49 protein-coding genes, 8 tRNA genes and 1 rRNA gene are annotated in these 57,671 nt (G+C 41.6%); 10 read left to right on the top strand and 48 right to left on the bottom strand.

Annotation, left to right across the window (positions count from 1 at the left end; genetic code table 11):
- Positions 1-219: 219 nt before the first annotated feature.
- The gene (locus I4V84_RS14390) at positions 220-1,905 is read left to right on the top strand and encodes a formate--tetrahydrofolate ligase (protein ID WP_173719170.1); all 1,686 of its coding nucleotides are present in this window, start codon (positions 220-222) and stop codon (positions 1,903-1,905) included.
- A gap of 187 nt (positions 1,906-2,092) precedes the next feature.
- On the opposite strand, the gene I4V84_RS14385 is transcribed toward I4V84_RS14390, so the two are convergent.
- Complete coding sequence (locus I4V84_RS14385) at positions 2,093-2,965, bottom strand: phosphoribosylaminoimidazolesuccinocarboxamide synthase (protein ID WP_173717512.1); 873 nt, start codon at positions 2,963-2,965, stop codon at positions 2,093-2,095.
- 326 nt (positions 2,966-3,291) lie between these two features.
- On the opposite strand from I4V84_RS14385, the gene I4V84_RS14380 reads away from it, so the two are divergent.
- Positions 3,292-4,092 carry a Cof-type HAD-IIB family hydrolase gene (locus I4V84_RS14380; RefSeq protein ID WP_195992669.1) on the top strand — a complete coding sequence of 267 codons (801 nt, stop codon included), beginning with the start codon at positions 3,292-3,294 and terminating at the stop codon, positions 4,090-4,092.
- A 174-nt stretch (positions 4,093-4,266) separates the two neighbouring features.
- Here I4V84_RS14380 and xylB read toward each other — a convergent pair whose 3' ends face one another.
- The 5 genes from xylB to I4V84_RS20790 form a co-directional block, all read right to left on the bottom strand.
- Positions 4,267-5,733, bottom strand: coding sequence for a xylulokinase (xylB, locus tag I4V84_RS14375; RefSeq protein ID WP_118581799.1), 1,467 nt, complete (start codon positions 5,731-5,733; stop codon positions 4,267-4,269).
- A 239-nt stretch (positions 5,734-5,972) separates the two neighbouring features.
- Positions 5,973-7,454: a fucose isomerase gene (locus tag I4V84_RS14370; RefSeq protein WP_118581802.1), complete on the bottom strand. Its 1,482-nt coding sequence runs from the start codon at positions 7,452-7,454 to the stop codon at positions 5,973-5,975.
- 166 nt (positions 7,455-7,620) lie between these two features.
- Positions 7,621-8,238, bottom strand: coding sequence for a DUF4867 family protein (locus tag I4V84_RS14365; protein ID WP_226815961.1), 618 nt, complete (start codon positions 8,236-8,238; stop codon positions 7,621-7,623).
- A gap of 206 nt (positions 8,239-8,444) precedes the next feature.
- Positions 8,445-9,308, bottom strand: a complete 864-nt coding sequence (locus tag I4V84_RS14360; RefSeq protein WP_173717509.1) for an AraC family transcriptional regulator — start codon at positions 9,306-9,308, stop codon at positions 8,445-8,447.
- On the bottom strand, positions 9,287-9,484 hold the full coding sequence (locus tag I4V84_RS20790) for a DUF6783 domain-containing protein (protein ID WP_334286120.1): 198 nt from the start codon (positions 9,482-9,484) through the stop codon (positions 9,287-9,289). The genes I4V84_RS14360 and I4V84_RS20790 overlap by 22 nt, the downstream gene beginning before the upstream one ends.
- Here I4V84_RS20790 and I4V84_RS20785 point away from each other — a divergent pair.
- Both I4V84_RS20785 and I4V84_RS14355 read left to right on the top strand, forming a co-directional pair.
- Complete coding sequence (locus I4V84_RS20785; RefSeq protein WP_334286119.1) at positions 9,404-9,577, top strand: DUF6783 domain-containing protein; 174 nt, start codon at positions 9,404-9,406, stop codon at positions 9,575-9,577. The two genes, I4V84_RS20790 and I4V84_RS20785, sit on opposite strands and share 81 nt — an antisense overlap.
- Before the next feature lie 160 nt (positions 9,578-9,737).
- On the top strand, positions 9,738-10,016 hold the full coding sequence (locus I4V84_RS14355) for a type II toxin-antitoxin system HicB family antitoxin (RefSeq protein ID WP_118581811.1): 279 nt from the start codon (positions 9,738-9,740) through the stop codon (positions 10,014-10,016).
- A gap of 146 nt (positions 10,017-10,162) precedes the next feature.
- On the opposite strand, the gene I4V84_RS14350 is transcribed toward I4V84_RS14355, so the two are convergent.
- The 10 genes from I4V84_RS14350 to I4V84_RS14305 form a co-directional block, all read right to left on the bottom strand.
- Positions 10,163-11,407 carry an AGE family epimerase/isomerase gene (locus I4V84_RS14350; protein ID WP_195992668.1) on the bottom strand — a complete coding sequence of 415 codons (1,245 nt, stop codon included), beginning with the start codon at positions 11,405-11,407 and terminating at the stop codon, positions 10,163-10,165.
- Positions 11,408-11,764: 357 nt separating this feature from the next.
- Positions 11,765-12,187 (bottom strand): flavodoxin, encoded by a 423-nt coding sequence (locus I4V84_RS14345; RefSeq protein ID WP_118581817.1) that lies wholly within the window; start codon positions 12,185-12,187, stop codon positions 11,765-11,767.
- A gap of 156 nt (positions 12,188-12,343) precedes the next feature.
- A complete protein-coding gene (locus I4V84_RS14340) occupies positions 12,344-12,895 on the bottom strand; it encodes a DUF3793 family protein (protein WP_118581820.1) in 552 nt (183 codons plus the stop codon).
- Between the two features lie 19 nt (positions 12,896-12,914).
- Positions 12,915-13,202 (bottom strand): DUF2325 domain-containing protein, encoded by a 288-nt coding sequence (locus I4V84_RS14335; RefSeq protein WP_118581906.1) that lies wholly within the window; start codon positions 13,200-13,202, stop codon positions 12,915-12,917.
- A gap of 467 nt (positions 13,203-13,669) precedes the next feature.
- Entirely contained in the window at positions 13,670-15,757 is a 2,088-nt protein-coding gene (locus I4V84_RS14330; protein ID WP_243284120.1) for a heavy metal translocating P-type ATPase, read from the bottom strand.
- A 203-nt stretch (positions 15,758-15,960) separates the two neighbouring features.
- Complete coding sequence (locus I4V84_RS14325; protein WP_173719160.1) at positions 15,961-16,287, bottom strand: DUF6110 family protein; 327 nt, start codon at positions 16,285-16,287, stop codon at positions 15,961-15,963.
- A gap of 301 nt (positions 16,288-16,588) precedes the next feature.
- Positions 16,589-17,062 carry a transcriptional repressor gene (locus I4V84_RS14320; RefSeq protein WP_334286117.1) on the bottom strand — a complete coding sequence of 158 codons (474 nt, stop codon included), beginning with the start codon at positions 17,060-17,062 and terminating at the stop codon, positions 16,589-16,591.
- 204 nt (positions 17,063-17,266) lie between these two features.
- Positions 17,267-19,420 (bottom strand): ferrous iron transport protein B, encoded by a 2,154-nt coding sequence (gene feoB / locus I4V84_RS14315; RefSeq protein ID WP_118581829.1) that lies wholly within the window; start codon positions 19,418-19,420, stop codon positions 17,267-17,269.
- Between the two features lie 314 nt (positions 19,421-19,734).
- Positions 19,735-19,956 (bottom strand): FeoA family protein, encoded by a 222-nt coding sequence (locus I4V84_RS14310; RefSeq protein ID WP_118581832.1) that lies wholly within the window; start codon positions 19,954-19,956, stop codon positions 19,735-19,737.
- Positions 19,957-19,981: 25 nt separating this feature from the next.
- The gene (locus I4V84_RS14305; RefSeq protein ID WP_118581835.1) at positions 19,982-20,194 is read right to left on the bottom strand and encodes a FeoA family protein; all 213 of its coding nucleotides are present in this window, start codon (positions 20,192-20,194) and stop codon (positions 19,982-19,984) included.
- 463 nt (positions 20,195-20,657) lie between these two features.
- On the opposite strand from I4V84_RS14305, the gene I4V84_RS14300 reads away from it, so the two are divergent.
- On the top strand, positions 20,658-21,542 hold the full coding sequence (locus tag I4V84_RS14300) for an LD-carboxypeptidase (RefSeq protein ID WP_195992667.1): 885 nt from the start codon (positions 20,658-20,660) through the stop codon (positions 21,540-21,542).
- Here the strand turns inward: I4V84_RS14300 and I4V84_RS14295 are convergent.
- The 3 genes from I4V84_RS14295 to I4V84_RS14285 form a co-directional block, all read right to left on the bottom strand.
- Entirely contained in the window at positions 21,539-22,711 is a 1,173-nt protein-coding gene (locus tag I4V84_RS14295) for a malic enzyme-like NAD(P)-binding protein (protein ID WP_148461790.1), read from the bottom strand. The genes I4V84_RS14300 and I4V84_RS14295 overlap by 4 nt on opposite strands.
- Positions 22,712-23,026: 315 nt before the next feature.
- The gene (locus I4V84_RS14290) at positions 23,027-25,360 is read right to left on the bottom strand and encodes an ABC transporter permease (protein WP_195992666.1); all 2,334 of its coding nucleotides are present in this window, start codon (positions 25,358-25,360) and stop codon (positions 23,027-23,029) included.
- Positions 25,361-25,371: 11 nt separating this feature from the next.
- Positions 25,372-26,070: an ABC transporter ATP-binding protein gene (locus tag I4V84_RS14285; RefSeq protein WP_118581841.1), complete on the bottom strand. Its 699-nt coding sequence runs from the start codon at positions 26,068-26,070 to the stop codon at positions 25,372-25,374.
- A 346-nt stretch (positions 26,071-26,416) separates the two neighbouring features.
- Here I4V84_RS14285 and I4V84_RS14280 point away from each other — a divergent pair, with 346 nt between their 5' ends.
- Positions 26,417-28,321, top strand: a complete 1,905-nt coding sequence (locus I4V84_RS14280) for a GGDEF domain-containing protein (protein ID WP_195992665.1) — start codon at positions 26,417-26,419, stop codon at positions 28,319-28,321.
- Positions 28,322-28,498: 177 nt separating this feature from the next.
- On the opposite strand, the gene I4V84_RS14275 is transcribed toward I4V84_RS14280, so the two are convergent.
- From I4V84_RS14275 to I4V84_RS14250, 6 genes are all read right to left on the bottom strand, one after another.
- On the bottom strand, positions 28,499-28,756 hold the full coding sequence (locus I4V84_RS14275) for a hypothetical protein (RefSeq protein ID WP_195992664.1): 258 nt from the start codon (positions 28,754-28,756) through the stop codon (positions 28,499-28,501).
- 194 nt (positions 28,757-28,950) lie between these two features.
- Positions 28,951-29,024: transfer RNA gene (locus tag I4V84_RS14270), tRNA-Arg, on the bottom strand.
- 184 nt (positions 29,025-29,208) lie between these two features.
- Positions 29,209-29,655, bottom strand: a complete 447-nt coding sequence (locus I4V84_RS14265) for a hypothetical protein (protein WP_195992663.1) — start codon at positions 29,653-29,655, stop codon at positions 29,209-29,211.
- Between the two features lie 251 nt (positions 29,656-29,906).
- Positions 29,907-31,298, bottom strand: a complete 1,392-nt coding sequence (locus tag I4V84_RS14260) for an aminopeptidase (protein WP_195992662.1) — start codon at positions 31,296-31,298, stop codon at positions 29,907-29,909.
- 188 nt (positions 31,299-31,486) lie between these two features.
- Positions 31,487-33,217, bottom strand: coding sequence for an ABC-ATPase domain-containing protein (locus tag I4V84_RS14255; protein WP_195992660.1), 1,731 nt, complete (start codon positions 33,215-33,217; stop codon positions 31,487-31,489).
- Positions 33,218-33,668: 451 nt separating this feature from the next.
- A complete protein-coding gene (locus I4V84_RS14250; RefSeq protein WP_195992658.1) occupies positions 33,669-34,400 on the bottom strand; it encodes a histidine phosphatase family protein in 732 nt (243 codons plus the stop codon).
- A 324-nt stretch (positions 34,401-34,724) separates the two neighbouring features.
- On the opposite strand from I4V84_RS14250, the gene I4V84_RS14245 reads away from it, so the two are divergent.
- A complete protein-coding gene (locus I4V84_RS14245) occupies positions 34,725-35,291 on the top strand; it encodes a hypothetical protein (RefSeq protein WP_173716992.1) in 567 nt (188 codons plus the stop codon).
- 13 nt (positions 35,292-35,304) lie between these two features.
- On the opposite strand, the gene I4V84_RS14240 is transcribed toward I4V84_RS14245, so the two are convergent.
- The 10 genes from I4V84_RS14240 to I4V84_RS14195 all read right to left on the bottom strand — a co-directional run bounded on the left by I4V84_RS14240 (position 35,305) and on the right by I4V84_RS14195 (position 48,251).
- A complete protein-coding gene (locus I4V84_RS14240; protein WP_118581868.1) occupies positions 35,305-35,985 on the bottom strand; it encodes a polysaccharide deacetylase family protein in 681 nt (226 codons plus the stop codon).
- Positions 35,958-38,141, bottom strand: a complete 2,184-nt coding sequence (gnpA, locus tag I4V84_RS14235; RefSeq protein WP_195992656.1) for a 1,3-beta-galactosyl-N-acetylhexosamine phosphorylase — start codon at positions 38,139-38,141, stop codon at positions 35,958-35,960. The genes I4V84_RS14240 and gnpA overlap by 28 nt, the downstream gene beginning before the upstream one ends.
- Entirely contained in the window at positions 38,134-40,035 is a 1,902-nt protein-coding gene (locus I4V84_RS14230) for a hypothetical protein (protein ID WP_195992654.1), read from the bottom strand. Before I4V84_RS14230 ends, gnpA begins: the two co-directional genes overlap by 8 nt.
- Positions 40,036-40,052: 17 nt before the next feature.
- A complete protein-coding gene (locus I4V84_RS14225) occupies positions 40,053-40,886 on the bottom strand; it encodes a carbohydrate ABC transporter permease (RefSeq protein ID WP_118581874.1) in 834 nt (277 codons plus the stop codon).
- On the bottom strand, positions 40,886-41,728 hold the full coding sequence (locus I4V84_RS14220) for a sugar ABC transporter permease (protein ID WP_243284118.1): 843 nt from the start codon (positions 41,726-41,728) through the stop codon (positions 40,886-40,888). The genes I4V84_RS14225 and I4V84_RS14220 overlap by 1 nt, the downstream gene beginning before the upstream one ends.
- A 278-nt stretch (positions 41,729-42,006) precedes the next feature.
- Complete coding sequence (locus I4V84_RS14215) at positions 42,007-43,278, bottom strand: extracellular solute-binding protein (RefSeq protein ID WP_173719145.1); 1,272 nt, start codon at positions 43,276-43,278, stop codon at positions 42,007-42,009.
- Between the two features lie 112 nt (positions 43,279-43,390).
- Positions 43,391-45,013: a histidine kinase gene (locus I4V84_RS14210; protein WP_207748680.1), complete on the bottom strand. Its 1,623-nt coding sequence runs from the start codon at positions 45,011-45,013 to the stop codon at positions 43,391-43,393.
- Between the two features lie 31 nt (positions 45,014-45,044).
- Entirely contained in the window at positions 45,045-46,607 is a 1,563-nt protein-coding gene (locus I4V84_RS14205; protein ID WP_195992652.1) for a response regulator, read from the bottom strand.
- A 250-nt stretch (positions 46,608-46,857) separates the two neighbouring features.
- A complete protein-coding gene (locus I4V84_RS14200) occupies positions 46,858-47,169 on the bottom strand; it encodes a hypothetical protein (protein WP_118581890.1) in 312 nt (103 codons plus the stop codon).
- Between the two features lie 455 nt (positions 47,170-47,624).
- On the bottom strand, positions 47,625-48,251 hold the full coding sequence (locus tag I4V84_RS14195; protein WP_118581892.1) for a lactate utilization protein: 627 nt from the start codon (positions 48,249-48,251) through the stop codon (positions 47,625-47,627).
- Between the two features lie 207 nt (positions 48,252-48,458).
- On the opposite strand from I4V84_RS14195, the gene I4V84_RS14190 reads away from it, so the two are divergent.
- Positions 48,459-50,219: a diguanylate cyclase gene (locus I4V84_RS14190; RefSeq protein WP_195699082.1), complete on the top strand. Its 1,761-nt coding sequence runs from the start codon at positions 48,459-48,461 to the stop codon at positions 50,217-50,219.
- 362 nt (positions 50,220-50,581) lie between these two features.
- On the opposite strand, the gene I4V84_RS14185 is transcribed toward I4V84_RS14190, so the two are convergent.
- The gene (locus tag I4V84_RS14185) at positions 50,582-51,745 is read right to left on the bottom strand and encodes a PucR family transcriptional regulator (protein ID WP_173719139.1); all 1,164 of its coding nucleotides are present in this window, start codon (positions 51,743-51,745) and stop codon (positions 50,582-50,584) included.
- A 187-nt stretch (positions 51,746-51,932) separates the two neighbouring features.
- On the opposite strand from I4V84_RS14185, the gene I4V84_RS14180 reads away from it, so the two are divergent.
- Positions 51,933-52,091 (top strand): hypothetical protein, encoded by a 159-nt coding sequence (locus I4V84_RS14180; RefSeq protein WP_173717527.1) that lies wholly within the window; start codon positions 51,933-51,935, stop codon positions 52,089-52,091.
- Positions 52,092-52,150: 59 nt separating this feature from the next.
- On the opposite strand, the gene I4V84_RS14175 is transcribed toward I4V84_RS14180, so the two are convergent.
- Positions 52,151-53,473 (bottom strand): MATE family efflux transporter, encoded by a 1,323-nt coding sequence (locus I4V84_RS14175; RefSeq protein ID WP_195699081.1) that lies wholly within the window; start codon positions 53,471-53,473, stop codon positions 52,151-52,153.
- 187 nt (positions 53,474-53,660) lie between these two features.
- On the opposite strand from I4V84_RS14175, the gene I4V84_RS14170 reads away from it, so the two are divergent.
- Entirely contained in the window at positions 53,661-55,016 is a 1,356-nt protein-coding gene (locus tag I4V84_RS14170; RefSeq protein ID WP_195992649.1) for an MATE family efflux transporter, read from the top strand.
- A gap of 240 nt (positions 55,017-55,256) precedes the next feature.
- Here I4V84_RS14170 and I4V84_RS14165 read toward each other — a convergent pair whose 3' ends face one another.
- From I4V84_RS14165 to I4V84_RS14115, 11 genes are all read right to left on the bottom strand, one after another.
- Positions 55,257-55,598: a hypothetical protein gene (locus I4V84_RS14165; RefSeq protein ID WP_195992647.1), complete on the bottom strand. Its 342-nt coding sequence runs from the start codon at positions 55,596-55,598 to the stop codon at positions 55,257-55,259.
- 238 nt (positions 55,599-55,836) lie between these two features.
- The gene (locus I4V84_RS14160) at positions 55,837-56,124 is read right to left on the bottom strand and encodes a type II toxin-antitoxin system Phd/YefM family antitoxin (protein ID WP_334286114.1); all 288 of its coding nucleotides are present in this window, start codon (positions 56,122-56,124) and stop codon (positions 55,837-55,839) included.
- Positions 56,117-56,443, bottom strand: a complete 327-nt coding sequence (locus I4V84_RS14155) for a nucleotidyltransferase domain-containing protein (protein WP_306797107.1) — start codon at positions 56,441-56,443, stop codon at positions 56,117-56,119. The genes I4V84_RS14160 and I4V84_RS14155 overlap by 8 nt, the downstream gene beginning before the upstream one ends.
- Positions 56,444-56,776: 333 nt before the next feature.
- Positions 56,777-56,862: transfer RNA gene (locus I4V84_RS14150), tRNA-Leu, on the bottom strand.
- A gap of 3 nt (positions 56,863-56,865) precedes the next feature.
- Positions 56,866-56,938: transfer RNA gene (locus I4V84_RS14145), tRNA-Val, on the bottom strand.
- A gap of 34 nt (positions 56,939-56,972) precedes the next feature.
- A tRNA-Asp gene (locus tag I4V84_RS14140) sits at positions 56,973-57,046 on the bottom strand.
- A gap of 19 nt (positions 57,047-57,065) precedes the next feature.
- Positions 57,066-57,139: transfer RNA gene (locus I4V84_RS14135), tRNA-Ile, on the bottom strand.
- Positions 57,140-57,143: 4 nt separating this feature from the next.
- Positions 57,144-57,216 (bottom strand) — tRNA-Thr (locus I4V84_RS14130).
- Positions 57,217-57,295: 79 nt separating this feature from the next.
- A tRNA-Glu gene (locus tag I4V84_RS14125) sits at positions 57,296-57,367 on the bottom strand.
- A gap of 18 nt (positions 57,368-57,385) precedes the next feature.
- Positions 57,386-57,458, bottom strand: a tRNA-Asn gene (locus tag I4V84_RS14120).
- Positions 57,459-57,545: 87 nt separating this feature from the next.
- Positions 57,546-57,671: ribosomal RNA gene (locus I4V84_RS14115) — 23S ribosomal RNA — on the bottom strand; the annotation flags it as partial.

The following is a 57,671-nucleotide window of genomic DNA, read 5'->3' as shown; positions in this document are numbered from 1 at the left end:
GAGCAGATCATGAGGATTACTGTTTACAGCTGCTGCACCATATTTTGCAGACAGCATAGACCGTAATTTCCAGCCGACCGTCTGGGCAGTATTTGAATCATCAGATACTGCCCTTTTTTTACCGGGAGGTACCTCTGACATGAGGGAAATACCGTTGTCTTTTTAAGAAGCGGTCATATAAAAACCATTTAATCTTACACAACGAAAGGAGCTTTTATTATGGGGTTTAAAAGTGACATCGAAATCGCACAGGAATGTGAAATGAAACCAATCACTGAGATTGCAGCTAAAGCAGGTATTGCGGACAAATATCTTGAGCAGTATGGTAAATACAAAGCAAAAATCGACTACAATCTTCTGAAAGAAACAGATAAGAATGATGGCAAACTGATTCTGGTTACCGCTATCAACCCGACTCCTGCCGGAGAAGGAAAAACCACTACTACAGTTGGTCTGGCAGACGCTATGCAGAAGCTTGGCAAGAACGTTATGGTAGCTCTTCGTGAGCCATCCCTTGGACCGGTATTCGGTGTAAAAGGCGGTGCAGCAGGCGGCGGATATGCCCAGGTAGTTCCAATGGAAGATATCAACCTTCACTTCACAGGTGACTTCCACGCAATCGGCGCAGCAAACAACCTTCTTGCAGCAATGATCGATAACCATATTTTCCAGGGCAATGCTCTTAACATCGACCCACGTAAGATCACATGGAGAAGATGTGTAGATATGAACGACCGTCAGCTTCGTAATGTAGTAGACGGACTTGGCGGAAGAACAAACGGTATGCCTCGTGAAGACGGCTATGACATCACGGTAGCTTCCGAGATCATGGCTGTTCTCTGTCTTGCAAGTGATATCAAAGACCTGAAAGAAAGACTTTCCAGAATCATCATCGGTTATACATATGGCAAACCGTCAGAGCAGAAACCGGTAACAGCTGGTGATCTTCATGCAGAGGGTGCTATGACAGCACTTCTGAAAGATGCTCTGAAACCAAACCTTGTTCAGACACTGGAGCATGTACCTGCAATCGTTCACGGCGGACCATTCGCAAACATCGCTCACGGATGTAACTCCGTAACCGCTACCAAGATGTCTCTGAAGCTTGCTGATTACACCATCACAGAGGCTGGATTCGGTGCTGACCTTGGTGCCGAGAAATTCCTTGATATCAAATGCCGTATGGCTGGTCTGAAACCAAATGCAGTTGTTATCGTTGCTACTGTCCGTGCACTGAAATACAATGGCGGCGTTCCGAAGGCTGATCTTAACAATGAGAACCTTGAGGCTCTTGAGAAAGGTCTTCCAAACCTTCTGAAACACGTAAGCAACATCAAAAATGTTTACAAGCTTCCATGTGTTGTTGCAATCAATGCATTCCCGACAGATACCAAGGCAGAGCTTGACCTGGTAGAAGCAAAATGTAAAGAGCTTGGCGTTAATGTTGCACTTTCTGAAGTATGGGCAAAAGGCGGCGAAGGCGGTATTAAATTAGCTGAGGAAGTAATCCGTCTTGTTGAAGAGCCAAACGACTTCACATATTCCTATGAGCTTGAAGGCTCTATCGAAGATAAGCTGAATCAGATCGTTCAGAAGATCTATGGCGGTAAGAGAGTTGTTCTTACAGCTAATGCTCAGAAGCAGGCAAAACAGCTGGAAGAGCTTGGATTCGGAAACTGCCCGATCTGTGTGGCAAAAACACAGTACAGCTTAACAGATGACCAGACCAAGCTTGGTGCTCCGACAGGCTTTGAAGTAACTGTTCGTAACCTGAAGATTTCTGCAGGTGCAGGCTTCATCGTAGCCCTCACAGGAGAGATCATGACCATGCCAGGTCTTCCAAAGGTTCCGGCTGCTGAGAAAATCGATGTAGACGAAACAGGTAAGATCACAGGACTGTTCTGATTTTTACATGTCAGCCAGGTTTCCGTGTAAACATGGATTTGGCACGTTGCTCACAAAAATCAACGCCCGGGAGACCCAAACTCCCGGGCGCTTTTTACATACAAGCAAAGTGTATCCTTTGAAAATAAAATAAAGGATTTTATCAGCCTGCCAGGGACAGACGCCCTGGCAGTATTATGTATATTACTTATTTCAGCTTCTCCCCTGTAAGCATCTCATATGCCTGGAGATATTTGTCGATTGTCTTGTCCACGATTTCCTGTGGAAGAGTCCAGTCGTTGTCCGGGTTTGCTTTCAGCCAGTCACGGGCAAACTGCTTGTCAAAGGATGGCTGGCCATGACCTGGCTCATATCCATCTGCCGGCCAGAATCTGGAGCTGTCCGGTGTAAGCATCTCATCACCAATAACAATATTACCATTTTCATCAAGTCCAAACTCAAATTTGGTATCTGCAATAATAATACCTTTGCTTAAAGCATACTCAGCACATTTTTTATATAATGCGATGGTGTAATCACGAATCTTCTCTGCATACTCCTGACCATGTCCCGGATAGTATTTCTCAAGATGGGTAACGCTCTGCTCAAAAGAAATATTCTCATCGTGGTCGCCGATCTCAGCCTTGGTAGAAGGTGTGTAAATAGGCTCAGGCAGCTTGTCAGACTCTTTCAGACCTTCCGGAAGAGTAATTCCGCAAACTGTACCATTCTTCTGGTAGCTTGCCCAGCCGCTTCCAGTGATATATCCACGAACGATGCACTCAACCGGGATCATATCCAGCTTGCGGCACATCATGCTGTTTCCGTCAAACTTATCCTGCTGGAAAAACTCCGGCATATCTTTTACATCAACAGAAATCATGTGGTTCGGCAGGATATCCTGGGTCATATCAAACCAGAACTTGGACATCTGTGTAAGAACAGTGCCTTTCTTCGTCACTTCGTTGTTCAGGATCACATCAAAACAGCTGATACGGTCTGTCGCAACCATGATCAGGCTGTCTCCGTTGTCGTAAATCTCGCGTACTTTGCCTTCTTTAACTGGCTTCATTTCCTGCATAGCTTTACACCTCATCACTTTTCTATTTTTCATTTTTGTAAAAGTCCCAAAGGCATGACTGTTTCACAATCTCAGCCTGCCTGTCTCCGCTTTTACAGCACCCAATTATTTTACCATTTTGCAAACAAAAAAACAATTCTCTTAAATGCCGAAATCAAGGCATCTTTTCCCGAAATCCATGTGAATCTTCACATGTAACCATTCAAAGTGATTGATTCCTGCACTATCTTCGTTTTATAATAAGAAAATATAACCAGCAGGATACTCTGCCTGCGAGGGACATTTCAGCTCACAAAACTAATTTACCATATATTCCAGGAGGCACTATGATCTATAAATTTGCAGCCGCCGACATGGACGGTACTTTATTAAATGACAAAAACGAAATTACACCATACACCATCGAAATAATCCGGCAGGCAGCCGCGCAGGGACTGATTTTCTCCATTTGCACCGGGCGCCCCATTCAGGGAGTGGAGCGCTATCAGAAACAGCTGGGCATTCAGGGACCTGTGATCACTTATAATGGGGCTATGATCCTGGATTCTGCTGACGGACGCGTTCTGTATAGACAGGAGCTGAAAGCTGACGATGCGCGTCTGATTCTGGAAGCAGGACTGAACTATGATACTACCATGTGCATCTGGTCGGACAATAAATTATATGGGAACAAGCTGAATGACCGGATTCAGGAATACAGCCAGGCTACCAAGGTAACGCCCCTTCTCATGCCATCTATCGACGAGCTTTTGGCGCAGGGGATTACGAAAATTCTCTGGTATGACGATGTTTCCCAAATTCAGCAAATAGAAAAAGAGCTACGGAAAACAGCTCATTTTCATAACGTAACTTTTTGCACCTCCAAGCCCTTCTATCTGGAGTTCTTCAGCAGTAAGGTGTCAAAGGCTGCAGCTATTGATTGCATTGGTAAGCTCTACGATTTCACCCCCGCTGAAACTATCGCTATCGGCGACGGTTTCAATGACCTCTCCATGATCCGCTATGCTGCCCTTGGCGTTGCCATGGCAAATGCACCAGATGGCGTGAAAGAGTCTGCGGATTATATCACTGCACGCACTAACAATGAGGATGGTGTTGCAGAAGTTCTGGAGAAATTTGTTTTATAGAATCATGACTATACAAAAATGGTGATTGTGTTAATTATTTCATATTCAACACAATCACCATTCTATTAATCCGTTTTAAACCAAATTATGTCCGCCTTGCTATATCTCTTACAGATTCTTAAACATTACAACTGTAGACTTCGCTCTTACAGCCGAATATGCTTGCTACATCTCTTACAGATTCTTAAACAGCGGCTTCATAGCCGGATACAGTTCTTTGAACTTCTGGTATCTCTCCTCATATTTCGCAGCCAGTTCTGGAGTAGGCTCTACAGTATCCACTACTTTTGCAAGCTTCTTGCCAGCAGTCTCAACGTCCGGATAAACACCGCATCCTACTGCTGCCAGCATAGCACCGCCAAGGGATGGTCCCTCTTCCACTTCCAGAACGTCAACCTTAATATTCATAACATTTGCAATAATCTGCTTCCACAGCGGGCTCTTTGCACCACCGCCGCAGATCTTGGTGCGCTCAATTTTAATTCCAAGACTCTTTGCAACCTCCAGAGAATCACGAAGTGCGAAAGCAACTCCCTCCAATACAGCCTGAGTCATATCTGCTCTTGAGGTGTCCATGGACATGCCGAAGAATACGCCTCTTGCATCTGGATCGTTGTGTGGGGAACGCTCGCCCATCAGGTATGGCAGGAAGAATACGTGATTCTCACCAAGCTTCTGGATAGGCGCCTGCTCTGCTGCGAAGTCCTTCGTTCCAAGAATCTCCTCGGCCCACCATTTATTACAGGAAGCAGCGCTGAGCATACATCCCATCAGATGATAGCTTCCATCTGCATGGCAGAAAGAATGAAGGGCATTGTGCTCATCTACACCAAAATTCTTGCTGGAAATAAATACAGTTCCAGAAGTACCAAGGGAAATATTGCACTGTCCATCACCAACTGTTCCAGTACCAACAGCTGCTGCCGCATTGTCTCCAGCACCAGCGATAACCTTTACATTCTCAGAGAAGCCAAGCTCTTTAGCAACCTCTGGCTTCAGTGTTCCAACAACCTCCCAGCTCTCATAAACCTTCGGAAGCTGCTCCTCTTTCACACCGCAGATTTCCATCATTTCTTTAGACCAGCAGCGATTCTTTACATCCAGAAGAAGCATACCTGAAGCGTCAGATACATCTGTGCAGAAGGAGCCGCTTAAACGATAAGCCAGGTAATCCTTTGGAAGCATGATCTTCACAACTTTTGCAAATTTCTCTGGCTCATTTTTCTTCATCCACAGGATCTTCGGAGCAGTAAAGCCTGCAAATGCGATATTTGCAGTATACTGGGAAAGCTTGTCCTTTCCGATCACATTATTCAGATAATCTGTCTCTTCAGAAGTACGTCCGTCATTCCACAAAATTGCAGGACGAATTACCTGATCCTGATCATCTAAAGTTACCAGTCCATGCATCTGTCCGCCGAAGCTGATTCCGGCAACCTGGGAGCGGTCAATGCCCTCTGTCAGTTCTTTCATACCAGCCATACTCTGGGTATACCAGTCTTCCGGATTTTGCTCAGACCAGCCCGGATGCGGGAAAAATAATGGATATTCTTTTGATACGATATTACAGATTTTTCCGGATTCTTCCATAAGAAGAAGTTTTACTGCGGAAGTACCAAGATCAACACCGATAAAATACATTTTTATCCTCCTTAAGTTCATGCCTTAGGCGTTCCTTCTAGGCTTTCCGGCCAGAACCCTCTTAGAATGCTCTGCCCGCCTATTCTAAAAACAGCCGTACCGCATAAAGTGGTACGGCCGTTTCTATATACGCCTATAATTCTATTCAAATCGTCCCTTCCTGCTTTTTAAGCAAGAAGCAATCATTCTACATTGCTCTCAACTTTGTACACAGCAATTACTTACTGTTTATTTAAGCATTAGCCCCATGGATTCTCTGTAGGATATCTTACACCAGCTGGCTGGTTGTAACCGATCTTCTTAACATCAAGTCCAAGGAATTTCACTACTTCGTAGAATGCCTTTCCATAATGTCCGAACATAACTGCACCGTGATGCGGGTAGTTGCCCTCGATCAGTACGTGACGGTAGAATCTTCCCATCTCTTTGATTGCGAAGATACCAATACCACCAAAGGATCTTGTAGGTACGTCAAGAACTTCACCTTCTGCAACATAAGAAACAAGCTCTCCCTCAGAGTTGCACTGCAGACGATAGAATGTAATATCAGAAGCAGCGATATCTCCCTCCAGAGTTCCTCTTGTGAAATCTGGCTCAGATCCTTCCGGCTCAAGAAGTCTGTGCTGGATCAGCTGATATTTAACAGCTCTGGAATCGCACATCTTGCAGGCCGGAGTATTTCCGCAATGGAAGCCCATGAATGTATCGGTAAGCTTATAATCATATTTGCCCTTGATATCCTCATCATAGATGTACTGAGGAACGGAGTTGTTGATGTCAAGCAGTGTAACAGCGTCATTGGAAATGCAAAGTCCGATGTACTCGCTAAGAGCTCCGTAGATATCAACCTCGCAGGATACCGGGATTCCTCTTGCAGCAAGACGGCTGTTTACATAGCATGGCTCAAATCCAAACTGTGACGGGAATGCAGGCCAGCATTTATCAGCAAATGCAACGTATTTTCTGGCGCCCTTGTGAGCCTCAGCCCAATCAAGAAGAGTAAGCTCGAACTGTGCCATTCTCTCACTAAGGTCAGCATAGTATCTGCCCTCGCCCATTTCCTTTGCCATATCTGCGCAAACCTCTGGGATACGAGGATCGTTCTCATGCTCTTTGTAAGCAACCAGAAGGTCAAGCTCAGAGTTCTCTTCAATCTCAACGCCCAGCTCATAGAGTCCTTTGATCGGTGCGTTACATGCGAAGAAGTCCTGTGGACGTGGTCCAAAGGTAATGATCTTCAGGTTACGAACACCGATAACGGCACGTGCAACTGGTACGAAGTCAGCGATCATGGTAGCAATGTCAGTTGCAGTTCCAACCGGATATTCCGGAATATAAGCTTCAAGATGACGCATCTTTAAGTTGTAGGAGCAGTTCAGCATACCGCAGTAAGCATCGCCACGACCATTGATCATATCGCCATCGCCCTCAGCAGCAGCTACATACATGCAAGGTCCGTCAAATCTCTCAGCGATCAGGGTCTCTGGAGTCTCTGGTCCGAAGTTTCCAAGGAAAACAACAAGTGCATTACACTCAGCTTTGTTTACATCCTCGAGAGCCTTCTCCATGTCTTTCTCATTCTCAACAGTTACTGGACATTCATAAAGCTCACCCTTGTAAGCGTCCATGATAGCTGCGCGTCTCTTCTCAGAAAGCTGAATCGGGAAACAGTCACGGCTTACTGCGATTAATCCAAGTTTTACTACTGGTATATTGTTCATAATATGTAATCCTCCATATTTTAATTTTTTAAGAAACTTTCAATTGTGGTAGCTATGTAAGCTCCTCAGGTCTCAATATTCATTTTTCAAACAGACTTTAGTAGTTACCCACCAACAACGTGTCGGTTTATCTTCTGAAAAAAATGAGCAACTATGAATTATTTTATCAGTCAATTGTGATATTCTCACCCTTCAGACCATTAAATGCGCCAGCGATCTTCGCATCCTCATGTGCGATCAGCCATTTGTTCTTGGCTGTCATCAAGCTGTCCTCTCCCGTCTTCTCAGTCTGGAAAGTAAGGTCTGTGTTAGTTCCTTTCGGAAGTACAACAACACACTGGAAACCGCCCTCATTCACATGACATGGTGCGTAGTGAAGTGTGGTAGCGTATACCTCGATTCCGGTTCCTGCCGGTACAAGGAATGCCTCGATCTTAGATGTATCATAGGTATGATCCGGCTCAATGTCCTGCTGATGTCCGATAAGAAGGACAAGATCTGTAACCGCTACATTGATCTCGGAATTACGATGATACTCCACTGCATTCAGCTTCTTGTTATGGCCGTTGCAGTATCCGATCTGGACCGGCAGCCCGCCGTATCCCTTGTTCTGCAGGTCCTTCATAATATCCAGTGCCTCCAGCTCCTCAACAGATGGAACATAGATTACGTCCTCTGGAACTGGAGTGTGTTTCATCTCCTTGATAAGACCTGTAAAGTCGTATCCCTCCAGCACCTGTCCATATTTACGGAATGCCGGATCTGTTACTTTCTGAATCTTCACGATTAACCTCCTTTTGCGCATATCAGAATGCGGACATGGCTGCTATCTGCCACTCTCACAGCAGTCCAACATGCTCATACTCAAGATTCCCGAACCAGCTACTGATCTCAGTCTGCCCTGGTTCTTTCTGCATGAAAAAAGCATACCATATTCTGGTATGCTTTACGACGGTTTTCTTGTCTTATCTATAGCACTTTTTTGACATTTTATTCTTTTGGAGTTGTATTAAATTTTTGTCTTACTTCGCTTGGAAGTCTGTTATATTTCTTCTGAAACTCTCTGGAAAAGGCTCTGCTGCTGGCAAAGCCGTTGTCCAGGGCAATCTGGCTCACTGTTTTCTCTGTATTCATCAGTTCCCGACATGCATAAGACATGCGAATTTCCTGTAAATAAGTCTTAAAATTGATTTTTGCATACTTTTTGAACATTCGCGACAAATAAGCGTCTGAATAGCCAAATAAATTTGCCATCTCAGAAAGTTTCAGTTCTTCTGTATAATGCTCACGCATATAAGTGGTAATTTTTGACAAAGCATCCAGTCGTCGGCTGTCCTGAATTTCCTCCTGTGCAGCCTCGGTCTCACGATAATCCCTTACCATCAGGTACAAAATATTGTAGTACAGTGCCATAGTCCGGTACTCCCATCCTTCTTCACGGGCACGGTACACCTTATAAAGCTCCTCAATAAAAAATGCCAGCTTCCGGTTATCCGGAGCCTTGGACTTCTGATCCTTTGCTACACGGGCTGCACTTGTAAATCGGATAAACCGCTGGGCAGTAAAATATTTTTCGAACTGCTTTAGTGGAATCTGCAAAACCACAGTCTCATTTTTCCTGGGGGCGTGAATGGAGTGGATCTCATTGGAATTGATGATGATCAGCCCGCCAGCCTCCAGGGGGTACTCTTCTTCATTAAGAAAAAAAGTCAGTCTGCCTTTTAGCACTGCAAAAATCTCAATTGAGGTATGCCAGTGTTTTTCTCTTTCGTAATTGCCGTGTCCGCCTTCAAATAAAAAGATTTTGAAAGGAAGACCTTCGTTTGGTATGATCAATTCATGCTGAAATTCCAAGATTTCACCTCCGGCAGGTATATTTCTATAAAGCCGCGCCATTTTCTTTCAGTTCCGAACCAGCTAGAACGTGTTTGAAAAAGGCTTTCTGCAAGATGTTCGTCACAATTTGTGGGAGATTTCGCTCGGATGAGGGCGCCGTAGCGGGCTACGGCAACCGAATTCGGGTGAAATATACCGCAAAGTGGGGCGTGCAGATTGCGGGAATGATTTTTCAAACACGCTCTAAAGTCTCTTGCTGTAAGAATATCATTTTCCCCTATATTTGACAATCCTGTTTCTTAGATTCTTTTTGGCTCCGCTGCCACGTCTTTTCTCGTTTCGTATTTTCTTAAATACAAGTTTTTTCTTATCTTGTATTTACCAGCTCAAACGCTTATAATTGAAATTAATTTTCAATATGTTATTTTTATTTTCGGGAGGTTTATCATGAAATTTATATATCCTGCTGTTTTTAAGAAAACCGAAGATGGTCGTTATAAGGGAACTTTCCCAGACCTGGAAGGCTGCTTCGGAGAAGGAGACACTTTAGACGAAGCTATCGAAAGCGCTAACGCTGCTGCATTCGACTGGATTTCTGTAGAGCTCTCCGAAGAAGTTCCAGAGCTGCCTCCGATCACAGATCCAGATGATATGGAATTAGAAGATGAGGATGTGGTCAGAAATATCCAGGTGAACATCCGGTTGTATGATGGGTGGGATGAATGAAGTTTACCGTGAGTGTTTGAAATGTCCGCTTACGTTCCAGACTTCACTGACTTACCTAATAGGTCCAAAATGGGGAGGCAAAGCCTCCCCATTAATTTTACCACTGTACCTGGTCAGAACCTTCTCAGTTACAAAATATTTTTGTTTTATCTTGCCTGCTTCTTCACTGCCACTGCAATGGACAGACCGGGAGCATAATATGGAATCAATGTAGCCTGCAGTGCATGATAAATATCAGACTTTCCAGGCCATACGGTCTCCAGAAGATTGTTCTCTCTGTCCAGCTGGTGGAACCAGGAACCGTTTACGTGATCCAGAACTTTCTCATCCAGATATTTCATAAACACTGCATAATCTGCTGCGTATTTCTCATTATCTGTTACATGGAACAGAACGGAAGAGGTGTTGATTGCTTCTGCAAGAGTCCAGTGCATTCTGTCATGGACTACAGGTTTGCCGTTCCAGTCTGTTGTGTAACAGATTCCCGGTGCACCGTCTGCATTCCATGCGTCAGCAACTGCGCGGTTATACAGATTCTCTGCAGCTTCAATATAAGGTGCTGCGCCAGCCTTGTCCTCTTTATATGTAGAAAGCGCCCACTGTGTGATCAGTCTTGCCCACTCAATTCCGTGTCCCGGAGTTGCGCCGTATGGCTTAAACTGGTCGTCCGGGCGGTCTTTGTTGCATTCCAGATCCGGTACCCAGTCACTGGAAAAATGCTCCGGTATACGCCAGTTATTGTCCTTTGCCCATACCAGAACATGGTCGATGATCCTGCCTGCACGTACACGATATTTCTCATCCCCGGTCACATCAGCTGCGGCAAGAAACGCCTCAACGGTATGCATATTTGCATTCAAGCCTCGATAGGAATCCAGCTCTGTAAATTCTGTGTTCCAGGTATCACAGGAAAGTCCTTCTTCCTCGTTCCAGAATCTCAGATCATAAAGTGCCAAGGCATCTTTCAAAAGCTCTGCTGCCCCTTCTCTGCAGGCCAACACGCCGGAAGAAGCTGCCAGAATTACAAATGCATGGGCATAGCACTGCTTGGTTGGAACAATTTCATTGTCCTTTGTAAGACCTGCATACCAACCACCATTTTGATCATCGTGAAGCTCGCCTCTAAGCCCCTTCAACGCTGCATCAGCCAATGCCTCGCTGCCTTCATGTCCAAGCATGGAACCAATGCTGTACACATGTGTCATACGGCTTGTGATCCAGGTTTCACGGTTACGGTCTTTCCAGGGAGTGCCGTCATCTCCAAGATAATAGGAGCTTCCTCCTGGTGACGGAAACTGATGTCCGAAGCTTAATAAGCCATCTCTAACATCCTGCAGAAATTTCTGGTTTTCAGCTGTTCCAAGCTGATATTTATTCTCTGTAACTGCCATTTCTGTTTTCTCCTTTTATACTGTAATATCCTGTGAAAGTCCCGCTCTACAGCTGACTCTCATATATAGTGATGTCACAAATAAGCAACAAATCCGTTTTGTAATGATCTCCCACTTTGCAATCTTCATTTTACCTTATCTGGAAGGCCTTGAACAGAGGGGGGAACTTTGGCTTTTATGGGGATTTTTACTGTTTCACTTTTCTGACACAATTATACTCCCAGACGGGATTTCGGTCAATTTATTTAAGTTTCATCAAAACAGCCGCCATTAGTACGTTATTTGCACTAATAGCGGCTGTAAATGTTATTATTGTTATAATAATCTATATTCTGTTTTTTTCAAAAACAGTTCCAATCAGCAGATAGCTTTTCCAAGCTCAATGCAGGCTGCCTGAGCCTCATCATCTGGCTCTTCGTTGCAGATTACACTGTCAACAGCAAGTGCAACGCCATCGTTCTGGCATTTTTCTTCCCAGCTGCGCATCCAGTCGCCGTCTCCCCATCCGTAGGAACCGAAGAGCGCTACTTTTTTGCCTGCAAGCTTTGGCTCACATGCTTCGAATACCGGCTGGAATACGGAATCCTCAAGCTCCTCATCTCCCATTGCAGGGCATCCGAAAGCTACACCGTCAAAACTGCTGATATCTGTTCCATCAAAATCATCTGCACTGATCACTTCTACCTCAGCTCCTGCAGCTTTTGCACCTTCCGCTACTTTATTTGCCATTTCCTCTGTATTACCAGTTCCGCTCCAATATACAACTGCTACTTTACTCATAACTTCACTTAACCTCTTTCTTTTATAATTTTATTGCCAGCCTGTGAGATCATTTATGTTTTATCCTCCACATCTGGCACTTTAATAACGAAAGTCAGCTTTTCCGTGACTCTTATCGCTTTTTGGCTGTCACCCATAGTGGACTTTCATTGTATGTCAGGCAGCCACTGTCAGCTGCAGAACACTCCTGCCTTTTGCCCATAGATTCCGATAAACCTCGCGGCATTTATGGTACTTCTGAAACATTTTCAATGCTTCACATTCATTACAATATACTTTCCAGCAGCCGGAACATTTATAATTCTGTCCGCCATTCTGGATAAAACCAATTACGTCCCCAAGTGGATAATCAAGAAAAATCCCAATCTCATGTGGAAAATCTTCTGATGCCTCAAAGCGCTTCTTCAGTAACGCCAGGCACTGTTCCGGTTCTGTATTTTCATATCCATATTTTTCCAGAAACCGGGCAACTCCAGGACGATTCAGATTCTGTGCCAGCTGTTTTTCCCGGTATACATAAACCAGAGAACGGTTACCACGACTGCGAAGTGCCAGCAGCTTCACGCCCTTTGGATTCATCAGCTGATTCCACCTGGAAATCTGAAGGTCTATATTTTCTCCCTCTTCACAACAGGCATTGAAAAGATTGGCTGCTTTTAATGAAGCAAGGGTGGGAGCACAGTGCTCAATGAGACATTTCTCAATCATGATAAACTCCTTATCTTTTTTATGCCATCACCGCATGCTCATCCAGCGCACACTTTAAAGCGCTTGCGCTGCTGGTATGGATGCGCGCTACCGGAATGTTGTTTTTCTTTGCTTCCTGGGATGCACTGATGACCATTTTATGGGACACTGTATTGGTAAAAAGCACCATCAGATCCGGGCATCCGATTTTTTTACGGATGGCGCCGTTCTCTTTTGGAAAAACCTTCGCCTTATATCCATAGTCTTTGCAGATATCGGTATACTGACATACCATTCTCTCATTTCCGCCGATGATTACAATACTCATGTAAATTGTCCTTTCCGGGTTTCCTGAAGCTTCTGAAAATGAAGAAACCTCCCTGCTTCCATGCAATGTTTTCTCCTCATTTTCGTTAGTTTGTTCTAACCCTTTGTTAAAAAAATTAGAAGCTTTCCGTTTACTGTTTACAACCTTTCCAGTAACGCCTGCACTTCTGAAATATGTTTTAGTTGCTGCAGTCCTTTACATTTTATTTTATGTAAAATGTGCTGATTATATATTTTTATAGTTCTACGCTTCAGTTAGCTTATGCTAACTTTTATGGTGTTAGTTTACACTAATCCTTTATTTCTGTCAAGTACTAAGCAAAAAAAAGAGAGCTAATGAAAAACAGTCTCATTAACTCTCTGATTATATTCAGAAGTTCCACTATTACCGCAGAGCGTGTTTGAAAAATCATTCCCGCAATCAGAACCCGATTTTTTTACAATGTCCGCAATGCGCGACACATCCGTTCAGATTTCCTCAGTGCCCACCAGATTCTTCATACTGTTCATACCGATCAGCAATGTTGAAGTATTGTGAAGCAATGCTGAGGTAGTCGGCTGTAGGATTCCGGCAACGCCCATCAGGATCAGACCAGTGTTAAATCCTACGATCGTTCTGTAATTATTGTGGATACGCTTCATCAGCGCGTCACTGATATGCTTCAGAACTACGATACCTTCCAGATTATCCGCACCGATAGTGATGTCTGCAATCTCTCTTGCAATCTCAGCGCCTTCGCTTACTGCAATACCTGCGTCAGCTGCAGAAAGTGCCGGGGAATCGTTAATTCCATCACCCAGCATGACAACCTTGCGTCCTTTTGCTTTCTCTTTTTCCACGAAGCTTGCTTTATCTTCCGGAAGAACCTCAGAATAATATTCGTCAACGCCGACCTTGGCAGCAACAGCCCTGGCTGTACGTTCACTGTCTCCGGTCATCATAACCACCTTGCTGAATCCGGCTTTTTTCAGCGCTTTTACAACTGCAGGAGCTTCCTCACGGAGAGGATCCTCAATGCAGATAACAGCTGCAAGACTGCCTTCAATTGCAAGATACAGATGGGAATACTCATTTGGAAGATTTTTAAACTTCTCTTCCATGCCTTCCGGAATGGTACATTTCTCATCCTCGAATACAAAATGGGAGCTTCCGATGATTGCTTTTTTCCCTTCAATGGTTGTAGAAATACCATGAGCCACAATGTATTCTACTTTGGAATGCATTTCCTCATGATCCAGTTTTCTCTTCTTCGCTGCGTCTACAACAGCTTTCGCCATGGAATGGGGAAAATGTTCTTCCAGGCAGGCTGCAATTCTTAGCAGTTCATTTTCGTTCTGTCCATTAAACGGGACAACCTCAGCTACTGTAGGTTCTGCCTTGGTAAGCGTACCAGTCTTGTCAAATACGATCGTATCGGCATCCGCAACTGCCTCCAGGAATTTACCGCCTTTCACAGTGATTTTGTATTCTCCTGCCTCCCGGATAGCGGAAAGTACGGAAACCGGCATTGCCAGCTTCAGGGCACAGGAGAAGTCAACCATCAATACGGAGACAGCCTTGGTTACATTTCTGGTAAGCAGATAGGTAAGTGCTGTACCGCCAAGTGTGTATGGGACCAGTCTGTCCGCCAGGTGCTCGGCCTTGCTCTCAAGACCGGATTTCAGCTTCTCAGTATCCTCAATCATGGCTGCGATCTTCTCATAACGGCTGGAACCACCAACTGCTTTTACAGTAATGACAGCCTCACCCTCTTCCACAACCGTACCTGCGTATACGGAATTTCCTTCCACTTTTCTTACAGGAACAGATTCACCAGTCAGGGAAGCCTGGTTTACCATAGCCTCGCCCTCTGCGATCAAACCGTCAAATGGAATCACATTTCCCATATGTACTACAACCATATCTCCGGCCTGGATCTTGTCTGCGTCCACCAGCACCTCTTTACCTTCACTGCGAAGCCATACCTTACCAGTGTTCAGAGACATGGTACGTGCCAGATCATCCACTGATTTCTTGTGGGTCCACTCCTCAAGCAATTCTCCGATTCCAAGCAGGAACATAACAGAACCAGCTGTGGAGAAATCGCCGCGGAAAATAGAAACACCGATTGCAGTTGCATCCAGAACCGGAACCTCGATCTTACGCTTCCAGAGTGTCTTAACCCCCAGCCAGATGTATTTCACAGACATTGCAGTGGTATAGATTGCAGACAATGGATATGGCAAAAGCAGCTTGCGTCCGTAATGGAAAATAACTTTATTTACCAGCTTCTCCTTATAAGTCTCATTTAATTCTCTTCCGGAATTCTCCAGCACCTGGGCCGGTACGCTGACACGGCTGTAACCAAATGCCTGAATTGCCTTTAACAGTTCATTCCGTTCTCCGGTGTAATAGATAAGAGCATCACTGGTACGGTTAAAGACCTGGGCCTTCTTTACTCCATCCAGATTTTCCAAGTAATACTGAAGGGTATCTGCCTGGGTAAAATTCATATATTTTTGAAAAAGATGGACTCTGATACGTCCTTTTTTCTCATGTTTAATTGTAAATTTCAACTTGTTCACCTACTTTTTCTTCAAAGCAAGAGTTACTGTTCATTACGTTTACCGTAATCGCTTCGCGCCACACTCTTCGAAATTTTAGTAAGGTTTGTTCACCAAAATATTTCGCAGAGTTTTTCAAAGGAACAGCAACGATTAAGAGGACTGTCGCAAAAACGGCAGTCCCCAATATGTTTGCAAGGTATTACACTGCCAGATTACTCAGCAGCTTCCTCTGTCTCAGCCTCTTCAGCTTCATCAGTCTCTTTAAACTCTGTCTCGCCTTCAGCTGCCTCATCCTCAAACGGCTCCTCAGCTGCTTTTCTGTCCTCGTTGATCTGCTGTGCATCTGCATAGATATCACCTGCATTTTCCTGAACAGTTGTAACCGTCTTCATTACACAGTCCTTTGCTCTTAAAACAGCTGCTGTGCACTCTGTGTAAACTTTTTTCGCATCTTTGCTGGAAAGAAGCTTGATACCTGCTGTTCCGAATAAAACACCTGCTGCAAAAAGTCCTGTCTTGTCCCATTTAAAACTTGCCATGATTAAATTCCTCCTTATAGTGAAACGCTATTGTTGTTAATTATTTTTCAATATTTTGGTATTATATATCAGGTTTTCTGAAATTCCCAGTGCTATTTTGCTTATCGAGAAATATTCTCATTATCTCCCTGTTTTAGGGCGTGTTTGAAAAAACTTTCTGCAAGATGTACGTCACAATTTGAGTGAAATATACCGCAAAGAGGGGCGTGCAGATTACGGGAATGCTTTTTTCAAACAGGCTCTAACTCTCTCCCTTGGATAACTGCTATTTTTATATGCCTTCATACTATCATGCCAATTTTCAAGCCCTGCACTTTGACATAGTCATCTCAATACTTTCAATATCCTGATCTCCGATATACCCCATATTTTTCAACCCTTCTCTTACAACCTGTTTCCAGACTTCAGAAGGCAGCTTACAGACAGTAGCATCGCTAAGTCTTACCGTGCATCCATTTTCCTGGCAGCATGCTGCACAGCCGGAAATCCGGTACATGTTCTTGCGGCTGATGGCACCGATTTTTTCCAACATATTTACCATGCGGTAAATTGTGGCCGGTCCAATATTTCGGTCTTTCTCCTGTACCTTGTAATAGATTTCCTTACAGCAGGAACACTCCTCCTCCAGAATAATATCCAGGATCAGCTGGCGCTGTCTGGTGATTCTGCAGCCCTGTTCGCGTAATCGTTCAAGAATCATATCTTTCTGCATTTGTGTGCGCTGATATGTTTCCTGATTTTCATATGCTTTTTCTTCAACTGCGTTTTTCATCATTTTCATCGCCATCCTTTTTGATTTCTGTATGATTTTATATCAGGGCTGGAATTTCTATATAAGGAGAAACCATAACGGTTCACGCCTTCACTGCTGCAGAGCATCTTTTTCCAAAGTGAAAAGATATGGTGATTTCCCCTTATATAAAAATTCCAGCCTGTATCTTTTAAGGGATACAGGCTGAATTATTTTTAACAACTTTGCTTAAGCAATACTCTTTGTATTAACTTTTAAGCTGTTGCTCTCTTTATATGGTCTGAACAGCAGGTACAGGAATGCTGCAACCAGAACGAATGCAACAACTGTTCCGATTCCAAATCCGCCGCCTGTAAGCAGTGTACCAATCTGATAAATGCAAAGGGAAACTACATAAGCAAGACCGCACTGATAGCCGATTGCAAACCAGAACCATTTTGCATTGTTCATCTCTCTCTTAATAGCACCCATAGCTGCGAAACAAGGAGCACAAAGAAGGTTGAATACCAAGAATCCGTATGCTGCAATAGGAGTCATTACCTGTGCAAGATTTCCCCAGATCTCAGCTCCATCCTCTGCAACCTCAGCAAATCCGAAGAGCATACCAAATGTAGCAACAACGTTCTCTTTTGCAATAAGACCTGTTACGGCAGCAACTGCCATCTTCCAGCCTTCTCCTGCTTTTGTCCATCCAAGAGGAGCAAAAATCCAGGCGATTGCAGAACCGATCTTGGCAAGAATACTGTTGTTCAGCTCTTCTACCATTCCAAAGGAACCGCCTTCCCAGCCGAATCCCATAAGGAACCAGAGAACGATGGTGGAAAGAAGAATGATGGTACCGGCTTTCTTGATGAAGGACCAGCCTCTCTCCCACATGCTTCTCAGAATATTGCCAACGGTTGGCCAGTGATATGCCGGAAGCTCCATAACGAATGGTGCCGGCTCGCCAGCGAACATTTTTGTTTTCTTAAGGATAATACCGGAGCAGATGATTGCTGCGATGCCAACAAAGTAAGAGCTTGTAGCAACCCATCCGCTGTTGTTAAAGAATGCACCTGCGATCATTGCAATGATCGGGAGCTTCGCACCACAAGGAACAAATGTTGTAGTCATGATTGTCATTTTACGGTCACGGTCGTTCTCGATTGTACGGGAAGCCATAACTCCAGGAACACCACATCCGGAACCGATCAGCATTGGAATAAAGGATTTTCCGGAAAGACCGAATTTACGGAAGATTCTGTCCATGATGAATGCAACACGAGCCATGTAACCGCAGGACTCAAGGAATGCAAGGAACAGGAACAGAACCAGCATCTGCGGTACGAAACCAAGTACAGCGCCAACACCGGCAACAATACCGTCAAGAATCAGTCCCTGCAGCCATGCAGCGCAATTTACAGCTTCCAGAGCAGACTCAACTGCCGGAGGAATAATCTCACCGAAGAGTACATCATTTGTCCAATCTGTTACAATAGTTCCAACAGTGGTTACAGACACATAATAAACAACCCACATTACAACTGCGAAGATCGGAAGCGCCAGCCATCTGTTGGTTACGATTCTGTCGATCTTATCGGAGGTTGTAAGTTTCTTTCCTGTAGAGGATTTTGTATAGCACTGTCCAATAATGGAAGAGATGTATACATAACGCTCGTTTGTGATAATACTCTCTGTATCATCATCGAATTTATCTTCCAGAGCCTTTACTTCGTAAGACACATCCGGAACACTCTTCATCTGCTCTACGATCTTGTCATCTTTCTCGATAAGCTTGATTGCAAAGAAACGTTTCTGAGCCTCTGCAACAGTTCCTGTCAGCTTATTCTCAACAGATTTGATCGCATCCTCAACATCCTGTGCAAATTCGTGAACCGGAATTGTTTTCTTTTTGCTCTGTGCTGCGCTGATTGCTTTCTCAGCAGCTTTCATGATTCCGGTTCCTTTCAGAGCGGAAATCTCAACTACTTCGCAGCCAAGCTTTTTGCTTAATTTGTCAATGTGGATCTTGTTTCCGGATTTCTGAACCAGATCCATCATGTTGATAGCCATAACTACCGGGATTCCAAGCTCCATGATCTGTGTGGACAGATACAGGTTACGCTCAAGGTTTGTACCATCTACGATGTTGATGATCGCATCTGGCATTTCATTGATCAGGTAATTTCTGGCAACCACTTCCTCAAGTGTGTATGGGGAAAGGGAATAAATACCAGGAAGGTCCATGATGGTTACATCCTTATGACCTTTCAGTTTACCTTCTTTTTTCTCTACTGTTACACCAGGCCAGTTACCAACGAACTGATTAGAGCCGGTCAGTGCATTGAATAATGTGGTCTTGCCGCAGTTAGGGTTACCTGCAAGTGCAATCTTAATCGACATTTTCATGCCTCCTCTTTCTTTCCAGATTTTCTTTTTTCCGGGCTTATTATATACAGCTTCTGCTGATTTTAGTTGCCCTATGCTGCCGATTGTTTCAATCAGCTTTCGTTTGTTAGCTTTTCAACCCTTTATTAGGTTTCGCTAACCCACAAGGTAAAAAAATTTGCCCATTCCATTCCAGAACATGCAATTTCATGCTGTGCTGATTTTACCGCTGTTCATATGACAACATTTGTAAGATGTTTCGCAAAAGTACGTGAACAGTAACTTTTCCCTTATGTACACACAGCAAAGTACTATATCCTGTACAGTACTTATTCTACCTCTATCATTTCTGCATCGACTTTTCTCAGAGACAGTTCATAATCTCTCACGGTTACCTCAATAGGATCTCCAAGCGGTGCAACTTTACGTACATAGATCTGTACCCCTTTGGTGATTCCCATATCCATGATACGTCTCTTTACTGGTCCTTCACCGTGCAGTCTCTTCACTGTGACAGTCTGACCTACGCCAACTTGCCGTAATGTTTTCATAATACTTGCTCCTTTTTTCTGGATTTCAGACCATGATCCGATTCGCCATATCCTTGCCAATGGCAACTCTGGAATCTTTCACATTCACGATCATATTACCGCTGATCTCACTTACAACGGTTACTGTAGCTCCCTGTACAAACCCAAGATTTTCAAGGAATTTACGGGTTTCTTCTTTACCGCCGACTTTTTTAATCACCTGCGGCTCTCCTTCGTTTACCATTGATAACGGCATCATATCATCCTTCCTTTTTTGTGCTTTAGAAACACCTATTTATTATTATGTTTCGCTTACGTTGATTAGTATATTCTAATTTATATAAGCTGTCAATAATTTATTTGCACTTTTTTCTCATTTTTTTCACTGCAATTTCGTAAATTTTGACCAGTGCTTTTTGAAAATGTTTCGGGATTCCAGAGTGTGTTAAAAAAAAATCTCTACAAAATATACCGCAAAGTGGGGCGTACAGATTGCGAAACGTTACCAGTGAACATCAACTGCGGGAATGCTTTTTCAAACACGCTCCAGGATGAATGGTGGATTTATGAGGAATTATTGTTTATAATGTAAAAGAAGATAAAAAGTGTTGAATGAGCGTATTTTTATTCTTCATATATTGTTTTAGATAGTAAAATCTGTGAAAAAGTTACATGTATAAAAAAATCACATGCACTTTATTGAAAAGAAAGGATTACTTTTTATGAAACAGGGAAGCAAAATCGGGATTGTCTGTTGTTCCAACGGACTTAGGCCAGAACAGGCCGAAACAATAAAAATGTTGGTGCAGATTCTGGAAAAATCCGGACTAGAAGTAGATCTTAGCCCTTATCTTTATGGAGATGAAAACGGACAGGCTGGAACTGCCAGGGAGCGTGCCTGGGCTCTTATGAAATTTTATGAGGATGATTCTGTCACGGATATTTTTGACGTATCTGGTGGGGATATGGCCAACGAGATTTTACCCTATCTGGATTTTCAGACCATTGCTTATGGAAAAAAGCATTTTTGGGGATATAGTGATCTGACAACAATTATAAATGCCATTTATGCCCGAACAGGGAAATCATCTGTCCTGTACCAGATACGAAATCTCACCTACGATCACAGCCAGTCCCAGATAACGGACTTTCTTAGTACTACCTTGGCGGGGGCCACTTCTCTTTATGATTTTCCTTATGAATTTGTGAGGGGGACTCATATGGAGGGAATTGTAGTAGGAGGAAATATACGGTGCCTTTTGAAGCTGGCTGGCACGCCTTACTGGCCGGATATGCGGGAGAAAATCCTGCTTCTGGAGTCCTTTGGAGGAAAACTGCCGCAGATGGTGACTTATTTAAGCCAGTTGAACCAGATGGGGGTATTTAAGAAGGTGAATGGGATTTTATTGGGGACGTTTACGAAAATGGAGGAGGATAACTGTCAACCAGATATGGCGCAGCTAGTCCTTGAATTCGCAGAAAAAAAGACACCCGTTGCGAAATCACCTTTGATCGGGCATGGAACGGATTCAAAGGCGATTCGAATCGGGCATCGTTTAAAGTTATTCTCCGCAGAAGAAAACAAACGGATATATAAAGAATTTTAGATCCTAGCCACTCCGCTCTTAATGGCAGCTTCAGCAGTAGCCTTCGCAACCGCATCTTTCACTCTTGAATCAAATGCTGCTGGCAGAATATAATCAGCGCAGAGTTCTTCGTCGCTTACCAGGCCTGCAATGGCATAAGCTGCGGCAATCTTCATTTCGTCGTTGATGTCAGATGCACGGACATCAAGGGCACCGCGGAAGATTCCCGGGAAGCAGAGAACATTGTTCACCTGATTCGGGTAGTCGGAACGACCTGTGGATACTACCGCTGCGCCTGCTGCCTTGGCCTCATCCGGAAAAATCTCAGGAGTCGGGTTTGCGCAGGCAAAGATGATCGGATCTTTCGCCATAGTGCGAACCATATCCGGAGTAAGGGTTCCAGGTGCGGAAACACCGATAAATACGTCAGCGCCTTTGATCACTTCACTCAAGGAGCCCTTCTCATGATTGGCGTTTGTGATCTTCGCCATCTCTTCCTTAATTGGGTTCAGGCCCTCACGGCCTTCGTAAATTGCACCTTTACGATCTGTCATAATAACATTCTTAAGTCCCATGGAAATAAGAAGTTTGATAATCGCGATTCCGGCAGCTCCTGCTCCGGAAGTAACGATCTTAATGTCTTCGATTTTTTTGCCAACAACCTTCAGCGCATTGATCACACCTGCAAGCGTAATAACTGCAGTACCATGCTGGTCGTCATGGAAAATCGGAATATCACAGCACTCTTTCAGCTTCTTCTCAATCTCAAAGCATCTCGGTGCGGAAATATCCTCCAGGTTTACACCGCCGAAGCTTCCAGCCAGAAGGCGAACGGTCTGCACGATCTCATCTACGTCCTTGCTTCGAACACAAAGTGGAATAGCATCTACATCACCAAACTCTTTGAACAGAACGCATTTGCCCTCCATAACCGGCATACCAGCCTCTGGACCGATATCTCCAAGACCAAGAACTGCGGTACCATCTGTTACAACAGCAACGGTATTCCAACGTCTGGTGAGTTCATAACTTTTATTAATATCTTTCTGAATCTCAAGGCAAGGCTGTGCAACACCAGGGGTGTAAGCAAGGCTTAAAGCATCCTTGGAATCAACCTTTGCTCTTGAAACAACTTCAATTTTACCTTTTAACTCATAGTGCATCTTTAAGGATTCTTTTGCGTAATCCATGTTCGTATCTCCTCTTCTGAAAAAATGTGTGGGCACCTGCTCTCATTATTATACGCAGCAAGTCCCGCTCGGATACAAAATATCCACTTTGGGCTACAAGGGAAAGTATATACGAAACTTCGTCAAATCACAACATGAAAATATGAATAAATCTCTCAATAAACAAAACACCGTTCCAACCTGGCTGCTACTATTAACCCGAACCCTCAAAACGTATTGCCGAAAATAAAATGCTCAGCATAAATCAGGGCAAACTCCCGAAGAAATAGAAGTCTGCCCCAATATCCTCCAATATTCTATTTTCTTATAATTCTCTTACTCCACATTCTTCAGCGCCACATCCATTGGAATCTTCTTGATCCTTCTAAATTGCAACAAGGCTACCAGCACATACGCTCCCATTCCCATCGCAAACATCTCCGGATAAACCGCTGGTTTCAGATATAAGGTCAGCCAGCCTGAGAAGGATGACATCAGATATCCGTAAATTCCATATATCGTCCAGGTAGACAGCAGCAGGCTAAGTAAAATGGACAAGATCACCACCCACGTAGTGGATGTAAGATACAGGCTGTTGATCTCCCGGTTCTCATACCCCAGAATCTTTACCATAGAAATGGCATTGGCATTTTTCTCAATGATCAGCTTGGTAAGCAGATAGATCAGGAGGGCAAACAGCACAACTGCAAATATATTGATCAGCTGGAACATTTCTCCCATAGACACATCCAGCTGACGGCTGACCTTTGTCAGATCGTCCTCCGTAATCGTTGTTGCGATCAGATTCTCATCCAGATCTGTGATCTTTTCCCTGGAAAAATAACCGTTAAAATAATCCTCCTTTTCCCCAAAGGTTTTCCTGTAGGAGGAAATCGGCATAAATACCGTCAAAGATGCCGGATAATCGTAGATTCCCTGCACTATAAACTCATAAGTCTCACTTCCGTAAGCTTCCTTCAGAACAATGGTATCTCCGGTCTTTATCTTATACTTTTCTGCATAACCGTCAGAAATCAGAACTCCATCAGTTGGAAGTTCCGCGCTTACATACGCACTGTCGTCCGCGATTCCATAGACCGTTATGGTCTCTCCTTCCTGATCTGGCAATACATTTTTCATGGAATTCAGGCAGAATTTTTCTGCTGACTTCTCATTTGTTTTCAAAGATGGAGTAAGAAATTTCTGCAGCATTCCCATAACCGTATATTTCTCATCTTCATCTGGCTCCTCCGGTACATTCAGCACATACTGGTACGGCGCGATCATGTTCTTCAAAATTTCTTCCTGATAATGATCCAGAAGCGGCTTCATCATCATTCCAAAAAGCAGCAGTACATTTGCAAAAAAGATTCCAATAAACAAAGTCAGATAACTGGACTTATTCTGCAGGATAATACGAAGCCGGAAGCGGTTGAAAAACTTAAAGTCCGGAAGACGCACAGCTTTTTTCCGTTTGGAAGCAGACAGATCATGACGCAGGAATTTCAAAGGAGAAAGACGCAGTTTCCCTGAAATCAGAATCAAATTGATTCCCAGCATGATCACTACCGGAACCACTGTGGTCAATATAAATGCATCTGCATTCCAGCGTGTTTCATAGGTCGGCAGGCTGTAACTGCCATAATACATACCTGCACAAAGATTTTTAAAGGAGGTGTAGCCCAGCACGTTTCCAAGAACAGAAGCAACCACAGTTACGATCACCGGCATGGAAATATAGTGGACCAGAAGTTCTCTTCTGGAATATCCGGAAGCACGCAGAGTCCCGATCACAGAAGCTTCTTTTGTAATGGTATTATTTGTTGTAACTGCAAACACAAAAGCAATGATGACGATCAGAATATACAGCAGCACCTCCATCATAGCCTTATCACCGCCCATATCTTCACCGGTAAAAGTGATGGCCTGATTGGAATAGGCCGGGATAAAACCTGTCACATTTCCATATTTGACCAGAACCTCCAGAAAATCCTCTGACATGTTTTTCGCTTCAATATCATCCTTTGGTGCAGTCTCATACTGCCAGGAATAGCGGTACTCCAGATGGGTTGTTCCAAAAGCATCCGCACCTTTCTCGGTCATAATACCCACGCCAAATTTTACAGCATCAAACATCATATCGCTGTTATCGGAAAATAAACAACTGTAGTCAGGTAATGCCACCAGTCCGGTAACTGTCAGTTCTTCTCCTGCGATTTTCAGCTTGTCACCAACCTTCAGCTTGTTATTATCTGCATACATCCGGTCAATGGCAATCTCGTTCTTTGCAGCTGGCATTCCCCCTGACATCAGGCACACAAGATTCATATCGGTACGCTCCTGATAGATACGCATGGTTTCCTCTTCGTTTCCGTCCAGATCCGCATCTGTGGCCTCATCCCGATAAAAATTTTCGCAGATTCGTACTTTTCCATTTTTTTCAATTTTCTTTAAATCGCTTTCGCTGGCTTTCGAAGAAAGGGTAAAGTTGCCATGCTCAATGTTATATTTTTCGAAACCTTCGTCATAAGCAGCCAGCATACTGTCATCAGCCACAAGAAAGCCCGAGACAAAGCCTATGGTCAGTGTCATAAACAGAAAGATCACAATATATTTTCCGAAATCACTTTTCAATTCTCTTGGAAGACGTTTCCACAATGGATTCTTCATAGCGCACCGCCTTACCAGTCCAGATCGTCGGCTGCGACTTTGGACTCATTGAGATAGTTTTTGCGGATCTGACCGTCACGAAGCTTCACTACGCGGTCTGCCATATTCTTAATGGCATCGTTGTGGGTAACCATGATGATGGTATTTCCGTACTTCTGGTTGACCTGCTCGATCAGACGCAGAATTTCCTTGGATGTGTTGTAATCCAGTGCACCTGTAGGCTCGTCGCAGAGAAGAATGTCCGGATTTTTTACAATAGCACGACCAATGGCCGTTCTCTGCTGCTGACCGCCGGAAAGCTGGTTGGGCAGCTTATGTCTGTGCTCATAAAGCCCCAGTGTATGAAGCAGCTCGTCAATATCCAGTGCCTTATCGCTGAGATATGCGCCCACCTCAATATTTTCCTTTACATTTAAATTTGGGATCAGATTATACATCTGAAAAACATATCCCAGATGCTTCCGGCGGTAAAGAGTCAGCGCTTTCTCCTTCATATCTCCTGTTTTTTCCCCATCTATAGAAATATAGCCCTCATCTGGCTCATCAATTCCACCGATAATATTCAAAAGTGTGGATTTTCCAGAACCAGACGGTCCAAGAAGCACGCAGAATTCCCCTTTTTCCACAGAAAAATCAATTCCCCGAAGAACCTCTGTCCTGCTGTCTCCGGAACCAAAGCCTTTCTTCAAATCTTTAATTTCAAGAAACATCTCTTTTCCTCCCTGTAAACCATTATCGTTCATGAACATTTTTCATAAAAAACAATTACAAGCATTCATCATTCTGTCTTTTGTTAGTTTATGCTAACTTATATTTATCATACCTCTTTTATCCGGTTATGAAAAGGAGGGGAATTGAGAATAATTCTCAACATCTGCATTTTCGCTTTTTCGAAAATTATTTTGTTAAAAATCACCTTTACCAAATTTTTCTTCTTAATTTTTTACATATTTTTTCACAGAAAATGTGGCATTTCCATAAAAAATTCGATATAATATTCACAATGTTTATAGTTTTTCACAACATTGTGAAATCTGTTATTCGGGAGATTTTTGCATGAAAAAAATAGCACTTATTACAGATGGCTGGGGACGTTATGTAACCTATACCTGGATTCAAGGATATCGAAATTACATGGCTGCCCACCAGTCAGATATGGATTTATATATTTTTCAGAGCTTTGGGAATTTCAGTATGGATGAGAAGCATAATGCAGGAGAATATAACATTGCACGGCTTCCGGATTTTTCAGAATTTGACGGCATCCTTCTGGATCTTGCCACCGTGTCCCAGCCAGACCTGATTGCAGAGATAATTGAACGCGCGAAGCTCAGCAGCATCCCAGCAATTTCTCTTCTTGAGCAGATTCCAGGACTGTACCATTCCGGAATTGACAACTACGAAGCCATTAGCCGGATTGTTGAGCACCTGATCACAGAGCATGGATGCCGTACCTTAAATTTCATCGGCGGGCCAGAATTTAACAGGGAAAATCAGCTCCGTTTCAAAGCTTACAGGGATGCCCTTCTTCGCCATGGGATTCCTTTCGAGGAGCAGCGCGTGATCCATCATAATTATGAAATTGAAACCGGAATCCAGGCATTTTCCACATTTAAAGAGAAAAACCTGCTTCCAGATGCCTTTGTCTGTGTCAACGACAATACAGCTGTAGGCGTCTGTCTGGCCGCCAAGGAAGCCGGATATTCTATTCCCGGGGATTTTCTGGTAACCGGTTTTGACAACGAAGACAAAGCTTCCTATTATGAGCCCAGAATTACCACGGTAGGCTTCTCCAAAGCCGATATCATGGAAAATGCCCTTTTAATGCTGGAAAAAATCTGGAATGGAAATGCAGAGGAAACTTATATATACGCACCTTTCACCTACGTTTTTCAGGAAAGCTGCGGTTGCGTTTCCCAGAATCCACCTGACCGTGGAGAGTATGTAATCAAGCGCATCGTTGCAGAAGCACGTCAGAGCGATATGCAAAACTGGATGATGGATCTGAACCGTGTTCTCCTGGACTGTGCAGGATACACAGAGCTTGCAGGACGTATGCAGAACTGGCTGACAAAACATGGCTGCGGAAATATTTATCTGTTTATGAACCCTGATATCTTTATGAGCGAAAATATGGATGCACTGCCTGAGCTTCCGGAGGATACTTATCAGACAGAAGGATACCCGGAGGAGATGGCACTGGTTTACCCGCCCCTGAATGGTACGAACCGGCTTCACCTTAATCTGAAAGAAATTCTTTCACTTCCACAGACAGAAGCTACCAGAGGACAAAATATTTACCAGTTCTGTCCTCTGCATTTTCGTGAACGGGAGATTGGCTTTCTGATCATCACCAATTGTGATTATCTTCTGGAGCATCAGTTCCTGTTCGAAACCTTAAATGCACTCCAGACTTCCATGGAAGCCCTGTATGCAAGACTTACCCTGCGTAAAATGAATAAACAGCTTTCTCAGCTTTACATCCATGATTCTCTCACCGGGCTCTACAACCGGATGGCTTACGAGAAGCTTGCCATGCCTCTTTTCCATCAGTGTATGCAGGAAAAGAGACCAGTTGGAATCATGTTTGTGGATGCAGATCACCTGAAATATATTAATGACACCTTTGGACATGATATGGGAAATCTTGCTATCAGCAGCATTGCTTCCGTCCTGCGGCAGCACTGTCCGGCAGAGTCCGTTTCCATACGCTATGGAGGCGATGAATTCGTATGCGTAATTCCTGATTATGATAAACAAAAAATACAGGAGCTGGCTCATACCCTTCTGAATTCTCTGGAAGTGTTTTCTGCCAACAGTCGGGTGGGCTTCCCCATTGAAGCAAGCATCGGATGGGTAATTGCCGATGATCCGGGGCTGACCTTGAATGATTATATCAATCTGGCAGATGAGAAAATGTATTCTGCAAAAAAAGCGCGGAAGGCTGAGCGAAAGATTTGATCTGGAGCTTTATCTTGTTTCTGACAAGAATCCCGCCACAATAAGTATCAGATTCAGGCTATGTCGGTGTTTTCATTTTGATCTGATATATTCTATGAATATAAATAACATGTTTTAACGCCTAAAAAGACACCAGATTCGTTCAGGAAAATCTGGTGTCTTATAAAAAATACCGTATCATTTTTGAATCGCAAAACGTGCCTGCTCCAGATTTTTCCTGTCTACAAGTATTTCGTACTGCTTGGCTTGCTCCGCTGGATTTCCTGCACTTCCCACACGTCCCCTGAGTGTTCCGCTACCAGCCCATTCTCCCAGCTGATCTTTTACTTTGTACTTATACTTGATATTCTGACTATCCAGAATATCCCGGATCTCATTAAATCTTTTCAAGTCTGTGCCAATCCACAGGCTTTCTGAATTAAGTACTGCGAACATTTTTCCTCTCTCCTTCCGCGAACTTTAATTCACTCAATAATTTTTCCGAACAAGCTTCACGCTTTTGTTTGAATTACCGTACCATAATTATAGTATTATTTCAATATTGGATTTATATTTCTTATTACCCGCGGTCTGATTTTGTGTACAAAAAACAGAACCATTGATTTCTCAATGATTCCGCTTCTCAATTACGTGTGTTAGAGGATTCGAACCCCCGGCCTTTTGGTCCGTAGCCAAACGCTCTATCCAGCTGAGCTAAACACACATTTATTACTTGTGAAGTATTTGTCCCTCACAACAATGGATATTCTACACGATACCTGTGGTTTTGTCAACACCTTTTTGAAATTTTTTTAAAATATTTTTTTGTAGGTATTTTTTGCACGATTGGTATTATTTTAAAGACTCTATCAGAGCTCTCTAACTTCTTCCAGCATGACGGTGCCTCCCTATCTCCTGGCTTTCTTCGCCTGCCAGTTCAGCACTGCGCCAATCATATAAATAGCCGGGAACATCAGCATTCGGATCACGGAAGCCGGATTGAAATCTCCGAAGATCATAGTAACGATCACTTCTGCCACAACCTCTGCAATAAGAAGGCCTCCCATTCCCACACAAAGGCCTGCATTCTCCACCTTACCAGCCTGTTTCACACCAACCACGCCAGCTGCCAGATAGATTACTCCTGCCACCAGAACCATCACATTGCTTGCAACCAGCTGGCTGTATGTCATACCGTTCTGGTTCAGATATTCTACAACTGCGCTGTCACTACTGCCCTTCATAACCAGAGAAATCGTGTTTCCACTTCCAAATGCCAGCAGAACGCCAAGAAACAGAAGAAGCATGCCGCCAACCTTCAGGATTGTCTCTCCCGGTGCCTGTTTTTTTAACATAATCCAATACTCCTCACTTTATAAAATTTTCAAAATATTACAAACCCAGCCCTCGCTCTCCCAAAATAAAAAAGCCTGAAACAGAGCCCCAAAGGCTCTCTGTAAGTTTTCAAACAGCTTCTGCCATCTTTTTAATAAAAATCACGGACAGACCTAAAACGTCTGTCCGCTAATTTCAAATTATCCGTAGTTCAAGAAACTATTTTCCTAGAGCATGTTTGAAAAAGGCTCTAGAGCGTCAAAGCACCTGCTTACGCATCCAGAAGAAACGCCTTATAAGCCTTCTTTGCCTCGTAAACATCCGCCTTGCTGGTAACCTCCCACGGTGCATGCATACTGAGAACAGAAACACCGCTGTCAATTACTTCCATACCATAAAGAGCTGCGATAAAAGCGATGGTTCCGCCGCCGCCTACGTCAACCTTACCAAGCTCAGCTGTCTGGAAGCAAACCTTATGGTCGTCAAAAATCCTGCGGACTCTTGCCACATACTCTGCATTGGCATCATTGGAGCCGGATTTTCCACGGGCACCTGTAAACTTGTTGAGAACGATACCTCTTCCAAGATAAGCAGAGTTCTTTTTCTCAAAAGCTTCTGCAAATGCAGGATCATAGCCGGCACTTACGTCAGAGGAAAGCATGCTGGAATTCTTCAGCGCCTTTCTCAGTCTGAGATCTGAATACTGTCCCATTGCATCCAGGACCTCTGCTACACTGTTCTCAAAGAAATGGGACTGCATACCAGTTGCTCCCACGCTTCCGATCTCTTCCTTATCTACAAGGAGACAGCAGCTTGTACGCTTCGGTGCTTCCATCTCAAGAAGAGCCAGAAGGGAAGTATATGCGCAAACTCTGTCATCCTGTCCATAACCCGCGATCATGCTGCGGTCAAGACCACAGTCACGAGCCTTGCCAGCTGGAACGATCTCAAGCTCTGCAGAGAGGAAATCTTCCTCTTCTACACCGTATTTCTCATTCAGAATACGAAGCACGTTCTCCTTAACAGCCTCTTTCTTCTTATCATCCGGAAGGTCCTTCAGCGGCTGGCTTCCGATCAGGATGTCAAGTTTCTCACCCTCAACAGCCTCAGAAGCCTTCTTCGCCATCTGCTGTCCTGCAAGATGGATCAAAAGGTCTGTGATGTAAACAACCGGATCGTCCTCGTCCTCTCCGATGGTTACGTTTACAACTGTGCCGTCTTTCTTCGCAATCACACCGTGCATTGCCATCGGAAGGGCAACCCACTGATATTTCTTAACACCGCCATAGTAATGGGTGTCAAGATAAGCCAGATCGGTATCCTCATATAACGGATTCTGTTTAATATCCAGTCTTGGGGAATCGATATGTGCACAAAGGATATTCATACCCTCGGCCAGATCATCCTCTCCAATGTGATACAGGGCAATGATCTTCTGCATTCCAACCTGGTAAACTTTATCTCCTGCTTTCAGATCTTCGCCATTTTTCACCTTTTCTTCAAGGGAAACATAGCCTGCTTCCTCAGCCTCTTTCACAATCTGAGTGATACATTCACGTTCTGTCTTTCCTACATTTAAGAAATGACGATATTTCTTTGCCACAGTTTCCAGATCCTGCATATCAGCATCTGAATATGTGAGCCATGCGTTTGGACGTTCCATAATCTATATCCACCTTTCTCCTGTTTTCATTTTACACAGGTAAAATAATCCCTGTGTTTTCCTCATCCAAAATTCATTATAGCGTATAACCAGGTAAAAAGCTACCGGCAAATAGGTTTTCTTGCACAAATCTTTTGCCGCGCAGTCCAACACTTTGCACTGCCTTTTTTGATATGGCCAAATCCGGTTCAAGGTCTCCTGTATCGGTTAAAACAAGCATATACTTCCTGTCGTCTTGGCACTGCATAGCCGCAGGAAGTATATCCTTCTGACAGAAAAGACAGCCCTTCTTTTTCCAATTTACTGCAAAGCAGCTCCACAATTTCCGGCAGTGTTCTTTTCCCATCAATCAGTTTTTCCACTGCATATTTCAGCAACGCTCCTAAAGCTCCTGTCTGCTCACTGTCGATCAGCTGTTCCACATATCGCAGATCCACTTCCTGTTTTCCAATGGAAAAACCATCTCTGCCATGTACCTTTACTTTCAGCCTTTCCGGCTTACCCTGTGCCTTAGAATGACCGTAATAAGCCTTCTTGGAACTGTTCAACGGCGTATTTTTTGACATGATGCGATGGCTTTGTGGTGCTTTAAATCCAGCTGCCGTATTCTCATTTAAAGGATAATCCCTGCAAAGTTCCCGGACTTTTTCTGTGATATCTACCGGCATATAATTGTCCATCTGGATCACAGTATCTGCAATATGGAAAAAAGCCCCGGAGCTTCCGGCAACCAGAATTGTGGAAATCCCCTCCTTTTCATATAGATCCCGGGCACGTTCCAGAAATGGGGTGATCGGCTCTTTTTCCCGGCTGATCACATGCTGCATAAAGGCGTCGCGCACCATAAAATTAGTAGCAGATGTATCTTCATCCAACAGAAACACCTTGCTTCCCGCCTCTATTCCCTCCACGATTCCTGCTGCCTGGGAAGTACTTCCGCTGGCATCTTCCGTAGAAAAACAGGTGGTATCTTTTTTATTGGGAAGGTCATTTATAAACAGGGAAATATCCACATCTTTCACAAATCTGCCATCCTCAGAACGCAGCTTCTGGGCTGTGGAATCCGTGATCACATACTCTCTTCCATCTCCCTGGATGTGATTATACACGCCCAGTTCCAATGCATTCAGAAGGGTAGATTTGCCGTGATAACCACCACCAACGATCAACGTGATTCCCTTAGGAATTCCCATTCCGGTTATTTTTCCCTTATGGGGAAGCGCCATAGTCACCCGAAGACTTTCCGGCGAAGAAAATGTCACGCTCCCTTTCATCGGCTTAGATGAAATACCACTCTCTCTTGGCAGAATCGCGCCGTCATTTACAAAAGCAACCAAGGAACGCTTCTTTAATTCTTCCCTGATATACGCCTGATCTTCTGCCAGGAAGATAGTATTTTCCAGATTTTTTCCACTTAAATTTCTGTATACAAATGCTTTTTCCACACAAACCGGCAGAAATTCAAAGAAAATTTTCTCCAACTCTCCCGCATTTATAGTACGTCCATTTGCCGGAAATCCTACAAAAAACCGCACGGTAATCCCCTGCTCTGTAATCTCACATGCCGTTCGCTCCAGCACCTCCTGACCGCATCTGGTCACAGAAATAAGTCCGCTTTTTCCAGAGCCTTTTGCCCGAAAAGTATAGCGGTTCACCTGCTGTTCAAACTGTCTGGTAAGATAGTCTGCCAGAGTAATTCTGGTCAGTTTATCTTTATAATATTCCGCTGGAAATCCAGCTTCTCTGTGGGAAATTTTCACACTGACATGGGACGGTGACGCAAATGGATCGCCCTGTACATGATCAATTGACAAAACATATTTCTTAAACTGATATGCCCCTTTCAGGGATTTATAGGCAGGATAGCTCTTCCGATTGATGGAATGAAGCATGTCCTGCAGCTGATTTGATGATTGCATAAGTACCTCCATTGTCTATAATAACATTGTCAAGCAACGATATCACGCTCTAACTCTTCGCCGCATTCAGTAATAATACTAATTTTTCCCACAACGTAAAACCACCGCCCAGTCAGCGTTCTTGCCAACAGACGGTGGTTTATTTATACATTTTTAGGGAAAGGAAAGAGTTTTTCTTAAGAGTTCTTTCTCTTAAGATGTATATATCATACCTCATAATTGTGAAAGGTATTTGTCCAAATTATAATTTTTTTCTAAAATTTCTAAAATGAAAATAACTAATTCGTAACTGGCATCACAATTCCATCCCTGTTCTTCCCATTGTGTCCTGTTTTCAGATCATAACGTTTCATTATCTTCTGAAAGTCAGAACATAACTCTTACCATCCGTTAATACTATGAAGATTACTGTTCACGCCCTTCACAGCAACACGCTTCTCAATGCACAATGTCAGTCGTGTCTCTGTTCCTTATTTCCATACGCTTCGCAAAATCTTGCTGCAAATGCCGGCGGCTCATTGTTGGCATAAAGGTGGGAAATATCGCCGAAGGAGCTCATACGGAAAGCAGCAATTCCCTGACGGCGTTCTTCTGTGGTCAAAGTTGTCACAGAGGATGGGGCAGCCACGCAGCCATGCCAAAGTACCATCGGAGAGATATTCAGCAGATGGCTGAGAAGTACACACTCCAATCCAAAATGACAGAAGAAAATAATCGTGTCATTATTCTCTTCATTTACTTTATAATAGTGACCTTTCCTCTCATATCCATGCTTCACGAGAAGCTTGTCAAACTCCCCGATCACACGGTCATACTCTTCTTTCACATGGCCTTCCTGCATAGCCTCATTCTCAAACCAGTGGTCATACTGGAAAAAGCGCTCGTCTGCCATCCAGTCCTGTGGCAGCCAGTCCCATGCAATAATCTTCTTATCTTTCACATCCGGGCGCCAGATCTGACAGGGAAATTCCTTCAGCCATTCACACTCTGTGGCTGTTCTTCCCATCTTTTTCAAAGTCGGAGCCGCAGTATCCTTCGCTCTTCCAAGGGGGGATACATAGAAAGCTTTTACATCTAATTTGGAAAGCTTCTGTGAAAGATACTCCACCTCTTTCCAGCCTTTTTCTGTAAGGGAATCTATATCATAATCCGGGTCACCATGGCGTACAATCAATAATTTCATAATGTCACTCCTCGTTATTTCGCTTTTGAATCACTAATAATTTCAAGCTGTTTCTTATTTCATTGAACAATAACGATTTTAGCATATCTTCACAGATAATTCACCATATTTCTTACCGTCATTTCTTTACAATTTTTGTGAAAGAAGTATATAATAATGCTATATCAACGGGTCTTTTGACGCTCATATCTTATATGAATTCAAACAGACGCTGATCGGATCATACTTTAATAAATACAAGAACTAAGTGGACGCAATAACCACTTTCAGATTACATTTTATCCCTCAATATAACTCAATTTACGATTCAAGCGAGGTACCCACATGAAAAAACTTGCCGTCATTTTCCCAGGTGTCGGTTATACCTGCACCAAGCCCCTTCTCTATTATACTGCTTCCATGGCTGCTGAACGTGGTTATGAAATCATCCGCCTTGACTACGGCCAGGACATCCACACCTTCCACGGCCGCACCCCAGCGGAACTGGAACCTATCATAAAACTGGCAATAAAAAGAACGCTCCCCCAATTGGAAAACGTTCCTTTCTCTGAATATGATGATATTATTTTTATCTCCAAAAGCATCGGCACCACCATCGCCTGCCAGCTGGAAACAGCACTGCAGCTGAAGGGAAAAGTCCATCAATTTCTTATGACTCCAATTCCTTCTACCCTCCGTTATCTCTCCGATATCAACGGGCTCTTCTTCGCCGGAACCGCTGATCCCTATATGCCGGAGTCCAAGATCCGCGCCGCAGCCAGAAACTTCCCCGATAAAACCGGCGGGATTTTCGAGGGCTGCAACCACTCCCTGGAGCAAAAAGGCGACACTTTAGGTGCGCTGAAGAATGTCAGACTGATTGTAGAATGTCTGGATAAAATGCTAGTCTGATTTTTGTTTTCTATTAACAGGGAAGAAGCACTTCCCTGTTTGTTCCATAAAAGATATTATTATGTCCAATTAATCTGTCTAAAATTTCTTCCATCCGTTTCCAGTTATTATTTACATCAAACTCATAGCTGTGTCCCCATATGTAAAATAACTGCTTTTCTTCACTTTTTTCTTTTAAAAATTTCTCCAGAAGTTCCCATATATTTTCGTCAGCATGATGACAAGTTGGTTTAAATATCAATAAATTCTTTTGTAATTTAAATGCTCCGGAAGACACAACTGACCGTGCATATTGAATTTTACATTTTTTCAGTATCTGAACCACTTCATCATTATATGTTCCATAAGGATACGCCATACCGGTAATCTGGCAGTCAAACATCCGTTCCAGATTTTGTTTATCCAGGAAAACTTCATTATATACAGTGTCTTTATCAAGCTTTGTTAAATCTTGATGAGTCAATGTATGAACCGCGATTTCATGACCCTTATACAATTCTTTTAATCCTTCTGCATTCATATGATGCACTCTTACATTACCAAAGTCATAATGGCTGGCATATGTCTGCATTCCACTGTTTATATTGAATGTTGCTTTTACATGATAATAGTTGAACATGTCTACCAGTCTCCTGTCCTGGCAAACTCCATCATCATAGCTAAATGTTACTGCCTTTTGTTTCCCATCCCACATATATTCTGTAGCCTCGTTTCATATCCTTCAAGCTGCATGCTCCAAACGGCTCCTTCACATACAATCTTTGTTGTTTGTTTCTCTCCTGAATTATTAATAACAACTAATTTTTGTGCGTCTGGATAATAGGCACATTCCACATGCAGATTATCTGTAATGCATTCTGTCTGTTCTTCCCGTCCAGCCTCTAATATCAATTGCAACAATAATCTGGTACTTTCCTCTGAAAAAGCAAATCCCGTCATATAAATTCCACTTCCTTTTCCAAACTGGTGTCTGGTAATACCCGGATACCCACCTGCAGCCTCTGCCAATACCTCTGTTTTTTTATCTGTCAGGTATATATGTTCCATTACTGGCCATTCCAGTATATCTAATATATGATTTTGTGGTGCTTTTACTTCATACTCCCATTTTCCATGACATACCCTTGCCCCATTATCTTCATCTACGCCCAGTACCTGTGCCAATCTGAAAAACGTATCATATCCACTGGTTGCTGATGGCTCGCCAATTCCAATAAAACAGCCCCCTTCATATACCCACTTTGTAATTGCCTCAACAACTTTCACGTCTTTCCAGTTATCACCGCCACTCCATGCGTCACCCGCTTTTCCTGCATTAATAATGACTTTGTATCTGGATAAATCTCCGCTTCTGGCTGTCTCAAAATCAATAAAATCAACATCCACAGGCAAACCTGAAAGCGCCTCATTTATATGAATCAAATTATGCATATATGTTTCATGAAAATGTCCAGACAAAGTCCATGAACGCAATTTGCCCCAACAATGTAAAACCGCTACTTTGGTTTTCAAGGTCCAAGGCTTTCCTTTTTCATGAAAAGACTTCAACATGCGAAATTCATCTGCAACTTTTTCAATGTAATCGCAAAAATCCGGATAATTCTCCGTAAGATGTAAATATCCGCCTAATCCAATTCTTTGAATCGGTTCACGCAACAATGCACGCCTTACATTTCTCCAATACTGCATTGCATCCCTTGTAGGATTTCCTCCCTCTGTAAATGTAGGTGCTCCTCCAAGCCCCACCGGAAAAAGATAAGGATGAAGCCTGAGTTCATGAACTTCTGTATCTACACCTGCACAAAGACGTGCTTCATACCCTGAAAATACGCATTTAATAATCCCATCAAAACCAAATTCATAAAATCTGTCATTATATGGTTCAATTCCAACCCAGCTGTCATCGTAAAATACGTAAGCCTTTTTTCCATATTCATGCACAATATCTATTAGTTTTTTTCCAAATGAAATTACAAAATCATTAATAAATTCCATCCAGTCTTTTTTTGCTTTTGTTGGCGGCATATGGGTTACCCGATATTTCCCCTGATTCACAAAATCCTCTGCGGTAAGTGCATATCCATATTTCTGTTCGAAATTGTGTAAAGCAAGAGGACTCACTGTAAAATCGTAGGAGCCCCAGTCTGTAAATAAATTTCGTTTTCTGGCATCGCTTCCCCAAATCCAGACAAAATTATAAAACATAGAGGTAAAACGAACCACTGTAGTTGCAGGATGTTCTTCGCACCATTCTTTCATCCAATTAATTAAATAAACCTGTGTTTCAGCGTATACAGGATCTATCGGTATAAGATGCTCTTTATCCCAGTTATTGGTAATATGATTATACATGGAAATTTCTTCCCAAATTCGATATGCCAGAAAGCTGACTGTATATTTGTGCCATAATACACAGTTTTCAATCCTGACAACACCTTTTTTCTTATCATAACTCCAGTTTTCTTTATTTACTTCCTTGTCAGTTGTGCGGTCATACACCTGCCAGTACCCCAAAGCTTCTGCACTGTCATTAATTTTAAACTGCTCCTGAAAAAACTCTTTTAAGAGCTCTAGTTCTAGATAATGCTCAACTGCAGTTTTCGGTTCTGTGACAAGAAAAGTCTGCTGCAATTTATCCAAATTTTCCATAGCCCAGGGATTATGACCGCGGATAATACAAATAGTAGAATAAATACCATATCCTGCCTCCGTTATCTCCGGAGACAGTTCTGTCCCATCAGAATCCCTTATTACATCTGCTCCCCATTTTTTTGCAAGTTCTAAGGTCAATTTTTCATAACCAGCCTCACCAGGCAAGGTAAAGCCACCTTTATTTTCTAACTCAGTCATAATTTTTGCCCTCTTTCAAGTAGTAGTACAAAGCCCAGTCCTGATCATTCGCCCATGGATCCGCATACTGGCATCTTACCTTATTAACCATAAAAGGATATACATATGCGCAGCTTGCACTTCCGTCACCATTTATCATACTTAGTACACCTCGCAATGAATTTTCCGCCTTTACACCATATGATCTCTCACCGGTTATTTTTTCATATTCCCGAAAAGCAACACCACTTAAAGAACTCCAGTAATGTGGAAATGTATCTCCAAGATTTTTGTACTTTCCAAACCAATATCCATCCCAATGACGAACCGCATTTTCATACATATGAAAATCTGGCTGATGTCCATTAAACAGCACCAGTACAGCTAATTGTTTCTTTCCTTCTTCCAGATATAATATTTTTCCTGTAAGTTCGTATAACTGAAAAAGATAATTTACTGCAGGGGCAACAATACTCTGCTCATATTTTACTTCATGCGGTGGATAACATAATCCGTTTTTTATAAGCATTTTGCCATGTGTTTCATAGTATCTCAGAAGTTCCTCTGCCTCTCTTTCCATACCACCCGATTTCAATAAATTCACAGATTCCAGCATAGGGATTCCAATTGCATAGAATGAAGCTCCGTCTTGTGCATAATAAGATTTCATAATTTTATACATATTTTTAAGATCAGCAACCTCATTATACAATCTGTATCTTTCCATAAAAAAAATTGCAAGCCATGGATAATTGTACAAACGGTTCCAGGTATTATCTCTTCCTGCATCATTGTATACAATACCTGTATTCTCATCGTAGAGCTCTCTGTATATGTATTCGGTATATTTCTGCAGTGCTTTTTCCACTTTCATATCTTTATTTTTCTGCAGCCAGAGCGCCAGAAGTGCCCCCATTCCCACTCTTTCCCTGCCACCGTTATGATCGTATTCTTTTTCATAAACCAATCGCTTATCTTCATTATCATAAGTAAGAAATGCACCATCCAAAAGGCTTCCACTGCAAAAATACTGCTGTTTTTCAACAATAAATCTGCATCTTTTTTCTGCAAGCTTCTCCACCCTTGGTAATACCAGAATAACCGCAGATGTACTGTATTCTCCTCTCTTTATGAAGAACTCTTTTTCACCCTGACTTACAGAATCCATTTTAATTTTATAATCTATGCAATTACCGTTTTCTGTTTTTTTAGTTGAAATTTTTTCACCTGCAAGAGTGACTTCGATTTCTTTTTCATGCCAGATATCTTTATCTGCTTTTATATGAAAACTTAAGTTCTCGCCCTCAAAATAAATTCCATGTTCCAACTGTATCAACAGCTGTCCTTCCTGATGAAGCAATTTCTCTTCAAAATCCCTTTGATCGTCATACCAGAAAAGATCCCATTGAATCACGGTTCTTTCTTCTGGTTTTAAGTTGTTTATTTTAGGATTTAATATAATAGTTCCGCGATCATTGCTGAGTTCTTTTTCATTTCTTATAATGCTATAGCCTTCTATTTTGCCTTCTTTCAGAACCAACCCAAGATTTGGTTTTTCTCCTCCCATTCTGATCCCGGCAATATAACTCTGACTTTCACCGCAACGGATGTGTGCATGACAGCGCTCTCTCATACAGATTTCAGCAGCCGTATAATTATCAGGAAACGGTACCGCAATACCAATTTCACCTTTTTTGTGAAAATACTCCCGATCCCGATTATTCACAAAAATATATTTTTCAGTTATCTTTCCTTTTGTAGATACCGTTCTTTCTATTCTACCTGTAATTCCGTCTGGAAGAAACATTTCTCCCCATTTTTTACCTGTGGCAACCCAGTTCATTTTATATTTGTCATTTTTGTTTACAATGCTTTCCAACTGATGATTTTCATTCTCTTTAACAATAAATTCCATACCTAATCCTCCATATATCATCCTTTTACAGATCCCGCCATTACACCACTGATAATATATTTCTGCATAAATATATAGAAAACCAGCAGCGGCAATATACCTAATACCATCATTGGAAACAGACTAGTCCAGTCTGTAGAAAACTGACCGATATTGCGATATACTTCCTGTAAAATAACATCTTTTTCTCTTTTCTGTATAAAATACAACGGTCCCATAAAATCATTCCATACATTTAAAGTATTTAAAATTACGATTGTAGCAATCATCGGCTTCAGCAATGGAAGCACAATTGTACCAAAAATTCTGAATACTCCTGCACCATCAATTCTGGCAGCTTCTTCCAGTTCTATAGGAACTGAAGAAATGGAATTTTTCATTAAAAAAGTAGCAAATGGAATATTGATAGCAATATCAATAAAAATAACTGCTGTCAGCGTATTCATTAAATCCAGGCTTCTTACCAGCTTGTACAGACCAAGAACTGCCATCTGGTATGGAAACATCATTCCGGAAAGAATTACCAGAAAAATAATTTTTGTAATTTTACTTTTCTCTTTGCGGTTTAAAACATATCCACACATAGTACTGCACATTACAATGCCAAATACAGCACATATTGTAATAAAAAGAGTATTTCCAAATGCTCTTGGATACTGCATTTTTTCAAATGCATTGATATATGGTGTAATATCCCAGAAAGACGGAAGTGCCATCGGCTTTGCAGCCGCTTCAGTTCCTGACTTAAACGTAGTAACAAGCAGATAATAAATAGGAGTTAAAACAATAAACGTGATAATTAGCAAATAAACATGCTTCAAAATCTCCATAATATTTTTTTTCGTTTTCATCAGTTTAAATACTCCTCCCATTTTTTAAATATTCCAAGCATTACAGCGGAAACAACCATTGTCATCAACAGAAATACAATTCCAAAAGCTGATGCATAACCGAAATTTCCATCTGAAAATTTTGAGTACATTAATGTCAGAATAGTTTCTGTCTGATGTGCCGGACCTCCGTTTGTAGTTGACAAGACAAGATCAAATACTTTCAGTCCTGAGATCGTGCTTGTTACAAAATTAATTTTTATGGCAGGTGCAAGCCCTGGTAATGTAATATGCCAAAACTGCTGCCAACTGTTAGCTCCATCCACAGAAGCAGCTTCATAAAGATCTCCACTAATACTTTGCAAACTTCCTATGTAAATTACCATAGACCATCCAAACCACTGCCACACTGAAATTGCAATTATGGAAAATATAGCGATTTTTCCATTTCCGAGAAAGTTGATTTTTTCAAATCCCATTTTCAAAAGCACCTGGTTTATCAAACCATAATCACTTGCAGACAGGATATATTTCCAAAGATATCCAACAACCAAGGTGCTTAATACTGCGGGTGCAAAAAAGATTCCTCGGTAAATTGTTCTTCCTCTTAATTTGGAATTCAGAAGCACTGATACAGGAAGAGAAATTAAACTTTGAATGGATACTGTAAGGATTGCAAATACCAGGGTATTCTTTAATCCTTTCAAAATAATTCCATCTGCCAAAAGCTGTTTATAATTTTTCAATCCTGAAAAAACGATATCCGGCGAAAAATTAGTCCAGTTATAAAAACTGTATTTTGTAGTAAAAATAAGCGGAATGATAAAAAACACAGAAAATATAGAAACCGCAGGTATTGCCATGAAAATATATGGCAGATTTCGTTTTACATGATTGGCATTCATACTCTCCTTGCCCTCCTTCTTTTTATGTTTCTATTATAAATTTGATCTTTTTCTCTATAAATCCAAAAAAATTTATATGACTATCGTTTTTTTTATATCCCAGTTACTTTTGTTAATTCTATTGATAACATTAACCTCTATTGCACAAAAACAGATCCTGCAAAAAGCTCATTTGCTAAATGCAGGATCGGTTTAATAAATTATGGATAATTTTAAATTTGTTAAATGATTACAATTTACTCATATCTGATTGAGTCAGCTTTTGTATCAATAGCTTTCACAAGATCGTCTCCACTGATATCTCCGGAAATAACACCCTGAAGCTGAGCAGTAAACTCATCAAACAAGGACTGACTTGGAAGATTTACACTCCATCTGTCAGATGGGAATGCAATATTTCCATTGTTAATAATATCTGCAACATATTCATATTCTTCAGGCATCTGAGCCTCAACTCCGCTTCTATAGCTGGTTCCGCCAACATTTGCATCAGCAAATGCCTGCTGAACTTCAACGGAAGCCAGTGCTGTTAAAGTAGCTTCTGCACCATCATGATTTTCCGTATTTACATTAATACCGAAGCATGCAGCTGGTCCGCCTAAAACATATTCATTTTCTCCTGTTTCACTAAGCTGCGGAAGCATTTTAAAGTTAACTCCGGATTCTTTCAGCTCTGTATACTGCCATGGACCTCCATGAAGGAATGCCACTTCTCCATTTTTAAAGCTGTTCAGCATTTCCTGGCAGGAAATTCCCAGAGACTCAGAAGCGATCAGTCCTTTTTCAACTAATGTACACCATTTATTAACACAGTCGTTAATATGTCCGTCCATAGTTACTTCACCCAAAGCAAATTTGGTGTCGAAATCAGTTCCATCAGGGTTTGCTTCTTCATTATTATGATAATAAGAATTTTCCAGATACCCCAGTAAGCTGGATGTTGCAGTTGAGTCATCCGCAATCCCAAAACCATATGCAGTATAGCCTTTTTCATTAATAGTCTCGCAAGCAGCTACAAACTCATCAAATGTTTTGGGAATTTCCACCCCACATTCCTCAAGGATCGAAGCATTACACCAAATTCCGGAAAACCATCCATAGGAAGGAATTCCATAAATTTTTCCATCAGCACTGCAAAGTGACATTCCAGCCTCATTAAACTCTTTTACAAAATCATAATCCGAAATGTCTTCCACGTTACCAGCTTTGATTTCGGCTGGATAGTTTGTTCCATCCATAATAATGTCTGGGCCTTCTCCAGATGCAAGCTGTGTGCTAAGTACATTATTATAATCAGTATTTGCAACATATGTGTACTCAATCACATACTTCCCATCCATCTGCTCATTTACCTTTTCCAGAATAGGATTCATGTCATCCTCATCATACCATCCCATCAAGGTTACCGTCTCTGCATCATCCGCCATAACCAGATTGGAACCGCCTCCAACTACCATTACTGATACAGTGCATGCTGTAAGAAACATGCTAATCACTTTCTTTTTCATTTTTTTGCTACCCCTTTCGTTTATTTTTAAGTTGCTTTAAGTATAACGTTCACAGGATACGAAAAAAATAACAAAAAACTTATCTCATTATCAAATTTTTAAGATTTATATCCTATACTTTTCGTTCCAGTGTAATAAAATCTCTTCGTAATTTGATTATAGAGGTAGTTCCTCCCGGACCTGCAAAAATTTCCACACCGTATCCTTCCCCACACAGAATACGAATTCTCTTGTCAACATTGCTTACCCCATAACCAAATTCTTCATGGGACATTTTTCCCTGACCAATTTTTTCATACAACTCAAGTCCATTATCCCTGACAGTCATATAGAGTTCATTATTTTCTGCATAAATCTCAATGGATATTTTTCCTCTTTTTTCTCTCATGCAGTCAATGCCATGCTCAATTGCATTTTCCACCAGAGGCTGCAAAATAAAAATTGGAACCATCTGATCTAAAAGCGAGGGCTCAATTTTATACTCAACATCGAAGCCTTCATCGTGCGCCATAAGCTGCAGTTTCACATAGGCCTTTATATTTTCCACTTCTACATTCAAATGGTCTACGTTTATGCCCTTGTTAAGAGCAGTCCTGTAAAAAGTACCCAGTTCCGTAGTTATCTCGTAGATTCTGTCTTCTCCTTTTTCAATGGCTATCCAATTAATTGCGGAAAGATTGTTATAAAGAAAATGCGGGTTAATCTTTGACTGAAGCAGATCCAGTTCCAGGCTTTTTTTATCCAGTTTCGACTTATACACTTCATCAATAAGCGTTTGTATTTTCCGTAGCATTTTATTAATATTTTCCGCCAGCTCTCCAATTTCATCCTGGGAACTTTCTGCTATCTGAATCTCAAAATTTCCATCTTTTACTTTCTTTACCTGGTCAATAATCTGATACAAATAGTGCAGCAAAGATCTGGCACTTTTATTAACTCCTATAAATCCAAGCAGCAACAGTAAAACTACAATTACAACAGAACCAATGATTCTTGGATGAAAAGCACTTGAGAAATAAGAAGCATCAATTCTGTAAATAATTTTCCAACCGGTGTCATTTAGATTTCTTTCCTCTTCATAGCCAGCACTGTTTTCATTAACTTCCCCCTCATTATTGTATTCTAACAACACAGCTGAACCATTTTTCACCTGGATGTCCACTGGCATTTCCGAGAACATGGATATACTGTCAGAAAAAACTTTTTCCTTTACTTCTGCTCTGAGAACGCCATATACCCGATTTGGAAGGCTCATGGCAATTCTGCGTGTTATAAAATATTTTCCATTTTCATTCCACCACAAAGTATCTGCGCTATTCCAACTCGCTTCATACCAACTGTTATCTTCCAGATCGGAAGCTTTTTTGAATACTGCATCATTGTTAGAAATCCTTTTATCGGAATAAACCTCCATCTTTGAAAAATAGCTGTTGGAAAGCCAGGCGTTATAAATCAGGTTATTTACATTTGAAGTCATCTGAATGCGTTTCTTATACTCAGAATCATCTAAGCTGAGAAATTCCCTTAGTACACTGTTGCAGGTCACATATAATACGGATTTTTCGCACATCTTTATCTGATTCTCAATATTCAGGTGGTTCCGCTCAATGTTTTCTTTCGCTTCCAGAAGCTGCTGCTCCTTGATAAAATTTGTAGATGAGTACAATACAAATATCTCCAGAACCAGCACAGGAAGCATAACTAACAGCGTGTAAATGATCCTTACTTTATTCAAAAATGATTGTTTGTTGATTCTTTTTGCTATCCTATTCACCATTTTGCACCCTTTCCCTGTACTGCACCGGACTGCAGCCTTCATGATTTCGGAAAATAGAAATGTAGTAAGACACATTCAGGTATCCTACCCTCTCCGCCACATCACTTACTTTCATATTTGTCTGACGCAAAAGTTCTTTTGACTTTTCAACACGATACCAGGTAATAAATTTTACCAGATTTTTTCCAGTTTCCATTTTATATAAAGTACTTAGATAGGCAGAGGATACCTGCAGCTGCTCTGCGATATACGATACATTTAAATCACTTTCACTGTATTTTTCATAAACCAGTTCTTTTGCCATGCGGACCAGGCGGTTTTCTTTTACCTCTTCTTTTTTCTCTTCCTGCATTCTATCCAGAACGTTTTCGATTATCTTATTTACCTCTTCCAGTGTCCTTGCCTGATATATTTTCTGAATACATGGTACCATGTCCACATTAGAGTCTGTGTACTCACTGATCTGCTTCATCGCATCCGTAAAAGTATATTTTACATAAATTGAACTAAAGCCAGTCTGCTTCATTATATAGGCAAATACTTTCACAAATTCCTTCTTTATTCCGGAATAATCCTGCATTCTGGCGCAGTTAAATATCCTTTCAAAATACAGGGAAAGCATGTCATTTTCCTTTTTTAGAAAATAATCTTCATCATGAACCAATACCATACTTTTGGATACAAAAAACTGATAGTCAAGCTGGTCTTTCAATTCTGTATATTCTTTTTTCAGTTCTGTAAGACTTTCGGTCTTTTTTCCCAATATAACAAAAATATTTACCTGATATTTTTTCTGGGATTTTTCGATCAATATCTCACATTCTTTTTTCGTTTCTGCTGTCCGATAAAAATCTCTTTCCCGGATCAATAACACTACGATCTGGTTATCTGTGTTTGTAATGATCACAGTTTCTTTTCCAAAATATTCCCTGATATCTTTCAGGTACTCTTCCCATTCAATAGAAAACAAATTAGAATAACAGGAAATAATTACAGGTATACAGATTTTTTCCTGCACAACACTGGTGAATTCATTTTTCAGAGTTTCCCAATGATTTAAAGTTCCCTCTTCCAGTTCTTCAGACTCCAGATAATTAAGCAGATTCCAGCTCAGTTTTTGCTGTGCGGCCTCTTCCTTCGCCTGTATGATATCATTTCTATTTTTCTTTTCGATCTCTTTTTCCTGGCAGATCTCTATGATCTTTTCAAAAAGAGCCTTAAACGCATCCAGTTTAACTGGCTTCAAAAGATATTCCTGTACCCCTAATGAAATGGCATTCTGTGCATATTCAAATTCACCATATGCACTGTAAATAATGCATATTGGATTCAGCCCTCTTTTCTGCGTTTCACGTATAAGCTGGATTCCATCCATATAGGGCATTTTTATGTCTGTGAGCAGAATGTCAAAATAATTTTTTTCCATTATTTTCAGCGCATCTTCTCCGTTTTGCGCAAATGCTGTTCTTAATGGAAACCCAAACCTTTTTAATAAAAGCGCAATTCCTTCCCGCTCTTTCTTTTCATCATCCACAATCAAAATATTGTACATAAACTCACCCCTCCATACATATATTTACTCAACTTTATTTCATCATAAAAGAAGCTTTATGTAAATACCGAAAAAATTACCTGAGTATCAATTTTTTATACTACGATACAAAACTTCTAATACACAAAAGAGTTACTATTTCCGCAAGTATCCCTGCACGCAGGTGATATCATGCTTATAGTAACTCTTTTATCTTTATAACAATATTTGCATTTTAATCCGCTAAAGTTATAGTTCACTTATTTCACTTTTACAAACTTCCACTTATTGCAGCAGTTCCATTCAGCATTCCCATCCCCTGCAGTAAGCTTATAGTATCCCTTATCCCAGCTGCATAAGCAAGATCTGAATATCTCTCGTCCCGGGTCTGCAGGCAGGCGATGTAATCATCGATCACACGCTTTACAGTGTGGGATAATTGCAGCTGGTCATATCGTTCCTCCAGATACTTCAGATCCTCATTGTCCTGTCTGATGTAGGAATCATTTTCATCCACCCGCTGCTGCTCCATCACCATTTTCTCAATGTTCTGAAGCATAATCATTTTTGTTGTCATTTTCATTATTGATTTCCTCCTGATATGTACTTATAGATCACGGTTCATTGGTAACGTTTTCCCGAATCACACAAGCTGTTCTTCTGTGATTCCAAGCTATTTAGGGTTACAATTTAAGCAGTGATAAAAAATCCATTTTTCTCACACTTACCGTCATTATTCTACGTTTTATATCAAAATTTTGCAACAAAAATCGTCCGACAACTTTCCCTATAATTCGACAAAAGTGCTACTGTTCACTGGTAACGTTCCGCGAGGTGTTTTTTGTGAACAAAGCTCTCAGAAAACCCGAGAATTAAGTTTGCGCAGCAAACGCTACTTCTTGTGCTTGTCACAAGAAGGTTCGTCTTTCTGCGCATCGCGAAGCGTGTTACTGGTCGCGAAGTGAACAGTAACACAAAAGCGGCTGGAAAAGCGTGTATTTACACGCTCTAAGCTACGCCCTAAATAAATCTCACCGTTTAAAGTCCAAGAGTATCGTTTACAAGAATAACATGTATTCTATCTTTATGACGAGAATATCTTGTAATCAGAAACTGACAGCAAATCGTATCCGGAGATTTACAGTCAAAACATTTCCCTGCGGTTTTGCAAGGTGTCTTCACCTCAAATCTCTGTGCATTCGCCGGAGCTGCCACATTTCTTGCCCGCTTCATAGCTGCATCAAGATCTGAACAGACCTTATTCATTCCCACAATGAAAACCACCTTCTTCGGTCCCTGGGCAATACAGGAAACCCGATTGGAATTTCCATCAATGTTTACCATAACACCGTCACTGGTAATGGCATTTGCACTGGAAAGAAATACATCCGCATCATACGCTGCCATCAGGCTTTCTCTTGGTGACATTTTCGCGCGATTAATATAATTATAATTTCCATCCTCCAGCGCCTTGATCAGTCCAATCTCATGGGCACTTGTGCATCCACCCATGGCAATACTGCTGCCCTCCGGGATCAGTTCCAGTGCCTGCTTTACAGCAGCTTCTCTGTCTGCGGCGTAATAGCCTGACATATTGCGAGATTCCAGACCTTTGATCACATTTTGAGCCAATACTTCATTTCTTTTTTGCATATTAATATCCATTGCTTGCTCCTCCTGACATTGTTTTAGTATAAATTATAAGCCAAATTTCATTCTTTATCAACTTTCGACTTGACTCATTTTATATTTCGCCAGAGCGTAGTAAAAAAATATATTGTCATTTTTTTCAGAAAATTTATTTTAATTTTAAACTTCTGTGCTATAATGCCTTATTATAGAAATTTCAACGGATAAAACGAGGTAAACCTGGTGAAGAAAAAAACACTTGTGCCTCTTATCATTTTTTTACTGGGCATATGCCTTGTTGGTTTCATTGTATACAAAACAGACACCCATGAGAAGAAAGAGAGACGCATAACAGCACAATTAAACGCAACAACCTATGGAGAACACATAAAGAATGAGATTGCGAATGGCATCGAGATTACGGAAGCTCTAAAGCAGATCCTGATCAGTGAAAAAGGAGAAATCAATCAGTTTGACACGATTGCTGAAAATCTTATGTCTGATTCTATTGAGAGCGTGCAGCTTGCTCCGGATGGTGTTGTGACAGATATTTATCCGGCAGAGGGAAATGAAGCAGGTAAAATTGATCTGATTCATGATAAAGACCGTGGAGAGATTTCCTGTTACGCAAGAGACAATCACACAGTCATTACACAAGGCCCCTTTGAATTGAAACAGGGAGGCTATGGAATTGCTGTACGCAATCCAGTTTATCTGACGGATACAAACAAACAAGAGGATTTCTGGGGATTTACCATTGTTATCCTGCGTGTTCCTGATATTTTCTCAGACTCGCTTTATGCTCTTTCAAATTTTGGATATGAATACAGGATTTCAAAGACGGCTTCTCCCTGGAGCGATACTTATAAAGTTGTTTATCAGTCAGACGGTCAGTTAACCCATCCGGTTTCTTATGATTTTAAAATAGGCGCAGAGAGCTGGAGATTTGAAGTAACACCCAAAAGCGGATGGCGAAACAATACACTTATAGCTATAGTCACCGGATTTTTTCTTGCCGTAATCCTGCTTCTGACAGTTCTTACCCGGGTATGGCTGGTGTCCAAAGAAAATAAAAACAGATTTCAGATACTGGCACACACGGATTCCCTTACCGGTATTAACAACCGCTATGGATTTGATGAAGCAGCAGAAAAAATTATCGCCCAAAATCCGAAGGCACATTTTGTGGCCGCACTTTTTGATATTGATGACTTTAAGTTTATTAATGATGTCTATGGGCACGCTTACGGAGACAGGGCTTTAAAAAGTCTGGCAGAGAGCATGAAAGCTTTTTTTCCACCGAATGTATTGCTTGGAAGAAACGGTGGGGACGAGTTCTGTATTCTTCTGCCTGATTATACCTTTGAAGAGGCAGACGCACAGCTGAATCAATTCATCAGACTGCCTAAGACCTTCTCTTACAAGGGAACAGAACATCACTTTTCTATTTCTCTTGGATATGCGGAATATCCGGCATTTGCCTCCAACCATTCACAGCTTATGCGCTGTGCAGATGCAGCCCTTTATGAAATAAAGCTTCATGGAAAAAACGGATGTATGGCTTACAGAGAAGGGCTTCAGTCAGGTGTCCGCAAACAGCTGGGATTTGCGCTTAAGGATGTCTCGGAGCATCTTCCGGGTGCATTTATCATATACAGAGCAGACAAAGAAGATGATGAGCTGTTCTATGCAAACCAGGAGTTTCTTCATATGACCGGATATAAAGATATGGACGAACTTTTTCGACTTACAAACAAAAGCTTTCATAACCTGATTCGGGAGGATGAGCAGAAAGAGATAGAAACTAGCATCTGGGAACAGATTGACAGTGGTAATGAAAATGACTATATTCATTTTCATCTTCGAAAAGCTGACGGCTCTTACCTCTCTGTGCTTGACCATGGAAGAATCGTAGAAAGCCAGCAATACGGAAGAGTATTTTATGTATTGTTTATGGACTGGAAGGACATGCATATTCATTACGGTGATAAATTTTCCGGATAATAATAAAATACTGTCTGGTAGGAATTTTTGCATTCTATAAACCTACGATTTCATCATCAATCTGAGAGGTTTACACAAAGTAATTTACACTCCGCCCTGTTGCATAAAATAATGCAGGTCTGAACAAGACCTGCATTATTTTATGTGCTTTTCACACGTATTTCCCCTTCATTTTATCCGCTTTATCTTCCCAAAATCCGGTCCAGATTTTCCAGAATTACATCAACATTGATTGGTTATGCAATATGTCCATTCCTTCCTGCCTTGATTGCTTTTTTACAATCTTACTTATGTAAAAAAAAACTGCTTCTATTATACGACTGCGCTACACTATGCACAAGAAAAACATTACTGCGCAATACTTATATCTGCCCATGCATATTTCTGATATAAAATGCAATCTGATAGGGCAGTCTCTCTTCCGGCGTTTTCAACTCATTTCCCAGAATTTTCCTGATATTTCCGATACGGTACAGTACCGTATTGCGATGCGTATACAATTCTGCTGCCACAGCCTGAATACTTCCATTATGCTTCAGATATGACTGAAGAGTTTCCACATAACCGGCATGATATCTTCTGTCGTATTCTTCCAATGCTGCCAGACATTCTGTTTCCATTTCCTTCAGTATTTCTTTATCTTTCACCATATAAAGCAGACGGAACAACCCGCAGTCATCAAACTTTACCACCTGCTTCTTTTGTGTCATCGCTATGTGTGCTGCCGCCTTCGCTCTCTGATAGCTTACCGAAAGCTGGGAAATATCCATACATCTGCTCCCGATTCCCACGCACAATTGCAGCCCAGGCATACGTCTTTTTCCTCTTTTTATGGCACCCTCTACAAGGCGGCACAAATACTCTTCCGAAAGCGCATTCGCTACCAGCACAAAATCAGAGTTGTAATAAAAAAAGCTTCCATTGTGAGTGATATCCTCCAGATATACCTGTATTCGATAAGATAGCTTTTTTCGCTCCACTGTGTCCATGGAGTCCAGCCCCTCACAAGTCATCAGCAGCACCTGAAAGCTTCCATCTACATCAAAATACTGTAATAAATCTTTTCTGTATGCATCCTGATTATCCGGAGTCTCAATAGCTGCAATCAGGGCGGATGCGATCTGCTCATCTGTAGTATCCTGCAAAAATACATGAATACTGAAGTCTTTTATCATATCTGATAAATGCACTTCCCAAGGCACAGTCAGCAGCGGAAGGTCATTTTCATCACAGTATGCTTTCAATTCTTCCGGAACCTCATAAATGTACTGTCCCACATTGATAACAAGCCCTGATGCATGATACCGGTTCAGCTGCTGTGCCAGATGCATCCAGTCTTCTTTTTCCGGAAAGCCAAGCCCGGTTGTCACTGCAAGCTCCTTTCCCCAGAAATTCTGTATGATCGTTGTATCCTCAAGAAGATGTACCCAGCTGATCGAATTGGACCATCCATTTTTTCCGGCCAGAAACTTCATTTCATATCTGGTTTCTGCTGTCAGCATCATATCCTGTATTGTAAAACTCATAAAACCTCCCTTTTTGTTATCCAAACCCATTCTGTAAAATGTTCAAATTTTTTCTTTATTATATCATATATTTTGTGTTGACAGCACATATTTTCCCCTTGATTTTTAGAATCCACCCCCATAGTTTTTTCTCAATTTTGTGCTAGAATATAAGTAACTTAAAAAACAAATTAAAGGAGGCGTGAATATGAAATTCGCAGAATATACAAGTTCCCTGGATGCACTTCCCGTTCCAGAATGGATCATAGCAGAACGTTATATGTATTGTGACAATTTTATAAATGACTATACGAAGACTCGGCATTTTGATCTTCTGGCTTTTGTCAAACGTCTCTTTCGCAAATAATATGCACTTCTTTTTATAAAAAGGACATCCGTTTTTTCAGGATGTCCTTTCTTTTACTTTTACTTTTTTCGGTAAATTCGAAGCATCAAAGGTGTCTCTACAAGCAGCATGGCAATCCATCCTGCCAGATAGGAATATGGCAGTGCCTCAATACCAAAATTCCATAACAAAACCATCGGTGCCGCTGCAATGACACGGACTGTCATATTGGTAAAACTGCTCATCAAGGTCACCTTCAGATCTCCGATTCCACGGAAAAAGCCCTGAAGCGAATTTGTGATAGCGGGAAGAATATACATTACCGCAATCAAGTGGAGATAAACCACTCCATGTCCGATAACTTCCTCATCTTTTACAAATAATGACATCAATGGTCTGGCAAATCCCAGACAGATCAGCATAACTGCTGCTCCATAAACAAGCTCCAGTATCATTCCACATCGGAAGCCTTCCCTCATACGGTCATTTTTTCCAGCTCCTTTATTCTGAGCCATTAATGCGGTCATCGCATGGGCAATATTCTGTTCCGGTGTGATGGCAAAATCATCAATGCGATTAACCACTGCAAAGGCTGCTGCTACCGATACTCCCATTGTATTAACCAGTGCCTGTATTGCAATTTTTCCCATCTGTACAGTTGCCTGCTGCATGGCAGATGCCCACCCGTAAGCAATGGTTTTTTTCAAAAGCCTGGCATCAAAAACCAGCCATTTCTTCCCAAGCCGAAGAATCGGTACTTTTTTCTGTATATAGATAATACAAAACAAACAGCAAAGCGCCTCACTGAGTACTGTGGAAATTGCACATCCATTACTTCCAGCCTTTAATACAATAACAAAAAACAGGTCTCCGAAAATGTTCAGAATCGCACTGATGATCAGAAAGTACAAGGGGGATGCACTGTCTCCCAATGCTCTTAGAGTGCTTGAAAAAAAGTTATATAAAAATGTAAACATTAATCCCAGAAAAATAATCCGCAAATATTGCACTGTCATACTCATAATAGATGGATCCACCTGCAATAACAGCAGAATGGGTACAGCAAATATTACACAAACCAATGTGAGAAAAAATGAAAAAAACGCACCAGACAACAGAGTTGTACTGATTTGTCTATGCAAAGTCTCATAATCTTTCGCTCCATACTGAATCCCCATCAGGATACTGGCTCCCATACACAATCCGTTCAGAAATAGTATCATCAACGTACTGACCGGATTACAGATTCCCACAGCCGCCAGGGCCTCCTTTCCTACAAAATGCCCTACAATAATGCTGTCAACTGCATTATAGGTCAGCTGAAACAAATTTCCCAAAACAAGAGGCACTGTAAAATTAACAAGAATGGGCATGATTTTCCCAGTAGTCAGATCTTTTGTCATATTCTCACACTCCCAACCAAAAGTTTTGCACACTCACATTTTAGCTTAAAAAAAGTAATTTCACAATGTCCTATTTTAACATTTTATATAGCATATTCTAATCGGATATGTTAAACTATAATTTATCACTTTCTCTGTTTCATTGATTGTTATATTATAAATTGTAAGAACTAAGGAAAACTGTAACATGCTAAATAAAAAAGATTTCTTAAAATATGCATCGACATTGGCATTTCCAATTATGATTCAAAATTTGATTTCAACATTGGTAAATATTGCTGATACTGTAATGCTTGGATATGTAAGCCAGACTGCCATGTCGGCTTCATCACTTGCCAACCAATATACTTTCGTTCTTTTTTGTATATATTATGGTATGGCCACAGGTACATCCGTTTTATGTGCCCAGTACTGGGGAAAAGGTGATCAAAAGACTGTCGAAAAGATTCTCGGCTTAGCGGAGCGATGCACCTTAATTATCTCTCTGATATTTTTCCTTATCTCCTTTTCCATGCCAACTACGGTTATGAAGATTTTTACAGACAATCCTGATACAATTGTTGCTGGAAGTGAGTATTTGAGGGTACTTTCATTTTCACTTATGTTTATGGGATTCTCTCAGGTTTTTATGAGTGCCCTTCGAAGTATCGGAAAGATAATGCTGCCTTCTGTTACATACATTGTCTCCCTTTGTGTCAATGTACTTTGTAATGCCACCTTCATCTTTGGCTTATTTGGACTTCCAAAGCTTGGCGTTACCGGTGTTGCTCTTGGTACTGTGATTGCCAGAATCGCAGAGGTATTGATTTGTCTCATCTACTCCTTGAACAAATCAAATGTGAGATTCCGAATAAAATACTTCTTTGCGAAATCGGGGATCCTGTTCCAGGATTTTATGAAAATTGCAACTCCAGCCGTAATAAATGACCTCGTCTGGAGCTTTGCCAGTTCCGCATTCGCAGCAATTCTTGGGCATATTGGTAATGATATGGTTGCTGCAAATGCCGTCGCTGTTATGGTGGTAAACATTGGTGCTATCGCCTGTCGGGGTTTTGCCAACGCTACTACCATTATTATCAGTCAGGAGCTGGGGAAAAATCACATTGATACAGCCAGAGAATATGGAAAACGGATGCTCAGAATAACCATTATTGTAAGCCTGATCGGATGTGCCGTTATTCTGGCGATTCGCCCCCTGATACTGGATTTTTATCGGGATAAGCTGACAGAAACGGCCATTTATTATCTTGGCGTTTTTATCATTATGACGACCTGGCGTCTTGTTGGAGAAGGTATTAATACCTGTCTTATATGCGGCTGCTTCAGAGGTGGTGGTGATTCCAGATTTGGAATGATCGTTGATTCCATATTTATGTGGCTTGTAGCAGTTCCTCTCACATTTCTTGCCGCATATGTTTTTAAACTACCGCCTATCTGGGTATACTTTGTAATGTCTTTGGATGAACTTGAAAAAATGCCTGTAGTATTTATTCACTATTTCAGAAGAAAATGGCTTACAAATATTACCAGAGATTTTGATTGATCCTACTTATTCACAATTATAAAATGCTCCCTTCTGAATGACAGGTTTTTGTTCTTTCACATTCCTGCCCAGTAGGGAGCATTTCTGAATCCTATGATCTTATTCTTTTTTGACAATCAGCCTTATACTGTAAACCGAGGCTATTGCTATGATAAAGCCTAATGGAATTGCCACACAATAAAACACAAAATTTACCAAATTGTTATATGGGCGGAGTTTATAAATTCCTTTTGAAGTCCGCTAAACCTCGACCTTAACTTTATCACCAACGTATACTTTCTGATTATAGGTTTCTTCTCCTTCATAGGATTTTCCATCAACCTCAAATGCTAATTTAGTCCGATATTTTACTGATCTTGAATTCTTTTTATTTTTGTCTTTATCATCACTGTTATCAATCTCACGGCAGGATTCTACAACTGCAATAACCTCTCGTTTGTCTGTAGTGTTTTTGTACTCCTGGCTTTCAATTCTGTTTAAAATCATACCATATATTCCTATACCACACATGGCAATGCCCAGGACGAAACCTAATACCGAATATAATATATTGTTCCGCTTCTCTTTTTTATCCTGCTTCATACACATCCTCCGCAAAACCTGTTTTTGTTTTCGATTCTTGTAAAGAACACATATTGTAAAAAATTCTCCTTCAATTGACCATGTATTCTCTATACTAATAATAATCCATCCAAAACCGGTTTGCACTATTACTTGTGCCAGTAAATGAAGAGAAAATGTTATTGCTTACTTTGTCCACAAAAAACACCTCGCGGAACGTTGCCAGTGACTTCACATGTATCTATCCAGACAGTCAACTCTACAGCTCTCCGAGTCTCTCTCTCAAATTTTTTCGTGCTTCAGTTGCACTCATAGTTTTGGCACCATCTATTCTTTCCCACTCAGCCTGAAGTACTCTGGCACGTAACCGAAGTAACTGTTCACGCTTTTCATATGTATCAATACTCTTAATTCCCATATCTCCCTCATCATTTTGGGTGATATAAATAGACTCGTTGGTTTCTTTTAAACAATAGTCAGCTACTTTCAGACTATCATCAGCTTGTGTAATTCGATAATTGCTTAAATCTTTTTGTCTCTCATCCAATTACAATTCCCTCCTTCTCTACATTATCATAAAACGGCAATGCTCCCAGCCAGTATCTGTAATGTGCTTCATTCTCCAGAACTGGATTTATTACAATCCCTGACTCCAGTTCCAGATCAAACGCCAGATCAAAAATACTGTTTTCGACCTGCTCTATTTCTTCTTTTGAAAGAGGTGTTAATATCATAACATCAATATCCGAATTTTCCTTATAATCTCCACGGGCATAAGAACCATAGACAATAAGTTTGGATAGATTATTTTTTAATATTTTTTTAGTCCCTTGTACAAATAGCATTAATACTTCCTGTCTAATCAAGTTGCTACCTCCTGTCAGATTATTTTCATCTACAGTAATATTTTAATAATATTGCAGCTGACTACGTAAAGCAAGCTATTATTTTACTTTTATTTTTGAAAGCGCAACCTTTGAAACTATCAAGCATGGAAATTCCAGTTTCCAGCTATAAAAAAAGTGAATATTATACCAGAATATTATTTTGAAGCTGCTTAAATATTTTGTATCTGCTGTCAGTTCTGCTGTCAAATCTGCTGTCAAAATCCATTTTGGGGCTAAATAAGAGGTGTTCCAGAAGGGTGTAAATATATCCAGACATCAAAAAAACCCTTGAAAATCAAGGGTTTCAGGTCATGCCGCAGACCGGAATCGAACCGGTACGGGTATCACTACCCACGGGATTTTAAGTCCCGGGCGTCTGCCAGTTCCGCCACTGCGGCATATGGGACCTATAGGGCTCGAACCTATGACCCTCTGCTTGTAAGGCAGATGCTCTCCCAGCTGAGCTAAGATCCCATAATATTAAATTGCTGTAAATTTTCAACAGCAGCGACCCGGAAGAGACTCGAACTCTCGACCTCCGCCGTGACAGGGCGGCGCTCCAACCAACTGAGCCACCGGGCCAGAAGAATATTAAATTAAATGGACCTTCGGGGACTCGAACCCAGGACCGACCGGTTATGAGCCGGTTGCTCTAACCAACTGAGCTAAAGGTCCAAAAAGCCGATGATCGGACTCGAACCGATAACCTGCTGATTACAAATCAGCTGCTCTGCCAATTGAGCCACATCGGCACAATACTTATAAACTGTATTATACACCAAATGTCAGAGTAAAGCCACACCAAATTGCCATTTTATTTAATTTTCTCAGTGACTCCAAGGGGATTTGAACCCCTGTTACCGCCGTGAAAGGGCGGTGTCTTGACCGCTTGACCATGGAGCCTAACATTTCCATAAAAAACTCCCCCTGTTGGACTCGAACCAACGACACTTCGGTTAACAGCCGAATGCTCTACCGACTGAGCTAAGGAGGAATATAAAGGTTTGCACCTTCAAAACTACATACATGTTACATCCTTGTGGAATATTTGTCAAGAATCTTTTTCAAAACCTTGCGATTGTTGGTCAAGCCCTCACCCTATTAGTAACAGTCAGCTCCATGTGTTACCACACTTCCACCCCTGCCCTATCTACCTCGTCGTCTTCAAGGGGGTTTACTTCTTTCGAATGGGACATCTCATCTTGAG

It is taken from the genome of Ruminococcus sp. 1001713B170207_170306_F1, from assembly GCF_015668065.1.
Taxonomy (GTDB): Bacteria; Bacillota; Clostridia; order Lachnospirales; family Lachnospiraceae; genus Blautia_A; species Blautia_A faecis.
This window is presented reverse-complemented; position numbering and strand designations above follow the sequence as displayed.

Coding starts and splice junctions, on each gene's coding strand:
- I4V84_RS14390 (WP_173719170.1), top strand. CDS start 220: ATGGGGTTTAAAAGTGACATCGAAATCGCACAGGAATGTGAAATGAAA.
- I4V84_RS14385 (WP_173717512.1), bottom strand. CDS start 2,965: ATGCAGGAAATGAAGCCAGTTAAAGAAGGCAAAGTACGCGAGATTTAC.
- I4V84_RS14380 (WP_195992669.1), top strand. CDS start 3,292: ATGATCTATAAATTTGCAGCCGCCGACATGGACGGTACTTTATTAAAT.
- xylB (WP_118581799.1), bottom strand. CDS start 5,733: ATGTATTTTATCGGTGTTGATCTTGGTACTTCCGCAGTAAAACTTCTT.
- I4V84_RS14370 (WP_118581802.1), bottom strand. CDS start 7,454: ATGAACAATATACCAGTAGTAAAACTTGGATTAATCGCAGTAAGCCGT.
- I4V84_RS20785 (WP_334286119.1), top strand. CDS start 9,404: ATGTTCGTCACAATTTGTGGGAGATTTCGCTCGGATGAGGGCGCCGTA.
- I4V84_RS14355 (WP_118581811.1), top strand. CDS start 9,738: ATGAAATTTATATATCCTGCTGTTTTTAAGAAAACCGAAGATGGTCGT.
- I4V84_RS14350 (WP_195992668.1), bottom strand. CDS start 11,407: ATGGCAGTTACAGAGAATAAATATCAGCTTGGAACAGCTGAAAACCAG.
- I4V84_RS14345 (WP_118581817.1), bottom strand. CDS start 12,187: ATGAGTAAAGTAGCAGTTGTATATTGGAGCGGAACTGGTAATACAGAG.
- I4V84_RS14340 (WP_118581820.1), bottom strand. CDS start 12,895: ATGATTGAGAAATGTCTCATTGAGCACTGTGCTCCCACCCTTGCTTCA.
- I4V84_RS14335 (WP_118581906.1), bottom strand. CDS start 13,202: ATGAGTATTGTAATCATCGGCGGAAATGAGAGAATGGTATGTCAGTAT.
- I4V84_RS14325 (WP_173719160.1), bottom strand. CDS start 16,287: ATGGCAAGTTTTAAATGGGACAAGACAGGACTTTTTGCAGCAGGTGTT.
- I4V84_RS14320 (WP_334286117.1), bottom strand. CDS start 17,062: ATGATGAAAAACGCAGTTGAAGAAAAAGCATATGAAAATCAGGAAACA.
- feoB (WP_118581829.1), bottom strand. CDS start 19,420: ATGTCGATTAAGATTGCACTTGCAGGTAACCCTAACTGCGGCAAGACC.
- I4V84_RS14310 (WP_118581832.1), bottom strand. CDS start 19,956: ATGAAAACATTACGGCAAGTTGGCGTAGGTCAGACTGTCACAGTGAAG.
- I4V84_RS14305 (WP_118581835.1), bottom strand. CDS start 20,194: ATGATGCCGTTATCAATGGTAAACGAAGGAGAGCCGCAGGTGATTAAA.
- I4V84_RS14300 (WP_195992667.1), top strand. CDS start 20,658: ATGAAACAGGGAAGCAAAATCGGGATTGTCTGTTGTTCCAACGGACTT.
- I4V84_RS14295 (WP_148461790.1), bottom strand. CDS start 22,711: ATGGATTACGCAAAAGAATCCTTAAAGATGCACTATGAGTTAAAAGGT.
- I4V84_RS14290 (WP_195992666.1), bottom strand. CDS start 25,360: ATGAAGAATCCATTGTGGAAACGTCTTCCAAGAGAATTGAAAAGTGAT.
- I4V84_RS14285 (WP_118581841.1), bottom strand. CDS start 26,070: ATGTTTCTTGAAATTAAAGATTTGAAGAAAGGCTTTGGTTCCGGAGAC.
- I4V84_RS14280 (WP_195992665.1), top strand. CDS start 26,417: ATGAAAAAAATAGCACTTATTACAGATGGCTGGGGACGTTATGTAACC.
- I4V84_RS14275 (WP_195992664.1), bottom strand. CDS start 28,756: ATGTTCGCAGTACTTAATTCAGAAAGCCTGTGGATTGGCACAGACTTG.
- I4V84_RS14265 (WP_195992663.1), bottom strand. CDS start 29,655: ATGTTAAAAAAACAGGCACCGGGAGAGACAATCCTGAAGGTTGGCGGC.
- I4V84_RS14260 (WP_195992662.1), bottom strand. CDS start 31,298: ATGGAACGTCCAAACGCATGGCTCACATATTCAGATGCTGATATGCAG.
- I4V84_RS14255 (WP_195992660.1), bottom strand. CDS start 33,217: ATGCAATCATCAAATCAGCTGCAGGACATGCTTCATTCCATCAATCGG.
- I4V84_RS14250 (WP_195992658.1), bottom strand. CDS start 34,400: ATGAAATTATTGATTGTACGCCATGGTGACCCGGATTATGATATAGAT.
- I4V84_RS14245 (WP_173716992.1), top strand. CDS start 34,725: ATGAAAAAACTTGCCGTCATTTTCCCAGGTGTCGGTTATACCTGCACC.
- I4V84_RS14240 (WP_118581868.1), bottom strand. CDS start 35,985: ATGTGGGATGGGAAACAAAAGGCAGTAACATTTAGCTATGATGATGGA.
- gnpA (WP_195992656.1), bottom strand. CDS start 38,141: ATGACTGAGTTAGAAAATAAAGGTGGCTTTACCTTGCCTGGTGAGGCT.
- I4V84_RS14230 (WP_195992654.1), bottom strand. CDS start 40,035: ATGGAATTTATTGTTAAAGAGAATGAAAATCATCAGTTGGAAAGCATT.
- I4V84_RS14225 (WP_118581874.1), bottom strand. CDS start 40,886: ATGAAAACGAAAAAAAATATTATGGAGATTTTGAAGCATGTTTATTTG.
- I4V84_RS14220 (WP_243284118.1), bottom strand. CDS start 41,728: ATGGCAATACCTGCGGTTTCTATATTTTCTGTGTTTTTTATCATTCCG.
- I4V84_RS14215 (WP_173719145.1), bottom strand. CDS start 43,278: ATGAAAAAGAAAGTGATTAGCATGTTTCTTACAGCATGCACTGTATCA.
- I4V84_RS14205 (WP_195992652.1), bottom strand. CDS start 46,607: ATGTACAATATTTTGATTGTGGATGATGAAAAGAAAGAGCGGGAAGGA.
- I4V84_RS14200 (WP_118581890.1), bottom strand. CDS start 47,169: ATGAAAATGACAACAAAAATGATTATGCTTCAGAACATTGAGAAAATG.
- I4V84_RS14195 (WP_118581892.1), bottom strand. CDS start 48,251: ATGGATATTAATATGCAAAAAAGAAATGAAGTATTGGCTCAAAATGTG.
- I4V84_RS14185 (WP_173719139.1), bottom strand. CDS start 51,745: ATGAGTTTTACAATACAGGATATGATGCTGACAGCAGAAACCAGATAT.
- I4V84_RS14180 (WP_173717527.1), top strand. CDS start 51,933: ATGAAATTCGCAGAATATACAAGTTCCCTGGATGCACTTCCCGTTCCA.
- I4V84_RS14175 (WP_195699081.1), bottom strand. CDS start 53,473: ATGACAAAAGATCTGACTACTGGGAAAATCATGCCCATTCTTGTTAAT.
- I4V84_RS14170 (WP_195992649.1), top strand. CDS start 53,661: ATGCTAAATAAAAAAGATTTCTTAAAATATGCATCGACATTGGCATTT.
- I4V84_RS14165 (WP_195992647.1), bottom strand. CDS start 55,598: ATGAAGCAGGATAAAAAAGAGAAGCGGAACAATATATTATATTCGGTA.